This is a genomic window from Mesorhizobium sp. M1169 (genome assembly GCF_040318345.1).
In the GTDB taxonomy this organism is placed as follows: domain Bacteria; phylum Pseudomonadota; class Alphaproteobacteria; order Rhizobiales; family Rhizobiaceae; genus Mesorhizobium.
Genome location: NZ_JAMYME010000048.1, coordinates 1 through 43,900, shown reverse-complemented (window position 1 = coordinate 43,900; position 43,900 = coordinate 1). Strand labels below are relative to the sequence as shown.

At 63.1% G+C, this 43,900-nt stretch carries 40 protein-coding genes; 19 read left to right on the top strand and 21 right to left on the bottom strand.

The features are described from left to right. Positions 1-1,742: OmpA family protein (locus NKH41_RS29650; RefSeq protein WP_352935257.1), on the top strand; the 1,742-nt coding region annotated here is incomplete at its 5' end. 238 nt (positions 1,743-1,980) lie between these two features. Next, positions 1,981-2,496 carry a TIGR00645 family protein gene (locus tag NKH41_RS29645; RefSeq protein ID WP_352450730.1) on the top strand — a complete coding sequence of 172 codons (516 nt, stop codon included), beginning with the start codon at positions 1,981-1,983 and terminating at the stop codon, positions 2,494-2,496. A gap of 47 nt (positions 2,497-2,543) precedes the next feature. Here the strand turns inward: NKH41_RS29645 and NKH41_RS29640 are convergent, their stop codons facing one another. The 3 genes from NKH41_RS29640 to NKH41_RS29630 form a co-directional block, all read right to left on the bottom strand. Then, on the bottom strand, positions 2,544-3,410 hold the full coding sequence (locus tag NKH41_RS29640) for an SDR family oxidoreductase (RefSeq protein WP_352473967.1): 867 nt from the start codon (positions 3,408-3,410) through the stop codon (positions 2,544-2,546). Between the two features lie 114 nt (positions 3,411-3,524). Beyond that, positions 3,525-4,160 carry a helix-turn-helix transcriptional regulator gene (locus NKH41_RS29635; protein WP_352772034.1) on the bottom strand — a complete coding sequence of 212 codons (636 nt, stop codon included), beginning with the start codon at positions 4,158-4,160 and terminating at the stop codon, positions 3,525-3,527. A gap of 7 nt (positions 4,161-4,167) precedes the next feature. Further along, positions 4,168-5,037: a S1C family serine protease gene (locus NKH41_RS29630; RefSeq protein ID WP_352491489.1), complete on the bottom strand. Its 870-nt coding sequence runs from the start codon at positions 5,035-5,037 to the stop codon at positions 4,168-4,170. A 169-nt stretch (positions 5,038-5,206) separates the two neighbouring features. Between NKH41_RS29630 and NKH41_RS29625 the strand changes: the two genes are divergently transcribed. Next, the gene (locus NKH41_RS29625; RefSeq protein ID WP_352772035.1) at positions 5,207-6,157 is read left to right on the top strand and encodes a S1C family serine protease; all 951 of its coding nucleotides are present in this window, start codon (positions 5,207-5,209) and stop codon (positions 6,155-6,157) included. Here NKH41_RS29625 and NKH41_RS29620 read toward each other — a convergent pair. After that, a complete protein-coding gene (locus NKH41_RS29620; protein ID WP_352772036.1) occupies positions 6,154-6,579 on the bottom strand; it encodes a VOC family protein in 426 nt (141 codons plus the stop codon). The genes NKH41_RS29625 and NKH41_RS29620 overlap by 4 nt on opposite strands. Before the next feature lie 66 nt (positions 6,580-6,645). Here NKH41_RS29620 and NKH41_RS29615 point away from each other — a divergent pair, with 66 nt between their 5' ends. Continuing rightward, entirely contained in the window at positions 6,646-7,272 is a 627-nt protein-coding gene (locus NKH41_RS29615) for a TetR/AcrR family transcriptional regulator (RefSeq protein ID WP_352935253.1), read from the top strand. Here the strand turns inward: NKH41_RS29615 and NKH41_RS29610 are convergent. After that, a complete protein-coding gene (locus NKH41_RS29610; RefSeq protein WP_352935250.1) occupies positions 7,205-8,161 on the bottom strand; it encodes a LysR family transcriptional regulator in 957 nt (318 codons plus the stop codon). The genes NKH41_RS29615 and NKH41_RS29610 overlap by 68 nt on opposite strands. Before the next feature lie 110 nt (positions 8,162-8,271). Between NKH41_RS29610 and NKH41_RS29605 the strand changes: the two genes are divergently transcribed. The 3 genes from NKH41_RS29605 (at position 8,272) to NKH41_RS29595 (ending at position 13,005) form a co-directional block, all read left to right on the top strand. Next, positions 8,272-8,916: an FMN-dependent NADH-azoreductase gene (locus NKH41_RS29605; RefSeq protein WP_352772039.1), complete on the top strand. Its 645-nt coding sequence runs from the start codon at positions 8,272-8,274 to the stop codon at positions 8,914-8,916. Between the two features lie 133 nt (positions 8,917-9,049). Beyond that, positions 9,050-10,432: a 3' terminal RNA ribose 2'-O-methyltransferase Hen1 gene (locus tag NKH41_RS29600; protein ID WP_352772040.1), complete on the top strand. Its 1,383-nt coding sequence runs from the start codon at positions 9,050-9,052 to the stop codon at positions 10,430-10,432. Further along, the gene (locus NKH41_RS29595) at positions 10,429-13,005 is read left to right on the top strand and encodes a polynucleotide kinase-phosphatase (protein WP_352772041.1); all 2,577 of its coding nucleotides are present in this window, start codon (positions 10,429-10,431) and stop codon (positions 13,003-13,005) included. Before NKH41_RS29600 ends, NKH41_RS29595 begins: the two co-directional genes overlap by 4 nt. An 8-nt stretch (positions 13,006-13,013) precedes the next feature. Here the strand turns inward: NKH41_RS29595 and NKH41_RS29590 are convergent, their stop codons facing one another. Further along, positions 13,014-13,304: an HlyU family transcriptional regulator gene (locus tag NKH41_RS29590; protein ID WP_023719334.1), complete on the bottom strand. Its 291-nt coding sequence runs from the start codon at positions 13,302-13,304 to the stop codon at positions 13,014-13,016. 112 nt (positions 13,305-13,416) lie between these two features. Continuing rightward, positions 13,417-14,100, bottom strand: a complete 684-nt coding sequence (locus tag NKH41_RS29585) for a PadR family transcriptional regulator (protein ID WP_352772043.1) — start codon at positions 14,098-14,100, stop codon at positions 13,417-13,419. A 270-nt stretch (positions 14,101-14,370) separates the two neighbouring features. Here NKH41_RS29585 and NKH41_RS29580 point away from each other — a divergent pair, with 270 nt between their 5' ends. Then, positions 14,371-14,523, top strand: coding sequence for a DUF2798 domain-containing protein (locus tag NKH41_RS29580; protein WP_352772044.1), 153 nt, complete (start codon positions 14,371-14,373; stop codon positions 14,521-14,523). A gap of 159 nt (positions 14,524-14,682) precedes the next feature. Here the strand turns inward: NKH41_RS29580 and NKH41_RS29575 are convergent, their stop codons facing one another. The 4 genes from NKH41_RS29575 to dnaG all read right to left on the bottom strand — a co-directional run bounded on the left by NKH41_RS29575 (position 14,683) and on the right by dnaG (position 20,132). Further along, on the bottom strand, positions 14,683-15,063 hold the full coding sequence (locus NKH41_RS29575) for a thiol-disulfide oxidoreductase DCC family protein (protein WP_352772045.1): 381 nt from the start codon (positions 15,061-15,063) through the stop codon (positions 14,683-14,685). Positions 15,064-15,273: 210 nt separating this feature from the next. Further along, positions 15,274-15,567 (bottom strand): GYD domain-containing protein, encoded by a 294-nt coding sequence (locus NKH41_RS29570; protein WP_292658752.1) that lies wholly within the window; start codon positions 15,565-15,567, stop codon positions 15,274-15,276. Positions 15,568-15,774: 207 nt separating this feature from the next. Next, entirely contained in the window at positions 15,775-17,796 is a 2,022-nt protein-coding gene (gene rpoD / locus NKH41_RS29565; RefSeq protein WP_023678297.1) for an RNA polymerase sigma factor RpoD, read from the bottom strand. A 374-nt stretch (positions 17,797-18,170) separates the two neighbouring features. Further along, positions 18,171-20,132 (bottom strand): DNA primase, encoded by a 1,962-nt coding sequence (gene dnaG, locus NKH41_RS29560; RefSeq protein ID WP_352772046.1) that lies wholly within the window; start codon positions 20,130-20,132, stop codon positions 18,171-18,173. 282 nt (positions 20,133-20,414) lie between these two features. Here dnaG and NKH41_RS29555 point away from each other — a divergent pair, with 282 nt between their 5' ends. After that, on the top strand, positions 20,415-23,294 hold the full coding sequence (locus tag NKH41_RS29555) for a putative Ig domain-containing protein (RefSeq protein ID WP_352780166.1): 2,880 nt from the start codon (positions 20,415-20,417) through the stop codon (positions 23,292-23,294). Positions 23,295-23,381: 87 nt separating this feature from the next. Here NKH41_RS29555 and NKH41_RS29550 read toward each other — a convergent pair whose 3' ends face one another. After that, a complete protein-coding gene (locus NKH41_RS29550) occupies positions 23,382-23,771 on the bottom strand; it encodes an RcnB family protein (RefSeq protein ID WP_352772048.1) in 390 nt (129 codons plus the stop codon). Positions 23,772-24,149: 378 nt separating this feature from the next. On the opposite strand from NKH41_RS29550, the gene NKH41_RS29545 reads away from it, so the two are divergent. From NKH41_RS29545 to NKH41_RS29535, 3 genes are all read left to right on the top strand, one after another. After that, entirely contained in the window at positions 24,150-25,814 is a 1,665-nt protein-coding gene (locus tag NKH41_RS29545) for a Na/Pi cotransporter family protein (protein ID WP_352772049.1), read from the top strand. A gap of 132 nt (positions 25,815-25,946) precedes the next feature. Beyond that, positions 25,947-26,156: a DUF2061 domain-containing protein gene (locus tag NKH41_RS29540; RefSeq protein WP_292658743.1), complete on the top strand. Its 210-nt coding sequence runs from the start codon at positions 25,947-25,949 to the stop codon at positions 26,154-26,156. A gap of 127 nt (positions 26,157-26,283) precedes the next feature. Then, positions 26,284-27,465 carry an MFS transporter gene (locus tag NKH41_RS29535; RefSeq protein ID WP_352772051.1) on the top strand — a complete coding sequence of 394 codons (1,182 nt, stop codon included), beginning with the start codon at positions 26,284-26,286 and terminating at the stop codon, positions 27,463-27,465. Positions 27,466-27,467: 2 nt separating this feature from the next. Here NKH41_RS29535 and NKH41_RS29530 read toward each other — a convergent pair whose 3' ends face one another. Together NKH41_RS29530 and NKH41_RS29525 are read right to left on the bottom strand one after the other, a co-directional pair. Beyond that, positions 27,468-28,025 (bottom strand): GNAT family N-acetyltransferase, encoded by a 558-nt coding sequence (locus NKH41_RS29530; RefSeq protein WP_352772052.1) that lies wholly within the window; start codon positions 28,023-28,025, stop codon positions 27,468-27,470. Positions 28,026-28,081: 56 nt separating this feature from the next. Continuing rightward, positions 28,082-28,531 (bottom strand): GatB/YqeY domain-containing protein, encoded by a 450-nt coding sequence (locus tag NKH41_RS29525; protein ID WP_352772053.1) that lies wholly within the window; start codon positions 28,529-28,531, stop codon positions 28,082-28,084. 319 nt (positions 28,532-28,850) lie between these two features. Between NKH41_RS29525 and carA the strand changes: the two genes are divergently transcribed. Beyond that, on the top strand, positions 28,851-30,068 hold the full coding sequence (carA, locus tag NKH41_RS29520) for a glutamine-hydrolyzing carbamoyl-phosphate synthase small subunit (protein ID WP_352772054.1): 1,218 nt from the start codon (positions 28,851-28,853) through the stop codon (positions 30,066-30,068). 55 nt (positions 30,069-30,123) lie between these two features. Here carA and NKH41_RS29515 read toward each other — a convergent pair whose 3' ends face one another. From NKH41_RS29515 to mntR, 3 genes are all read right to left on the bottom strand, one after another. Next, on the bottom strand, positions 30,124-31,392 hold the full coding sequence (locus NKH41_RS29515; RefSeq protein WP_352772056.1) for a TCR/Tet family MFS transporter: 1,269 nt from the start codon (positions 31,390-31,392) through the stop codon (positions 30,124-30,126). A 150-nt stretch (positions 31,393-31,542) separates the two neighbouring features. Beyond that, positions 31,543-32,457, bottom strand: a complete 915-nt coding sequence (ypfJ, locus tag NKH41_RS29510) for a KPN_02809 family neutral zinc metallopeptidase (protein WP_352683608.1) — start codon at positions 32,455-32,457, stop codon at positions 31,543-31,545. 223 nt (positions 32,458-32,680) lie between these two features. Next, the gene (gene mntR / locus NKH41_RS29505) at positions 32,681-33,136 is read right to left on the bottom strand and encodes a manganese-binding transcriptional regulator MntR (RefSeq protein ID WP_023678308.1); all 456 of its coding nucleotides are present in this window, start codon (positions 33,134-33,136) and stop codon (positions 32,681-32,683) included. 235 nt (positions 33,137-33,371) lie between these two features. Here mntR and NKH41_RS29500 point away from each other — a divergent pair, with 235 nt between their 5' ends. Together NKH41_RS29500 and NKH41_RS29495 are read left to right on the top strand one after the other, a co-directional pair. Continuing rightward, entirely contained in the window at positions 33,372-34,739 is a 1,368-nt protein-coding gene (locus tag NKH41_RS29500; RefSeq protein ID WP_352772057.1) for an Nramp family divalent metal transporter, read from the top strand. A gap of 151 nt (positions 34,740-34,890) precedes the next feature. Next, positions 34,891-35,544 (top strand): dihydrofolate reductase family protein, encoded by a 654-nt coding sequence (locus NKH41_RS29495; RefSeq protein WP_352772058.1) that lies wholly within the window; start codon positions 34,891-34,893, stop codon positions 35,542-35,544. A 53-nt stretch (positions 35,545-35,597) separates the two neighbouring features. Here the strand turns inward: NKH41_RS29495 and NKH41_RS29490 are convergent, their stop codons facing one another. Beyond that, positions 35,598-36,467: a LysR family transcriptional regulator gene (locus tag NKH41_RS29490; RefSeq protein ID WP_352567932.1), complete on the bottom strand. Its 870-nt coding sequence runs from the start codon at positions 36,465-36,467 to the stop codon at positions 35,598-35,600. Between the two features lie 92 nt (positions 36,468-36,559). Between NKH41_RS29490 and NKH41_RS29485 the strand changes: the two genes are divergently transcribed. Continuing rightward, entirely contained in the window at positions 36,560-37,159 is a 600-nt protein-coding gene (locus NKH41_RS29485; RefSeq protein WP_352772060.1) for a LysE family translocator, read from the top strand. An 18-nt stretch (positions 37,160-37,177) separates the two neighbouring features. Here NKH41_RS29485 and NKH41_RS29480 read toward each other — a convergent pair whose 3' ends face one another. Together NKH41_RS29480 and NKH41_RS29475 are read right to left on the bottom strand one after the other, a co-directional pair. Beyond that, positions 37,178-37,495, bottom strand: a complete 318-nt coding sequence (locus NKH41_RS29480) for a hypothetical protein (protein ID WP_352772061.1) — start codon at positions 37,493-37,495, stop codon at positions 37,178-37,180. Further along, positions 37,492-38,670 (bottom strand): MFS transporter, encoded by a 1,179-nt coding sequence (locus tag NKH41_RS29475; protein ID WP_352772062.1) that lies wholly within the window; start codon positions 38,668-38,670, stop codon positions 37,492-37,494. The genes NKH41_RS29480 and NKH41_RS29475 overlap by 4 nt, the downstream gene beginning before the upstream one ends. A gap of 193 nt (positions 38,671-38,863) precedes the next feature. On the opposite strand from NKH41_RS29475, the gene NKH41_RS29470 reads away from it, so the two are divergent. Together NKH41_RS29470 and NKH41_RS29465 are read left to right on the top strand one after the other, a co-directional pair. Next, the gene (locus tag NKH41_RS29470; RefSeq protein WP_023719360.1) at positions 38,864-39,220 is read left to right on the top strand and encodes an ArsR/SmtB family transcription factor; all 357 of its coding nucleotides are present in this window, start codon (positions 38,864-38,866) and stop codon (positions 39,218-39,220) included. 94 nt (positions 39,221-39,314) lie between these two features. Continuing rightward, complete coding sequence (locus NKH41_RS29465) at positions 39,315-40,061, top strand: metallophosphoesterase family protein (protein ID WP_352772064.1); 747 nt, start codon at positions 39,315-39,317, stop codon at positions 40,059-40,061. Between the two features lie 106 nt (positions 40,062-40,167). Here the strand turns inward: NKH41_RS29465 and NKH41_RS29460 are convergent, their stop codons facing one another. Then, positions 40,168-42,609 carry a DNA/RNA non-specific endonuclease gene (locus NKH41_RS29460; RefSeq protein ID WP_352772066.1) on the bottom strand — a complete coding sequence of 814 codons (2,442 nt, stop codon included), beginning with the start codon at positions 42,607-42,609 and terminating at the stop codon, positions 40,168-40,170. A 263-nt stretch (positions 42,610-42,872) separates the two neighbouring features. Between NKH41_RS29460 and NKH41_RS29455 the strand changes: the two genes are divergently transcribed. Then, positions 42,873-43,763 (top strand): SH3 domain-containing protein, encoded by an 891-nt coding sequence (locus NKH41_RS29455; RefSeq protein WP_352772068.1) that lies wholly within the window; start codon positions 42,873-42,875, stop codon positions 43,761-43,763. Positions 43,764-43,900: the final 137 nt, after the last annotated feature.

Here is a 43,900-nt window from a genome sequence, read left to right as displayed (position 1 = left end):
CTCCAGCCGAGTCCGAGCAACCCCGCAAGAAGCGGCGCAATCAGCAGCAGCAAACAGAATCCGCTCCGGCCGAGCAGATCGCTCCGGCCGAGACCGAGCAACCCCGCAAGAAGCGGCGCAATCGGCAGCAGATCGAAGCGGCCCCATCGGAACAACCGGCCGAGCAGGCAGCGCCGGCAAACGACAACCAGCCCAACGTCAACCCGCGCAAGAAGAAGCAAAAACAGAACCAGCAGATCGAGGCTGCCCCGGCAGAACAGGCTCCGACTGTCGAGCCCGGACAAAAGCCGGGCAAGCGCAAGAAGCCTGCTGAATTGACCGGACCCGCCACGGAGGCGGAAGGCCAGCCGGCGCCGACCAATAAGGAAGCGACCCCACAGGCCCAACCGGCTCCGATCGAGCGGCAGGCCGCTCCCGTCCAGGGCGAACAGCCCCAGGACAAGATCAAGAAACGTGGCAAGAGGCCTGTCGGCGAACAGCCGGTGACAGGAGAGCAACAGCCCTCGACCGGCGAACAGCCTTCGACTGGCCAGGCCGCGCCGGTCCAGGGGGAAAATCCGGTCCAGGGTGAAGCCCAGGCCAATCCGAACGAGGCACCTGTTCTGGACAGCCAGAAGGATGTCTTGCGCAAGCGCAAGGGTGGCAAGGAGCGCGGCCAAAATGCCGGTAAGCAGCAGGGCAACCAGCCCGCCCAGCAGGGCGAGAACCAGGTGGAAGCCCCGAAGCCGGCTCCGGTCGATCAGGGGCCGCCACCCACCGACGACCGGGCAGCCCAGCGGGAGATCAAGCCTGAAAAGATCGTTCCGGTGACCGAGGAAAAAGGCAAGCGCGTCGAGCGTGCGCCGGACGTCGAGGATGTTCGTCGTCGTCCGCGCCCCCAGGGTGCCAACGTCGTCAGGGAATTCGGCGACCGCGTTATCCTGCAGTTCAACAACCAGACGTTCGTCGAAAGCAGTGATGCACCGCGCATGCACCGCGGCGCCAGGAATGTCTATTACGAGGACCTGTCGGGCGATCGCACCCGGGAAATCGTTGAGCGTGACAATGGTGTCCGGATCGTCACCATCCGCAACCGCTACGGCGACGTCATCCAGCGTTCACGCATCGCGCCCGACGGCCGCGAATATGTGCTGAGCTATGTCGACGAGCGGAACTATGACGACGATGCAGACTGGCGCGACCCGGGCGACGACCTGCCGCCGATGCGCCTTACCATCCCGCAAGAGGAATACATTCTGGATTCCGAAGAGGTCGAGGATCCGGACGACTACTACACCTTCCTCGAACGGCCGCCGGTCGAGAGGGTCCAGCGCCTCTATTCGATCGACGAGGTCAAGCGCTCGGCCCGCGTGCGCGACATCGCCCGCCGCATCGACCTCGACACGCTCAACTTCGAATTCGGTTCGGCCTCGATTTCCGACACCGAGGTCCAGAAGCTGGAGGGCGTTGCCAACGCCATGGACAAGCTGCTGAAGAAAAACCCGGCCGAGAGCTTCCTGATCGAGGGCCATACCGACGCTGTCGGCACACCGGAAGCGAACCTTGCTCTGTCCGACCGCCGCGCCGAGGCGGTCGCCGAAGCCTTGACCAACGCCTTTGGCATCCCGCCGGAGAACCTGACGACGCAGGGCTATGGCGAGGAGTATCTCAAGGTCAACACGTCGGGACCCAACCGCGAGAACCGCCGCGTCGCCATCCGCCGGATTACCCCCCTGGTAGCGCCGGTGGCCAGCGCCCAATAAACCGCAATGTGAACCGCGCGATTTGATCAACCATTGAATCGCGCGGTCATCAATCTTGAAACGCGCGGTTACCCATCCCAGATTCTGGAAAGGGCGTTCCCTGCCCTGTCCCGACTCCAGCGGGACACACGAGCCCCGCCGGTTCCCCTCCCCGGCGGGGTTTCGTTTTTTGAAACCTTGCAAACCGCCGCAGCCTGCCCGAAATACGGCACTCCGACAACGGAGCCCGAATCGCCGCATGAAGCGCCTCGAACTCGCCATCGAATCGATCATTCTCGCCTCGCGCTGGCTGCTGGTCGCCTTCTATCTCGGACTGGGTGCGGCACTTGCCATCTATGCCGTGTCCTTCGGCAACAAGCTGTTCGAGTTCGTCTCCGTCGCCTTCACCCTCGATGACACCGACACCATCCTGAAAATACTCGGCCTCATCGATGCCGCGCTGGTCGCCTCACTGGTGGTGATGGTGATCATCTCGGGTTACGAAAACTTCGTCAGCCGCTTCGATGAAAATGACGGCAAGGTGCATTGGCTGGGCACGATCGATGTCGGCTCGCTGAAGGTCAAGGTCGCCTCGACAATCGTAGCGATCTCCTCGATCCACCTCTTGCAGGTGTTCCTGAACTCGGTCTCCTACACGACCGACCAGCTGATGTGGCTGACCATCATTCATCTGGCCTTCGTTCTGTCGGCACTGATGCTTGCCTATATCGACCGGCTGATGGGTCTTGGCAAAGCCAAGAAAGCCGAAGACTGAGCACGCGTCTAAGAGATATGCCTGTCAGCTAGTCTAGATACTTTCCGTCAGTAGATACCTTTGATTTTGGTATCCGTCCGGCCGAACACCTCGTCCGGCACAAAAAAGTCGCCGGCGAGCGGGCCTGTCGCGCCCGGCGCATAGGCCGAGAAATCGCTGACGCCCTCAGCGCGCAGCACTTCTTCGTCAATATAGAAATTGCCGGTCGCCTCACGCGACGGCCTGACCAGGATGGCGTATGCCGCATCGGCCATGATGTCGGGCGAACGGCTCATCGCCGCCACCGTCGCCCCGCCCAGGAGGTTACGCACCGCCGCCGTGTCGATGGTCGAGATCGGCCATAGCGAATTGACCGCAATGCCGTCCCTGGCGAACTCGGCGCTCATGCCCAGCGTGCACATCGACATGCCGAACTTTGCCATCGTGTAGGCGACATGGTTCTTGAACCACTTGGCCTTCATGTCGAGCGGCGGCGCCAGATTCAAGATGTGAGGATTTTCCGCCAACCTCAAGTGCGGAATGCACATTTTGGAGACGAGAAAAGTGCCGCGCGTGTTGATCTGGTGCATCAGATCGTAGCGCTTCATATCGGTCTCCAACGTGCCGGTGAGCTGGATGGCACTGGCGTTGTTGACGCAGATATCGACGCCGCCGAACCGCTCCACGGTCTTGGCGACCGCCTCGGCGACCTGTTCTTCATCCCGAATGTCGCACAGCGCCGGCAGCGCCTTGCCGCCGGCCTGCTCGATCTCGTGCGCCGCCGTGTAGATCGTCCCGGGCAGCTTCGGATGCGGCTCGGCGGTCTTGGCCGCGATCGTCACATTGGCGCCATCGCGCGCGGCGCGCAGCGCAATCGCCAGCCCGATGCCGCGCGACCCGCCGGAGATGAAAAGCGTCTTTCCCTTGAGCGACATCCTTGCGCCTTCCTGCAACATGAAAGACACGATCCTTGCGCGGCTGAGAACCGCCGCGCAAGGCCCAACACACCGCATGCGGGTTACGCTGCGTCGGCCTTGAGACAATCTGAACTAGACCAGCACCAGGCCCTGCCGCATGGCGATGGCAATCGCGTCGGTGCGGTTGGCGGCACCGAGCTTCGTCAGGATCGCAGCGACGTGGAACTTCGCCGTGTGCACGGAGATGTTCAGCCGTCGCGCGATGACCTTGTTGGGCGCGCCCTCGGCCAGCAGCGCCAGCACCTCGCCTTCCCGCGGCGAAAGCGTCGGCCGGACGATATGCTCGTCAGTCGGTTCCTCTTCGAACCGGTCGCTGCCATGGAAGGTCAAATCGTGATGCAGATCGGATAGAGCATGACTGTCACGCGAAATCCGGTAGCCCGCAGCCGCGAGCCGCGCGGCGGCGGCGATCAGCAACTCGTCCGCTTGCACGGGCAGCACGGCAAACACTGTATCGGCCGGCCGTTCGCGGGCCGCTCGCGACGATAGCAGCACGCGAGGCATAGCCGCGTCGACGAGCCCGCCTTGTAGCCCATGATCATCGACGATGGCGACATCCGCCGCCTCACGCCCGTCGACTTCGCCGGCCAGAACCGGCCGCAGATCATCGGTCGCGGCGAGAATGGCGGACAGACTTCGCGTGCGCTCGGCGTCACCGAGCGCGATCAGCACCGTCAGCCGTCTGCCAGCGACCTCATCGCTTACCATCTATCCCTCAGCTCAGTGGCTTTTCACCGATGGTCAGGGAAACCTCACGATTCTCGCCGCCGCGCACCACGCCGAGTGTCACCAAGGCACCGGCGCTGTCCGGCCCGAGCTTGCGGATCAGCTCGCGCGGGCCATGCACCGTCTCTGCGTTCCACGACACGATGATGTCGCCGAGACTGAGACCAGCTGATTTCGCCGGCCCGTTATCGTCGAGACTCATCACCATGGCGCCCTGTGTATCACCATTGCGGACCGGATGCAGGCCGGCGCCAAGATAGCCGCGCGCCACATGACCCTTCTCGCGCAGCGTCGTGACTGCCCGCTCGATCGTTTCGTAAGGCATGACCAGCGCCCGCCGGCGTGGCCCGAACAGCAGCATGCCGATCAGTCCGCCCTTGGCGTCGAGCACAGGGCCACCCTCGAAACGGCCGCCGGCATTGACGGCAAGGTTGATGCGCCGGTCGATCGTGCCACCGCGCATTGAACGCCAGGCCGGGCCGACCTCGCCGACCGTGCCGAAGGTAGCGAGCGAGGTGCCGTCGCTATTGCCCGCCACGACCACCAGGTTGCCCGGCCGCACCGCATCCGCCTTTACCAGTGACGGGGCGGCCGGCGCGCCGGCCGGTTTCAAAACGGCCGTGCCGGTGGACGGGTCGCGGCCGACCAGTTCCGCCTTGACGGCTTCGCCCGAAGAAAACGTCAGCTCGATCTCCTCGCCGGCCTCGACCGCCTCCTCGGCAGTGACGAAATAGCCGTCCCGCCAGTGGAAAGCAGTTGACGTCCGGTGGTGCGTCGCGAAGCTGGCCGTCGCTGGTGCCGCGGCTGCCGCGATGTCGGCAATGGCGTCGGAAAACGTGCTCAGATTGAAATCGCTCATGATTTGTCTCCTGGGTTCTTCGTGACCCAGATATCGCCCGGCAGGGCGTTGGCGGATACTCGCCTGACGGCTAGTTGGGCATTTGACTGGCCATCTGGTCAGGTCGCGGCCGGTCCGGCCGCTCCGCACATATAGGCATTGTTCATCTTGTTCCAAACGGAGCCCTCGGATGGCCCTGCCCGCCCAGCAATTGCAATATGACGATGCCCTTCTCGATGCCTATTCGGCGACGGTCGCCGATGCAGTCGACCGCATCGGGCCCGCCGTCTGCCGCATCGAGCGCATCGGCGGCCCGGGTGGCCATGGCTCCGGCTTCGTCATCGCGCAGGACGGGCTGGCCGTCACCAACTTCCACGTCGTCGGCGATGCGCGCAGCGTACGCGTGTCAATGCCGGACGGCGCCTCCAGGGAAGGCCGCGTGCTCGGCCGCGATCCCGACACCGACATTGCGCTGGTGCGCGCCGACGGCAACTTTGCGGACGTCGCGCCGCTTGGCGATTCCAAGCGATTGAGGCGCGGCCAGATTGCTATTGCCATCGGCAATCCGCTCGGCTTCGAATGGACCGTCACCGCTGGCGTCGTCTCGGCACTCGGCCGCTCGATGCGTGCCTCCACCGGCCGGCTGATCGACGACGTCATCCAGACCGACGCCGCGCTCAACCCCGGCAATTCTGGCGGACCGCTGGTGTCCTCGGCTGGCGAGGTGATCGGCGTTAACACCGCGATGATCCACGGTGCGCAAGGCATCGCCTTCGCGGTTGCCTCCAACACCGCCAATTTCGTCATCTCGGAAATCATCCGCTTCGGCCGTGTGCGCCGTGCCTTCATCGGCGTTTCCGCCGACACCACCAACCTGCCGCGCCGCGCAGCCCTTTTGTCGCAAGTATCGAGCAGCACGGCGGTGCGCCTGCGCACCGTCGAAAAGAACAGCCCGGCGGCCAAAGCCGGCCTCAGGGAAGGCGACATTATTGCCGCCATCGACGGCCGCCCGGTCACCGGCGTCGACGATCTGGTGCGCATGCTCGACGCCGAGCGCATCGGCCGCGAGACACTGTGCACGGTGGTGCGCCGCTCCGGCATTACTCAGGTCACCGTGATGCCGTTGGCGCGGGCGAGTTAGCGCGCCGCAGCACCCTGCCCATATTGCGCCATAAATTCTGGGCTCGGCGGGATCGGCCTGATCACGTCGATCAGCACGCCGTTGGGATCCCTGGTGATGAAATGACGCTGGCCGAAGGGTTCGTCGCGTAGCGTTCGCAGGATCGGCAGGCCAGCGGCGGTGATCCGCTTATAGATGGCATCCGGATCCCTGACCTCGAAATTGATCAGCAGGCCAGATGTGCGGTCCCGCCCTTCCTCCGGGATCGTCTCATGATCGCCCTGGACGATGCCGAGGTTGGCGCGACGGTCTTCGGCCGAGCGCAAATGCACGTACCAGTCGGCCTCAAACAGCGGCTTGAAGCCGAAATGCGCAACATAAAAGGCTGCCGTGCCGGCAACGTCGCTCGTCATCAGCACCGGATAATAGCTCGTCGTCCTCATCTTTCCTTCTCCCGGCAAATAACATACAGTCTGCAGGTAAATGGAATTAACATACAGGCTGCATGTATGCAGCAAGGATCCGCTCGTCGCTCCAACCGTGATCGCACAGCGGCGACACGCGCCGAGCTCATCGCCGCGGCTCGCAAACTGTTCACCGAAAAGTCCTATGCCGAGACCGGCACACCCGAGATCGTCGTCGCTGCCGGCGTCACGCGCGGCGCGCTCTATCATCACTTTGCCGACAAGCAGGCGTTGTTTGCCGCTGTGGTCGAACAGGAGGCGCAAGCCGTCTCGGAAGAGATCGAACGCGCGTCGCCGCCTTCGCTATTTGCCCTCGATGCGCTGATTGCCGGCTCGGATGCCTATCTGGCTGCCATGCGTGCCCCCGGCCGTACGCGGCTCTTGCTGCTTGACGGCCCGGCCGTGCTCGGCCGCGCCGCCATGGATGCGATCGACAATCGCCATGGCAACCGTTCGCTGCGCGAAGGCCTTGTTGCTGCGATGCGCTCGCACTCCATGACGAGACTGCCTGTGGAAGCACTGACCGCGTTGCTCGCAGCCGCCTTCGACCGCGCAGCGCTCGCCATCGAAACTGGAGCATCGATCGAGGACTATCGCGCCGTTCTCATGCCGCTGATCGACGGCCTGTCTCCGGCTGCCCCTCAGGTATCTCACCCGGTTCGAACTCGTTGAAACAGCCTAGCTGGCGCTTGAACTGGTCGATCAGCCAGGCGGCCGCCGGTTTCGGGCTGCGATCGGCGCGGTGCATGGCATAGAGCGGCGAGCGGACTTCGCTGTAAGGCTCGAGATCGAGTTCGACGAGCCGGCCGTTCGCCAGATCATCGGCGATCAGCCATCGCGGCAGCCCGCCCCAGCCCAGCCCCTCGCGCATCAGCACGTGCTTGGTGCGCACATCCGTCAGCCGCCAGGTGCGGTAGGCGAAGACGCCATAGTCACGCCCGCGCGTACGCTCGGACTGGTCCGAGACGACCAGTTGGATGTGTTCGCGGACATCCTCTAGCGCCACTGGTCTCGGCAGCAGCGCCAGCGGGTGATCAGGCGCTGCGGCTGGCACCAGGGAGAAGAAGCCGATGCGAAGCAGATTCACGTCCGTCTCACCCAGAAGCCCCCCGATGCCGAGATCGGCCTGTCCGCCGACAACATGATCGAGGATAAGGCCAAGCGAGCCAATATGCAGACGCAGCGTCACGGCCGGGAACTGCGCCTCGAATGCCTTTAGCACCCGAACCAGCACCGGCGACGGTAGCGTCACGTCGACCGACAGCGTCACTTCCGCCTCCAATCCCTGCCGGTATCCGTCGACACGCGAGCGGATGCGTTGCAGCACGCCGACCATGCGCCGCGCATCTTCCAGCGTCGCCTTGCCGACATCGGTCAGTTGCGGTTCACGCGTGCCCTCGCGCTCGAACAGCTTCAGCCCGAGCTGCGCTTCGAGGTTGGCGATGGCGTAGCTGATCACCGATTGCGCGCGATTCAATTTGCGCCCGGCGGCCGAGAAGCTGCCGGTCTCGGCCACCGCAACCAGGATCTGCAGTTGGTCAAGCGTCGGGTTCGGTTGCATCGTTCAATCCACATTTTAGATGGATAATATACAAAATATACCAGTTTTTCAAATGGGTCTGCGCACACATATCTGCCGGGAGATTTTGATCCAACCCTGGAGACCCCATTATGTCCATCCTTCTTGTCACATCGAGCCCGCGCGGCGCTGCCTCACACTCGACCCGTATTGCTACTGAATTCGCTGAAAAGCTTGTTGCCGCCGATCCGTCGAACACGCTTGTCGTGCGCGACCTCGTCGCCAATCCGTTGCCGCACATCGATGCCGATTATGCGACCGGCATCTACACGCCGGCCGAAGCGCGCACCTCACGCCAGGCTGAAGTCGTTGGCGTTTCCGATGTTGTTCTGGATGAACTGTTCGCGGCCGATACGGTGATTCTCGCCACCGGCTTCATCAACTTCAACATCTCCTCGACGCTGAAGTCCTGGGTCGATCACATTGCCCGTTCCGGCAAGAGCTTTGCCTATGGCGAGAACGGCCCCAACGGCCTCGTCACCGGCAAGAAGGTCTATATCGTGCTGGCTTCGGGCGGCATCTATTCCGAAGGTGCGGCCGTGCAGTTCGATCACGCCATTCCCTACCTGCGCAGCGTGCTTGGCTTCCTCGGCATGACCGATGTCGAGGTTATCCGCATCGAAGGAGTCGGCATGGGCGCCGATGCGGTGGCAGCAGCGCTGGCCAAGGCCTCGACCAAGGTCGACGCCATTGTGGCCGCGACCGGTAATGCCGAGCGCGTCGCCACCGCGGCGTAAAAGCGTCAGCATCGTCTGAGTTGTACAAGGGCAGGCGCCCGGCGCCTGCCCTTGTTATCGTTGGCGACAACCTATTGTGGTGGGTCACACAACCGCCATTGGTTATTCCGCTTGTCTGCGCTATCGGTCGCGGATGTTCCTTTCCGTTGCCACAACGCACCGTCCGGCCACCGATCTCGGTTTCTTGCTGCACAAGCATCCGGATCGCCTGCACGAGACCGACCTGTCTTTCGGCAAGGCGTGGCTGTTCTATCCCGAGGCAACCGAAGAGCGTTGCGAGGCTGCACTCCTGCTCGATGTCGATCCTGTGGGACTGGTGCGGGGCAAGGGCCAGGCAGAAGGCCTGCTCGACCAATATGTGAACGACCGGCCTTACGCAGCATCATCCTTCCTGTCGGTAGCGCTGAACAAAATGCTGCGGACGGCGATGACCGGTACATCGAAGGAGCGCCAGGAACTGGCCGACAGCGAACTGCCGCTGGAAGCCGTGGTTACGCCACTGCCAATGCGCGGCGGTGAGGTTCTGGTTCGAAGTTTGTTCGAACCCTTGGGCTGGACAGTCGATCTGACGCCAATCGAAGGAATCGGGGGTGCTGCGGGCGAGCCCCGATACGGCCATCTGAAGCTGACCGGCACGGGCCGGCTCAGCGCCTTGTTGAACCACCTCTATGTGCTGATCCCAGTGATGGACGATGCCAAGCATTACTGGGTCGGCGAAGCAGAGATCGACAAGCTGCTGTCCAAAGGCGAAGGCTGGCTGGAAAACCATCCGGCCAAAGACCTGATCGTGCGCCGCTATCTGGGCAATCGCCGGGCTTTGGCCCGCATCGCCCTGGAGCGGCTGGCTCCCGAGACGGCTGGCGAGGCACAACCTGCCGAGCCGCGCGTTACGCCCGAGGAAGCGCTGGAGACGCCTATCCGGCTCAACGATCTGCGCATGGACGCAGTTGTCCACGCCATTCGGGCGACGGGAGGAACCACTGTTGCGGACCTGGGATGCGGTGAAGGCAAGCTGCTCGACAGGCTGGTGCGCGAGCGATGGATCCACAAGCTGTTCGGTCTGGATCCGGCGGCGCGCGAACTGGAATGGGCCGCAAAGCGTCTCAAGCTGAACGAATTAGGCGGGCCGCCCGAGGGCCGGGTCACGCTGCTGCATGGATCGCTGACCTACCGCGACAGCCGTTGGGCCGCAGCCGACGTCGCCGTTCTGGTCGAGGTCATCGAGCATCTCGACGAGGACAGGCTGCCCCTGGTCGAACGCATCGTTTTCGGTGAGACGGCGCCCAAATCCGTCATCGTGACCACTCCGAATGCGGACTACAACGCTCTGTTTCCAAGACTGGTCCCTGGCGCATTTCGCCATCCCGATCACCGTTTCGAATGGAGCCGGGCTCAGTTCCAAGCCTGGGCGGCCAAAATCGGCGAGATCTATGGCTATGCAGCCACCTTCAGCGGTATCGGAGCCGAGGACCCGACCCTCGGCGCCCCCACCCAGATGGCAGTGTTCACCCGATGAGAGAACCTGATAAGACCAACCTCACCATTCCTGACTTCGCCCTCGTCGTGCTGATCGGCTCGACCGGATCGGGCAAGTCGACTTTCGCCACCAAGCATTTCCTGACGACTGAGATTATCTCCTCGGACCAGTGCCGGGCGCTGATCTCCGACGACGAAACCGACCAGGACGTCTCTGCGGATGCCTTCGATCTGGTTCGCGAAATAGCCGGCAAGCGGCTCAAACACCGCAGGCTGGCCGTCATCGATGCCACCAATGTGCGAGCCGCCGACCGCAAGCCCTGGATTGAGCTGGCGCGCAAGTGGCACGCTTTGCCCGTCGCCGTGGTCCTCGATCCAGGCGTCGAGGTGTGCGTCGCACGCAATGCGGTGCGAGCCGACCGGCAGTTCGGCGCCGGGGTCGCCCAGCGCATGACAACCGAGGTCCGCAAGGGTCTTGGGGGCCTCCAACGCGAGGGCTTCCGCCAAGTCTGGAAGCTTACCAGCGAGGCCAGCATCGACGCGGCCGAGGTGTCGCGACAGCCGCTGTGGACCGATAAGCGCGACGACCATGGCCCGTTCGATATCATTGGCGACATCCACGGCTGTTCGGATGAGCTTCATATCCTGCTCGCTCGACTGGGCTACAGCGTCGCCTGGTCTGAGTATCAGGGCGACCGAACGGTCACCGTGGTTCCACCAGAGGGCCGCAAGATCGTCTTTGTCGGCGACCTCGTCGATCGCGGCCCCAACTCGCCCGACGTGCTGCGCATTGCCGTGAGCATGGTCGCGGCTGGAACGGCTTACTGTGTCCAGGGCAACCATGAACGCAAACTCAGCCGCTGGCTAGAAGGCCGCAAGGTCACTGTCGCTCACGGCCTCCAGCAGACTCTCGATCAGCTAACTGCACAGGACCGAGGCCTGCGCGAGGCGCTGCCGGCCTTTCTCGACGGCCTGCGCAGCCATGTCTGGCTCGATGGCGGAGGCCTCGCCGTCGCCCATGCCGGCCTCAAGGAAGAGATGATCGGACGCGGTTCAGGCGCTGTGCGCGAGTTCGCTCTGTACGGCGAGACCACAGGCGAGACCGACGAGTTCGGGCTGCCCGTCCGTGCCGACTGGGCTGCGGCCTATCGTGGCAAGACGGCCATTATCTATGGACATACGCCCACGCTATCGGCCGAATGGGTCAACAACACCCTGTGCATCGACACCGGATGCGTATTCGGCGGCAAGCTGACGGCCTTGCGCTGGCCGGAACGCGAACTGGTCGAGGTGCCGGCAATCCAGACCTGGTCGGAGCCGATACGTCCGCTGGGCGGGTCCGGTCCCGGTAAATCGGCACAGGCCGACGCCGACGGCGTGCTCGATTATCAGGATGTCTCCGGTCGCCGTTGGATCGAGACCGGACTGAGGGGCCGGATTGTCGTGGCCGAGGAGAACGCGTCGGCAGCACTGGAGGTGATGAGCCGCTTCGCGCTCTCGCCGCAATGGCTGATCTATCTGCCGCCGACCATGTCGCCGTCCGAGACCAGCAGCCAGGACGGCTGGCTGGAACGTCCGGAGGATGCCTTCGCTTACTTCCGCGAGCGCGGCGTTGCGCAGATCGTGTGCGAGGAGAAGCACATGGGTTCGCGGGCAGTGATCGCGCTCTGCCGGAACGCGCAGGCGGCACGCAGCCGCTTCGGGGTCCCTGGCGACGAAACCGGCGCAATCTGGACCCGCACCGGACGCTCCTTTTTCAATGACAGTGCCATGACGGAGGACCTGCTCGCCCGTCTTCGCACCGAGGTCGACGCGGCGGATCTGTGGAAGGAATTGAACAGCGACTGGCTGCTGCTGGACGCCGAGATAATGCCTTGGTCGGCCAAGGCCGGCAGTCTGATCGAAAGCCAGTATGCGCCTGTGGCGATATCCTCTGCCGCCGGTTTCAAGGCCAGCAACGAGGCGCTGGCCCGTGCGATGGCGCGCGGCGTCGATGCAGCCGGCCTGAACGCACGCCTTGAAGACCGGGCCGTCCGCGCAGCCAAATACGCCACCGCCTGGGCGCCCTACGTATGGCCAGTTTCGGGCGTCGCGGACCTTAAGGCCGCGCCTTTCCACCTGCTGGCCAGCGAGGGACGTGTTTGGTTTGACCAGGACCATGTCTGGCACATGTCGCTCGCGGACCGTCTGGCTGCCCGTGGCGGCGTGGTCACGCCGACTCGATGGCGTATGGTTGACCTCGCCGACGGCAGTGCGTGTGCCGAGGCCGTCGCCTGGTGGGAAGCACTGACCGGCTCAGGCGGCGAAGGCATGGTGGTCAAACCACGCGACTTCGTCAGCCGTGGCAAGAAGGGGCTCATCCAGCCGGCGCTGAAGGTCCGCGGCCCGGAATATTTGCGCATCATCTATGGTCCCGAATATGATGCACCCGACAATCTCGTCCGCCTCCGAGAACGCGGCCTGGCCGGCAAGCGCAGCCTGGCGCTCCGGGAGTTCGCGCTTGGCCACGAAGCGCTAACGCGATTTGTCGCCAAGCAGCCGCTACGCCGGGTTCACGAGTGTGTCTTCGCCGTGCTGGCGTTGGAAAGCGAGCCAATCGACCCAAGGCTGTAGTAGCCGATCTATCCGAAGATCTTTTCGCCTTGCTCGTCGACCAGCTGGATGCCCTTTTTGATCGAGATGTCGACGGCATCATCAAGCCCGGCAAAGCGGTCGGCGCGGATGAATTTGTGCTCCTTCATCACGCCGTCGATCTCTTTCGAAACCACGCCGCAGGTCTGGTACTGGCCCTCCGCCTTGTAGGGCGTGGCGCTGATCAAAAATCCCTTGTGCTCGATCTGCTTTACAGGCGCCGCTGTCTTTGGCTCGGCGGCTTCGTTGCCTCCGCCGAAAAGACGCTTCAGAAAAGACATGGGGTATCCTCCAACGGCAATCATCCTGCACCACATAGCGCGACGCAGGATGATTTTCAGTACCGGTCCTTGGCTGGACCGGCAAGGGCCGCCTGCGGCTTGCCGTTAGAGGTCAGTCGCGCGTCAGTGCTTCCAGGGCTTCCGCGGCAGCTTCCAATATGCTGATTGCCTCGGCCTGCTTTGCTTCAGGCGCATCGACGATCTCGCCGAGCGCGGCGCGTAGCCGGTGGCGCACGGCGCGAAACTCGTCGCGCTTTTCCGAGCGGCCGCGGCCGCGCCGGCCACCGTCGCCGTCATCGTTCCAGCCGAACCAGTCGCGCGCCTTGGCCATCTTGCGGCCGAAGCGCTCGAGATGTTCGAGCACGTGGTCGATCATCTCGCGATTTTCGTTGAGGTGCGCCTGCCCAGCCTCGGTGATTGAAAACACCTTCTTGTTGCCTTCCGCCGCAGAAACGGCGTAGCCGGCCTCCTCCAGGAAGGTCAGCGTCGGATAGACCACGCCGGGGCTCGGGCTGTAGACGCCGCTGGTGCGCTCCTCCAGCGCCTTGATGATGTCGTAGCCGTGCCGCGGCGCCTCGGCCAGCAGCGACAGCGTGATCAGCTTGAGATCGCCGTCGGCCAGCATGCGCCCGGCGCGGAACATGTCGCCCGGCCCGCCGCGTCCGCCGCCTCTCATGCCATGCCCGAACGGGCCAAAGCCGCCGCCACGTCCGCCGAACTTGCCGGCCATATGCATGAAGACGCGCTCGGCGCGTTCGCCGAAACGGTGACGACTGAAATGATTGTCTTTGTGCATTGTCTGCTCCTTGAGTTATGTCTTACGATATATCTCAACTAAGTGCCCGCCACGGCCGAGTCAAGATATATCTTACGATGTATCTGAAAATGGCACCAGCAGGATTGATTTCGCCAGCGAGGGCAGCTAGACGGTGCATGAGGGCCGAAGGCCGCTCCGTAAGCGTCTGACGTGAAGCAACGCATCCACCCCGGTCGTTCCGGGCAGTTACGCCGACAATACCGGCGAATGGGTGCAAGGCGACGAACCGGATGCTTCAGGGAAATCCAAATGACCATGAAAACCCCGCGCAGCAGGCTGCCTGTGCGCTATGCCGCCGTGCTCGGCCCGCTGGTGCTGTCGTTGTTGACGACGTTCATCGTGTCGTTCATCTCGACACTGAAAAGCCTTGGCTTCCAGCCCGACATGTGGCCACTTGGCTGACGGCTTGAGGCCTGTCCTGGCTGGCCGACGCTGCTGCTAGTGCTGCCGGCGGTGCGCCGCATCGTTGGCTGGCTTTGCGAGCCCGTGGCTCGATAGCAGGGCACGCGAAAGGCCCGGAAACAATCTCCGGACGTTTCGGTGCGGAGCGAATAATACCCGTTACCAGCGGCCTTTGCGCCGGTTCCAGGCATAGAGCAGATCGGCAAAGCGATCATAGCCATAGCGCGTCAACGGCAGTGCGCCGGGATTGCCGAACAGCGTTGCGAGCCAGCCTTCGCCGGGCGTCGTGCGCCATACAGCAATGGCAACATCGGCGCCGACCAGCAATTTGCCGTCGGCGTCGATCGCATGCAGCCTGCGCCGGATGTCCTCCAGGCCGATGCCGTACCCGGCCAGCGCCGCCGGTTCGGCATTGATGTCGCGAAATTCGATCCGCCCGGCCTTGACCGCCCCGATCAGCCGCCGCTTCTGCCGGCTGATGCCGGCATCGCAGACCGGACAGCGCGTATTGTACCAGACAGTCAGCAGAGGCTTGGCCATGTTTCGAAACGGCACCAGAGGACACGCACGGATTATCCGAGAAATGCCGTTGCGCCGCAACGTGATACGATACCGGCGGAATGGCCGGCTTCGCTGATCCAGGTCGCCCAAAGGGTACGCAGCGGTTTTACGATAACGACATGCATAAAAAGAAGAGCCTAAAGCGCGTCGCAAGGGCCGTTCAGCGCGACGCGCTTCAGGCGCCGCGGCTCAGCCGAGCGAGGTGATGATCTCGCGATAGGCATCCTCGGGGAAAGCCTTGAGTGTCCGCGTCCTGACGTTTCCGCCCGTCGCCAGCATCAGCGAGAAACGAGCCAGGACAGCATCGTCGGGCGCTTCGAGCACGGCCACCATGTCACAATCCCCCATGGTGAGATAAAATGCCTTGAAGGAGCCGCCCATGTCTCCCAGCAGCTTCTTGGCGGCATCGAGCCGCTTCGGCGATTCGCGCACATTTTTGGCGCCTTGCTCCGTCCAGTTGATCAGCACGATGTAAGTTGTCATGGCACACCTCCCTCCGGTGCCACGGAGCACGGCGTCTAACCGCCGGGGCGGGCATCCGGGTTTGTCGCCCAGAGAATGCGTCCGTCGCGGAATTATCCTCTCGTAGGGCGCGACCCGCAAGAGCGGCGCGTCCAATCGTGATCGCCTGTGTCCAAACGGAAAAGGGCGCCACCGGCGCCCTTTAAACTGCTTATCCGTCACCCGGCCTCAGCTGTCGAGGAAGCTTCTGAGCTTGCGCGACCGGCTCGGGTGCTTGAGCTTGCGCAGCGCCTTGGCTTCGATCTGGCGGATGCGCTCGCGGGTGACCGAGAACTGCTGGCCGACCTCTTCAAGCGTGTGGTCGGTGTTCATGCCGATGCCGAAGCGCATTCTGAGCACGCGCTCTTCGCGCGGCGTCAGCGAGGCCAGCACGCGCGTCGTCGTCTCGCGCAAATTGGCCTGGATCGCCGCGTCGATCGGCAGAATCGCCATCTTGTCCTCGATGAAGTCGCCCAGATGCGAATCCTCCTCGTCGCCGACCGGCGTTTCGAGCGAGATCGGCTCCTTGGCGATCTTCAGCACCTTGCGCACTTTTTCCAGCGGCATGGCGAGCTTTTCCGCCAGTTCTTCCGGCGTCGGCTCACGGCCGATCTCATGCAGCATCTGGCGCGAGGTGCGCACGATCTTGTTGATCGTTTCGATCATGTGCACCGGAATGCGGATGGTGCGCGCCTGGTCGGCGATCGAACGGGTGATCGCCTGCCGGATCCACCACGTCGCGTAGGTCGAGAACTTGTAGCCGCGGCGGTATTCGAATTTGTCGACCGCCTTCATCAGGCCAATATTGCCTTCCTGGATCAGGTCGAGGAACTGCAGGCCGCGATTGGTATATTTCTTGGCGATGGAGATGACGAGGCGCAGATTGGCCTCGACCATTTCCTTCTTGGCGATCGCGGCTTCGCGCTCGCCCTTCTGCACCTGGTTGACGATCTTGCGAAATTCCTGGATCGAAATCGCCGTCTCGGTGGCGAGGTTCTGGATCTCGGCGCGCAGGTCGCGGATGGCGTCCTTCTCGTTCTTGGTGAATTCCTTCCAGCCGCGCGAGGTCAGATTGCCGATCGAGCGCGTCCAGTTGGGATCGAGCTCCGAGCCCTGATATTCCTTGAGGAATTCCTCGCGGCGCACGCCATAGCTTTCGGCCAGCCTGAGCAGCTTGCCTTCGTTCTGCACCAGGCGCTTGTTGATGTCGTAGAGCTGCTCGACCAGCGCCTCGATGCGCGCCGTGTTCAAGGACAGCGACTTCACCGCCTTGATCAGCTGGTCCTTCAATTCCTTCAGCCGGCGGTCCTGGCTGGGCGACAGCGTGCCCGCGGCAGCCAGCCGGTTCTCGACCTGCTGGTCCTGCAGCTTGCGCAGTTTCTTGTAGGTGTCGGCAATGACGTCGAGCGTCTCCATCACCTGCGGGCGCAGTTCCGCTTCCATCGCCGCCAGCGACAGGCTCGCCTCGTCATCGTCTTCCTCGTCGTCGTCCACCAGGCCACGCGTGTCGCCGCCGACATTGGTAATGTCGTCCTCGTCCTCGCGCGAACGGCGCGACTTTTCCTCGGTCTTGGCTTCCTCGATACGCTCGACAACCGGCGCCTGCTTGGCCTCCGGCCCGGCATAGGTCGCTTCAAGATCGATGATCTCGCGCAGCAGAATCTTCGATTCGTTGAGCTCGTCACGCCAGATGATGATGGCCTGGAAAGTCAGTGGGCTTTCGCACAGGCCTGCGATCATCGTCTCGCGGCCGGCCTCGATGCGTTTGGCGATCGCGATTTCGCCCTCGCGCGACAGAAGCTCGACTGAGCCCATCTCGCGCAGATACATGCGGACCGGATCGTCGGTGCGGTCGGTCGGCTCTTTCTTGGTCGTGGTGGCGGCGACGGCGGTGCCGGTCTGCTCGGCCAGCTCGTTGGCGTCTTCCTCGGCGTCAGCGGCGGTGTCGGCGGCTTCGGGCTCCTCGCCCTGCTCGTCGTCCTCGACCACGTTGATGCCCATGTCGGAAAGCATGGCCATCGTGTCCTCGATCTGCTCGGAGGTCACTTCCTCCGAGGGCAGCACCGAATTCAGCTCGTCCATGGTGACATAACCGCGCTTCTTGGCGGCCTTGATCATCTTCTTGACAGCATCGTCGGAAAGGTCGAGCAGAGGGCCATCGGTCGCGGCCTCGCGTTCGGTCTCGACTTCTTCCTTTTCTTTTGTCGCCATAGTCTTTATTTTCTCCAAGCGGCTGAGTATCAAAGCCGCGTAAGCTGCCGGTCCGGTCAAATTGGATGCGCTCTTTCCAGAACGCGCTTTACCGGGCCAGTAACTGCATCTCTCGTTAAGTCCAGATTAACCCTGATATCTGTGGCAAGCTGACTGCCTGTCCAGTGATCAGTACCTTACATCGCTGCATTCCCGTCGATGCCGGGGCGGGTTAACGTTTCGAATCGACCTGATTCCGCCATTCTGCCGGAAGGTCAAGCGCCTCTCGCATGATTCGCATGAAAAAAGCGAATCAATTACCCGACTTAGAGCACCGCACGCTTGATTCAACGCGCAAGCACGTCCTTACATTTCAGTCTTCTGGAGGCTTCGATCTAAACGCGCCCAGCTCTGCCCGACGATACGCCAAACCCTTCAATCAGCGCTTCCGTTGCCTGCACATCACGAAATTGCGCCTGGATTTCGACCAGGTGCCGGTAATTTTCGTCCGTGGGATCGCTGGCGAGCGCTGCTTCCGCCTGCTTCAGCTCCTTATGTAAGGTGCGCGCGCTGCGCTGCAAGTGGAGAGCTTGGCTGAACGCATCGCGAGCATCGTCGAGTGCTGCCGTTTCCAGCGCCGGCCATTGCCGCGCACGCTTGATCAGCGCCACCGCGCGCTGCCAGATCTCACCGCAGCCGGCCCGCTCGATCGTCGCGATTACAGCCTCGCGGTTGTTGGCCATATCGTGCGCCATGGCGTCGAGGATGGCCGCATGCAGCCGCTTCAGATCGGAATTGGCGAGATCGAGGAACTCGACATGGGCGAAATTCTCGTCGATCAGCACGGGATGGTTGACGAGGGCCGCAATGATCGTCGCCTCGCGCACCGACATGCCCTCGCCGCCGCGTTTGACCAGCGCCGAGCGGCCGAGGCTTTCGGTGATCGCGGTGCGCCCACCGGCATTGCCGCCACGTGCAAACTGTCCGCCGGGTGCTGAGACCCTGCCCGGGAAGCGCTCACCGGGCCGTCCGTCCTGACGTCCCTGGCGTCCGCGCTGGGCACCGAAGAAGCTCTGCACGCGCTCGCGCATTTCCTGTTGGTAGTGGTAACGAAGGCTCTCGTCGCGGATGCGGCTGGTCAGTTCGCGTAGCGTCTTTTCGAGCTCCGCCCGCCGTTCTGGCGTGTCGAAGATGCCGCCGGCGGTCTCGCGCATCCACAAGAGGTCGGCCAGCGGCCGTGCCTCGGAAAGCACGGCGCGGAACGCATCCGGCCCGTCACCCTTGACCAGATCGTCGGGATCCTTGCCCTCCGGCAGCAGGGCGAAGCGCACGGAGCGGCCTGCCTGGACCGCCGGCAGCGCCATGTCGGCGGCGCGCCACGCTGCCTTCAACCCGGCCTGGTCGCCGTCGAAGCACAGCACCGGCTCGCCAGCCATGCGCCATAGAAGTTCGAGCTGGTTTTCAGTTAACGCGGTGCCGAGCGGCGCCACCACGTTTTCGAAGCCGGCCTGCGCCAGCGCGATCACATCCATGTAGCCCTCTACGGCAATGACCGTGCCGCCCTTGGCCAGCGCCCCCTTTCCGAGCGCTTGGCGCGCACGGGCGAAATTGTAGAGCACGTTGCCTTTGTGGAAGAGCTCCGTATCGGGCGAGTTCATGTATTTGGCCGGCGCATCCGGCGCCAGTGCCCGCCCGCCGAAGGCGATGATCTTGCCCCTGGAATCCGGGATCGGGAACATGATGCGGTCGCGGAACCAATCGTAGGAAACCGGGACGTCGTCGCCATGGCGCACCAGCCCGCACGCCTCGATGTCGGCCTTGGGAACACCCTTGGCGGCAAGATGCTCCTTCAGCGCATTGCGGCTGTCGGGGGCATAGCCGAGGCGGAAAGACTGCTGCGTCGCCGGTGTCAGCCCCCGGTCGCGCAGATAGGCGCGGGCCTTTGCCCCTTCCGGTCCCTGCAGCCGTTCCTGGAAGAACGCCGTCGCCATCTCCATGACGTCAGTCAGGCTGGCGCGTTCCTTTTCGCGCCGCTCCTCCTGGGCATCGCGAACCGGCATCGGCACGCCGGCCATGTCGGCGATCTTCTCAACCGCTTCAGGAAAGCTCATCCCGTCAAGTTCGGTCAGGAACTTGAAATGGTCGCCCGAAACCGAGCAGCCGAAGCAATGGTAGCGGCCCTTCTTGTCCTCGCAGTGGAAGGACGGGCTCTTCTCGCCATGGAAGGGACAGCAGGCCCAATAGTCGCCGCGCGGCGCGTTAGTCTTCTTCCTGTCCCACGCGACGCGCTGGCCGATCACCGAAGAAATCGGCACGCGGTCGCGGATCTCGTCGAGGAAAGCAGGCGGAAAGCGCATGGGGGACAGCTCGTTTGGCCTCCATATAATCACGCCGGCGAAGCCCGACGACTCCTAATGCGGAACCATACCCGGTTTTCACAGGGCCAAGGGGTCCAGGCGCCTGACGTTGCGTGGCCGCCACACCGCAGCGGGAATAGTCTCAAGCTTACCTGACCCGTGGCTTCAAGATTGACTTTGCATGAACTCGCCAATCTAGATGATCATAAGCAAAGGCGACTCGTCCGGAATTCAGCGCCCGTAGAGAGCAGGCCCGCCGGTCGGGGGATTTTGGGGGACGGGGTGACCGTAGCTCTGGATGCGCATGTCACCATGCGGCTGCGGCGTTTGCCGTTGTCCGCACTTTCCTTTCTGTTGTCGTCGATTTTCCTGCTTTTGTTCGCAACGCTGAGGCGCGCCCTCGCCGCCATTCTCGTGCTCGTGCTCGTGCCGACCGCGGCGTTCGCGCTGCCGACGGTGACCATCAACCAGGCAGCGGGCCAGAGCGATCCGGCGGGTTCGTCACCAATTCGGTTCGACGTGGTCTTCAGCGAGCCGGTGACCGGCTTCAATGGCAGCGACGTCGATCTTTCCGGCACCGCCGGCGCCACCACCGCGTCCGTTACCGGCTCCGGCAGCTCCTACAGCGTTGTGGTCAGCGGCATGACGGGTTCGGGGTCCGTCGTGGCCACAATACCGGCCGGCGTGGCGACCAACGCCGCCGTCGATCCGAACGAGCCCTCGACCAGCACCGACAATACCGTCACCTACAATCTGCCGCCACCGCCGCTGACAGTGACCATCAACCAGGCTGCCGGCCAGAGCGATCCGACCGGTTCGTCGCCAATCCTCTTCGACGTGGTCTTCAGCGAGCCGGTGACCGGCTTCAGCGGCAGCGACGTTGTGCTTTCCGGCACCGCCGGCGCCACCATCGCTGTCGTCACCGGCTCCGGCAGCACTTTCAGCGTCGCGGTCAGCGGCATGACGGGTTCAGGGTCCGTCGTGGCCACAATACCGGCCGGCGTGGCAACCAATGCCGCCGTCGATGCGAACGAAGCCTCGACCAGCACCGACAACACGGTCACCTTTACACCGCCCGTGATCACGGTCTCGCCGCCGTCATTGCCCAGTCCGGTCTACAACCAGGCCTATTCGCAGCAGCTGACGGCCAGCGGCGGTATGACGCCCTACACTTTCGCGCTGACGTCCGGAACCCTCCCGTCGGGCATCAGCTTCGACGCGGCCGGTCTGCTCTCCGGAATCCCGACTAATACCGGCACGTTCAACCTGGTCGTGGCGGCAACCGACGCAAACGGTTTCATCGGTTCGAAATCCTACACGCTGATCATTGCCGAGCCGACCGTCGAGCTGACGCCGGCATCCTTGCCAAACCCCGTATACAACCAGGCCTATTCGCAACAGCTTGCGGCCAGCGGCGGCGCGGTGCCTTATACTTTCGCGCTGACGTCCGGAACCCTCCCGTCGGGCATCAGCTTCGACGCGATCGGTCTGCTCTCCGGTACCCCGACCAATACCGGCACATTCGACTTCACCGCAGTTGCAACCGATCAGAATCGGAAATCCGGTTCCAAGGCCTATTCGGTGACCATCGACAAGCTTGGCACCACCACCTTGGTCGTTTCCAGCCTCAACCCTTCCAATCAGGGCGATCAGGTCACTTTCACGGCAACGGTTTCGGCTCCCGGCAATCCGCCGCCGGCCGGAACGGTCACCTTCAGTGTCGACGGCTCGCCCGCTGCTACGGTCGCGCTCGCCGGCGGTGCCGCCGCCCTGACGACGTCCGCCCTCCCGGTCGGCACCCGTCAGGTCGTCGCGACCTACAATGGCGACGCGAACAACGCGACAAGCACCTCCAGCGCGCTCGCCCAGGAAGTCCACGCCCTAGGCTCCATCACCATCCGCCAGACCACCGACAGCGGCGACGGCTCCTTCGGCTTCTCCTCGCCGGCGCCCGGCCTCAACTTCACCATCGCCACCAGCAGCGGCTCCGGCGACGGACCGGCCGTTTCGCTGCAGACCGGCTCCTACAGCGTCACCGCCGCCGACATGACCGCCGCCGGCTTCGCCTTGACCTCGATCAGTTGCAACGATGGCGATTCCGTCGGCAATGTGGCGAACCGCACGGCCGTGATCAACCTGGCGCCCGGCGAAAGCGTCGTCTGCACGTTCGCCAGCACCAATTCACGCGAAAATACCACGGCGCTCATCAAGGAATTCATGGAGACACGCGCCAGCCTCATTCTGGAGAACCAGCCCGACATCCAGCGCCGCATCGACCGGCTCGACGGCGTCGCTGGCGGCGGCAGCCCAGTGGCCACCCTGCTCGCGTACCTGCCCGGCATGGCCGACACCAACTCGGTCAATGTCAGCGCAAGCCTTGCCTCCATGCGGCGGCTTGGCGGGGAAGATGCCAACAGCCTGTTCGACATCTGGTTCGAAGGCACTTACAGCCGCTTCGACATCAATGACCAAGACGGCAAATTCGCCCTCGCAACCTTCGGCGCCGACTATCTGGTCAGCCGCAATCTGCTTGTTGGCGCCTTCGTCCAGATCGATCGTACCGACGGCTTCACCGGCAGCGGCGGCGGAACCGCCGAGGGCACCGGCTGGATCGCCGGGCCTTATTTGACCGCTCGGCTGACGGACAATCTGTATTTCGATTTGCTCGCCGGAGCTGGAACATCCTCGAACAGCGTCAGCCCCATGGATACCTACACCGACGGCTTCGACGCCAGCCGTTGGATGGTCAGCGCCACGCTGCAAGGGGAATGGCAATATGACGCCTGGACCTTCTCGCCGCGGGCGCGCTTCTCCTATTTCGAGGAAAAATCGGGAGCCTATGTCGACGGCCTGAACGTCCCCATTCCCTCCGTCACCGCCGGCCTCGGCCAGATCGCCTTCGGCCCCGGCGTTTCCTATCGCCATGTCACGGATGACGACGTTACCCTCGACTTTAACCTGCGGCTCGACGGCGTCTTCGACATAAGCGACACAGCGACCGAAAGCGGCGCCGACAATTTCCATGGCCGCGTCGGAGCCGGCATCGATACCCGCATGCCGGGCGGCATGCGTCTCGGCCTCTCCACCAGCTATGGCGGCATCGGCTCCGATTCGGCGAAGTATTTCAGCGGAACCGTGAAACTTTCGACCGCGCTGAATTAGGATCAAGATGGACCAATGAAAAAAGGCGGCCTTGGCGGGCCGCCTCTCTTTCATTGACCAGCGCCGTGCCGGTCAGACGTTCCGCGGTCACTGCGTGGCGATGGCGCCGAAGATCAAGCCGGAAAGAACGCTGACCAGCAGATAGTCATTGCCAACCCGGATCCATTCCTGCCCGGGACCCGGACGGCGCAGGCCATAGTGGCGATAGTCGCGGATCGGCTGGTGACGCTTCCAGCTGGAATATCTCTGGCCGTTGCGCCAATGGCTGCGCTTCACAACGATCTTCTTCTTCACTAGGACGCGCTTGTTCACGTCGACATGCTTGTTCACGTCGACATGCCTGCCAGGCTTCTGCCAGTCGACCTGGCTGTAGTTCGACTGCGGCGCGTTTGGTGTGTTCAGAGGTGCGGCCTGGCCCTGCCAGGTGGTTGCAGCCAGCATCGAGAAGGCAATGGCGGAAAGAACGATCGGTTTCATGGCGGGTACTCCTTGGTTGTCGATGCCTACGGAATAGAGCCGGAAGGATGAACCGAAACTGAACACCGAGATTACGTTTTCGTAATGATTTCTTACCTTTATGACGACTAATTCAGCGCTACCTTTAAAGCGGGCGTCCGAGAATGGACGCATGACCCGCCGCAACTCCGCAGGCTATGCAACCATTTTGTCAGCCATCCATTTCCGACACGCCCCGTCGCGTGGCAACACGCGTCCGAACCGGGCAAAATTTATTATTCGGCTAAAATAAATCGGAGTAATATCAACCTCTGCAATGTCCACGATTCGCGCCCACTTTTGCCTCTTTGATTTCACCGCGCCCGCGTCGCTGGCACCTGTCGCGTTGCGGGGCCTGGCATGAGTGGCTCGGTCGTCTTGCTGCACCTGGCCGGTGCGGTCGCACTGATGCTGTTTGCCACCCGTCTGGTGAAGACCGGCGTCGAGCGCGCCTATGGCGATGTGCTGCGCCACAAACTGCGCGCCACGATGCGCAATCCGTTCATGGCGGTTCTGGCCGGCTGCGGCCTGGCTGTCGCGCTGCAAAGCTCGACCGCCGTCACCTTGCTGGTCGGCTCATTCGCCGGCTCCGGTATTGTCAGCGGCATGTCGGGCCAGCTTGCGGTGCGCGGCGCCGAGATCGGCTCGGCACTGGTGGTCAAGCTGCTCACCTTCGATCTGTCGCTGCTGGTACCGATCTGCCTAGTCGCCGGCACCGTCATGTTCATGGCCACCGAGCGGCGCGACTGGCGCCAGTTCGGCCGCATCCTGGTCGGCATCGGCCTGCTGCTTCTGTCGCTGGAGATGATCGGCCAGGCGTCGGAGCCGCTGCGCCAGAGCACGCTGATGCCGCTCATCGTCGATTACTTCTCCGGCGATCCGGTCACCGCCTATCTTCTGGCGGCGGTGATCACCTGGCTGTTCCATTCCTCGATCGCCGCGGTGCTGCTGATGGTGACGCTGGCCGGCCGCGGCTTCATCCCGCCCGAACTCGGTATCGTGCTGGTGCTGGGTGTCAATCTCGGCTCTTCGATCATCGCGCCGCTTCTAACCCGCAACGCAGAACCCGGCGTTCGTATCGTGCCGATCGGCAATCTCCTGATGCGCGGCATGGGTTCGCTGATCATGCTGATCCTGTTCCTGACGTTCAAACCGCCGGTCGCCTTCTTGGGCAGCACGGTGCCCGAGCAGATCGTCAATGCCCACATTGACTTCAACATCCTGATCCTGATCGCCGGCCTACCGCTGGCGCGCCTGGTCTATCGCGCCTCGGAAAGGATCGTGGCGTTGGGCACCAAGCCCCAGGCCGCCAACGCGCTCGACGTCGTCGAGCTTTCGGCGCTCAACGAAAGTGCGCTCGACGTGCCGAGCCAGGCATTGGCCAACGCCACCCGCGAGGTGGTGCGGGTCTGCGAAACGGTCGAGATCATGCTGAAACGGATCATCGAGCTCTATGAGAGCGCCGATGCCGACAAGATCGGCGCGTTGGCCGCACTCGACGACCGTGTCGACAGGAAGCACGCTGCGATCAAGCTCTATCTGGCCAGGGTCACCAAGAACCCGCTGAGCGAGGACGAGGCGCTGCGTTGCCAGGAGCTGATCGGCGCCTGCGTCAAGCTGGAGCAGGTCGGCGACATCATCGTGCGCAACATGCTGGTCCACGTGAAGAAGAAATTCGAGCGTGGGCTGGAGTTCACGCCGGAAGGCTGGCGTGAGCTTTGCGCCTTCCATGCCTTGGTGCTTGCCAATGCCAGGCTTGCCTTCAACGTGCTGGTGTCCCGCGATCCGGAGACCGCTCGCCAGTTGGTGCTGGAAAAGGACCGGCTGCGCGACCGCGAGAAGGAAACCAGCCAGAGCCATTTCGTGCGGCTGCGCGACGGCACCGCCAAGAGTGTCGAGACCAGTTCCATCCATCTCGACACCATTCGCGACCTCAAGCAGATCAACTCGCTGCTCGCCTCGATGGCCTATCCCGTTCTTGAAGAGCGTGGCCTGCTCACCGGTTCGCGGCTGAAGGCCGGATAGATTGCATCCACAGGCCGGGAAGCTTCAGAACATCGCCTATGAAAATTGCTGTGGGCCAATGCGCAGAAATTATCTTTGCGCCACCTCCTGTCTGTCGGCTAAAGATCGCCGCATCTACCGGAAGGAAAGTCGATGGACACCCATTCTCGCAGCTTCGCCAAAGCGCTTTCCTGGCGCATCACCGGCACCATCGATACGATGATCATTTCGCTCGTCGTGACCGGAAGCATTAAGCTCGCCGCTGCCATCGGCCTGACCGAGGTCGTCACCAAGTCGCTGCTCTACTATCTTCACGAACGTGCGTGGCTGAAAATTCCTTACGGGAGGAAGGCAGCCGCCTAGCTCTTGCCTCCGCGCGGACGCCTGACCGGCGATCAAGAAAAGCTAAAGCGGCGTCGACAATTTCTGGATTGCCCGCTGCCCTCATCCGTGGTTTGAGGCGACCTTACCCGAGGATCGCCTTTCCGCCATGCTCCCCCTCATTGCCCTGTTCATTGCCGCCTTCGCCTTCGGCACCACCGAATTCGTCATCGCCGGCGTGCTGCCGCAGGTGGCGGAGGGCCTTGGCGTCGCGATCCCGACCGCCGGCTATCTCGTTTCCGGCTATGCCGGCGGCATTGCAGTCGGCGGCCCGCTGCTGGCGCTCGCCACCAAAAGCTTCTCCCGCAAGGCCCTGCTGCTTGGACTGACTGCAGCCTTCACCATCGGCCAGGCCGCCTGTGCGCTGGCGCCCGACTTCGCCTCGATGCTGCTGTTGCGGATAGCGGTGGCCGTGGCGCATGGCGCCTATTTCGGCGTTGCCATGGTGGTGGCCGTCGGCCTCGTGCGCGAAGACCAGCGCGGCATGGCGGTGGCGCTGATCCTGTCCGGCCTCACCGTATCGAACGTAATCGGCGTTCCGGCCGGCACGGCAATCGGCAACATCTGGGGATGGCGTGCGACATTCTGGGTGATGTGCGCGCTCGGTGTGGTGGCCTTCACGGCAATCGGCGCCCTGCTGCCGCGCAAGACGGGATCGTCGAGCCCGTCGGCGAGCCTTGGAAGCGAGGTCCGCGTGCTCGCACGCCAGCAGGTCTGGACCTCGCTCATTATTATGCTGATGCTGATGATCGGCCAGTTCGGCCTGTTCACCTACATCACGCCGACGCTGCTTGAGGTCACAGGCCTCGACGAGAAATGGATACCTTGGGTGCTCTTGCTCAATGGGGTCGGCGCAACGATCGGCGTCTTCGTCGGCGGGCGGCTCGCCGACTGGAAGCTGATGCCGTCGCTCATCGCCATGCTTTTCCTACAGGCGGCAATGCTCGCCTTGATCTACGCTGTCAGCCCTTACCCGCTGCCGATGGTGATAGCGATCTTCGTCTGGGGCGGCCTCAACTTTGCCATCGGCACGCCGATCCAGACCCGCATCCTGACCTGGACCGCGGACGCCTCCAACCTTGCCTCGTCGCTCATCCCGTCGGGCTTCAATGTCGGCATCGCGCTCGCCGCATCGCTCGGCGCGGCGATGCTCAATGCCGGCTATGGCTATCGCAGCCTGCCGGTGGTTGGCGCGATCGCCATGCTGGTCGCGGTCGCGGTTGCGCTTGCCTCGCATGTCTGGGAATGGCGAAGCCGGGCTGCGCCGCCGCTGCCGGCTGCCGCCGAATAGGGCTACAGATCGATCCGGTAGCGCAGGCTTTCCGCGCCGCCATAGGCGGCGTCCTCGAAGAAACGCCCGACCAGCCGGCCGCCATTGGCCAGAACGACCTTCTGCGAGGGCACATTGTGAGGCTTGCAGGTGATTTCGACGAAGGGCAGGCCAACCGCCCTCGCCTCCACCAGCATCAGCCGCAGCGCCTCGGTCGCATAGCCGCGTCCCCGTTTCCACGGCACCACCGCATAGCCGATGTGGCCGAGCACATGCGACGGCAGCGACGCGGTGCCGTGCTGCCAGCGCAGGCCGATTGAGCCTGCGACTTCCCCGTCCCAGATCCAGCGCCGGAATCCGGGCAGCCGCGGCACCGTCGAACCGTCGGGCAAGGTGATCGGCGGTCCCTTGCCATCGGAATCGTCGAGATCGCCAAGGAAAGTCGCTGGATCCTTTTCGATAGCCGCAAGCTGCTCGCGCGTCGCGTCGAGCAGCCGCACATTGTCCGGCGACCAGCCGCGCTCGAGGGCCGCCTTGTAGGACGGCAGGTGTTCAAGCACCGGTTTGACGAGTTCGATCACGGGCGCAAGCTTTTGGCTGCCGGATTGCGGGCGCGACGGCAAGGGCCTTCGGCAGCTTACTGCAGCAGGCTCTTGACGATGCCGCTCGCCTTGGAGAAATCCATCTGGCCGGCGTATTTTTCCTTGAGCGCCGCCATCACCTTGCCCATGTCCTTGACGCCGCTGGCACCAGTCTCGGCGATGGCGGAACGGACGGCGCTTTCCGTCTCGGCCTGGCCCAGCTGCGTCGGCAGGAAGTCGCGGATGATGGTCATCTCGTCGCGCTCCTGCGCTGCAAGCTCCGGCCGCTTGCCGTCATCGAACGCCTTGGCCGATTCTTCGCGCTGCTTCACCATCTTGGCCAGGATCTGCAGGATCTCGTCATCGCTCGCCGGCTCCTTGCCGGCGCCGCGATTGGCGATGTCGCGATCATGGATGGCCGCCTGGATCAGCCGCAATGTCGGCAGCCGCCGCTTGTCCTGCGACTTCATCGCGCTCTTCAGGGATTCGGCGATTTTGCCTCGCATGGTGCTTTCTCCTTCGAATGCGGCGGACAATAGTCATGCCGATAGCTCAAGGCAAACTCGATAGCGTCCGGCAAACCGCTGATATTATTCGACGAAATAAATCTAGGCTCGCACGGCGCGGCATCATTGACCGCCTTGGCGCCTTCCCCTATGTACTGGGCCTTGCATGAATTGAATTCTAGTGCACGTCGCCCAAAAATGCGTAGCGGTTTTGGGCAACGACAGGCACAAATGAAAACCTAGCGCGCCGAGGCTGTGAGATCGCCGCTTCGCGCCTTTTGTTGCGCCGACTGAGGGCGCAACCTTTAGGAGTGCCGCCATGGCTACGATGACAGCCGCGTCGACCCCCCCTTGGACCAGCGAGAGGCCGACAGCCCTGCTGGTGCTGGCCGACGGCACTGTCATAGAGGGCCGCGGTCTGGGCGCCGCCGGCTTCGCCGTCGCCGAGGTCTGCTTCAACACCGCGCTGACCGGCTACCAGGAGATACTCACCGACCCATCCTATGCCGGCCAGATCGTCACTTTCACCTTTCCGCATATCGGCAATATCGGCACCAATGACGAAGACATCGAGGACCTCAACCCGCTGGCCCGCGCCGGCGCCGTCGGCGCCGTGTTCAAGGCCGATGTCACCAACCCGTCGAATTACCGCGCCGGAACCGGTCTCGACCAGTGGCTGAAGAAGCGCGGCATCGTCGCACTTTCAGGCATCGACACGCGGGCGCTGACCGCGCTGATCCGCGAAAAGGGCATGCCCAATGCCGTCATCGCGCACGCGCCCGACGGTATCTTCGATGTCAATGACCTCAAGCGCCGCGCCGCCGCATGGTCAGGGCTTATCGGGCTTGATCTCGCCAAGGAGGTGACCTCCGGCCAGTCCTCGGTCTGGCGCGAGACGCCGTGGGTCTGGAACGAGGGCTTTGGCGAACAGGCTGATCCGTCGATGCACGTCGTTGCCGTCGACTACGGCGTCAAGCGCAACATATTGCGCCTGCTGGCCGGCCTCGGCGCCAAGGTCACTGTGGTGCCGGCAAAAACCGGCGCCGAGGAGATCCTGGCGATGCGGCCCGACGGCATTTTTCTATCCAACGGCCCTGGCGATCCGGAAGCCACCGGCGACTACGCCGTTCCGGTCATCCAGGATCTGTTGAAGACCGAAATCCCGCTTTTCGGCATCTGCCTCGGCCACCAGATGCTGGCGCTGGCGCTGGGCGGCAAGACCGCAAAAATGCATCAGGGTCACCACGGCGCCAATCATCCGGTCAAGGACCACACCACCGGCAAGGTCGAGATCGTCTCGATGAACCATGGCTTTGCCGTCGACGCCGACTCATTGCCGAGCGGTGTCGAGGAAACCCATGTCTCGCTGTTCGACGGTTCGAATTGCGGCATTGCGCTCACCGGCAGACCGGTCTTCTCGGTCCAGCATCATCCCGAAGCCTCGCCCGGCCCGCAGGATTCGCACTATCTGTTTCGCCGCTTCGTCAACTTGATCCGCGAAAAGCGCGGCGAGCCGGCACTGGCCGAGCGTCTTTAGCGCATTGCGTAAAAACGGATTTGACTGACGGCGCCGGCCGGGCTCCCGGCGCCGATCAAGCCCCGTCCGTCACGGCTTCCCGCGCGTGCATGCGTTTGACTTCCTTCGGCGTCGGCTTGGCCACCCTGGTGACGAAGACGACGAGCGCCAGCGTGAGGAAAATCGCGCCGAGCAGATAGGGGGCACCGCCGAAAACCACGGGCGCGTTCGGGCCCGTGAACCAGGAAAAGATCGCCGTATAAAGCAGCGGTGTGATGATTGAGGTGATCGAGAAGATCGAGGTCATTGCGCCTTGGAGTTCGCCCTGGGCGGAAGGTGGCACCTTGGCGGCCGCCAGGCTTCTGAGCGGCGGGTCGGCCAACGCCTCGAGACATCCGACGACGATCACTGCATAGATCATCCAGCCTTGTGACGCGAAGGCGTAGCCGAAGGCGCTGAGTGCGGTAAATGCCAGACCGATTACCACCGTCTTCCACTCGCCGAGCTTAGGGATCACGCGCGGCAGAACTGTCGCCATGACAATCGCCCCGCACAGGCCGAAAGCGCCGAGCGAGAAGCCGATCTGTTGTTCGCTCCAGCCATAGCGATAACTGGAGACGAACGACCAGACCGCAGGATACATCATGTGCCCCAGCGTCATCAGAAAGAAGACAAGTCCGATCCAGCCGATACCTTCGTAGTTGCGCATCTGGACGAGCGTGCCGACCGGGTTCGCGCGTTTCCACTCGAAGCGGCGACGGTGCTTGTTATCAAGTGTTTCCGGCAACAGAAACAGCGCGATCAGAAAGTTTGCGAAAGCAAGCCCGGCAGCGAAATAGAACGGCACACGCGGCCCGAACGTGCCGAGCAACCCGCCCAGAACCGGCCCTATGACGAAGCCGACGCCGAAAGCAATGCCGAGCAGCCCGAAATTCTTCGCACGATTTTCGTCGGTCGAGATATCGGCAATGAATGCCGATGTCGTGGAATAACTGGCGCCGGAAATGCCGGCCAGCACGCGGCCGATGAACAGCATCGGATAGGACCAGGCGATAGCGCAGATCAGATTGTCGATAGCGAACGTCAGCACCGAGGCAAGCAGGATAGGCCGCCGCCCGAACCGGTCGCTCAACCCGCCCATCACTGGTGCGAAAACGAACTGCATCGCCGCATAGACGAAGAACAGCCAGCCGCCCTCGATAGCCGCCTCGCTGATGCCGACGCCGGTCAATTCCCTGAGATAGGCCGGCAGCACCGGCATAATGATGCCGAAGCCAATGATGTCGAGCAGCAGGGTGGTGAAAACAAGCGCAAGGCCCCGCCTGGCGGTTTTGGGGTCTATCATGATGGTATCTCCTCGGGCCGCCCAAGCTAACGGGAACACACCTTATAGGCGAGCACATCGCTGGGAACAATGAGGGAACGGGCAGAGTGCTTTCATCCTGACATCCCCTGACTGCGATCCAGTCTCTCGGATTTCGAGAAAACCGTCGGCTCAGATCGGGTTGTTGAACGTGTCGCAGTCCGAAAGCTTGCCGTTCTGGAAGCCTCGCGCCAGCCAGGTCTGCCGCTGCTGCGACGTGCCGTGGTTGAAGCTTTCCGGCACGACGTAGCCCTGCATCTTCTTCTGCAGCGTGTCGTCGCCAATCTGCTTGGCGGCGTTCAGTGCCTCCGCCATGTCGCCCTGTTCCAAGATGCCTTTCTGACCGGTGAAATGCGCCCAGATGCCGGCAAAGCAGTCGGCCTGCAACTCGACCTGCACCGACATGTGGTTGGCGTCCGCTTCGCCCATGCTCTGCCGCATCTGGTTGAATTTGGGCAGGATGCCGACGAGGTTCTGCACATGGTGGCCGACCTCATGCGCGATCACATAGGCCTGTGCGAAATCGCCCGAGGCACCGAACTGCTGATCGAGCTGCTGGAAGAAGGTGGTGTCGAGATAGACTTTGCGATCGTTGGGACAGTAGAATGGTCCGGCCGCTGACGAGGCAGAGCCGCAAGCAGAGCCGATCCGTCCGCTGAACAGGACCAGTTTTGGATCTTGATAGGTCAGGCCCTCGGACTGAAAAATACCGGTCCACGTGTCCTCGGTCTCGGCCAGCACAGTCGACACGAACTGCTTCATCTCGTCGGAGGCGGGCGCACCGGTGCCGCCGCCTTGCGCACCGCTATTGTCGGTGATCTGACCGCCGCCGGGCTGCAAGCCGCTGTTATCGAGGATCTGACTCGGGTCGAAGCCGAAATACCACCCTGCCAGGAAAATCAACCCTACGATGATAATGCCCGACATGCCGCCGCCCGCGCGACCGCCGATCGGGATGCGAAACTGCCCCGGCCCGCCGCCAAGCCCGCCGCTCTGGCCGCGCTCGTCCTCGACATTGTCACTCTGACGACGGCCCTTCCAGAGCATGGCAACCCCCGTGATGCAATTTTCCGGCCGATCGGGCCGTGTCCCGGTTCGATCGGACACGACAACAATTATCTCAACGGTTACGCCAAGTCACAGTATTTTTCGTGCGAACAAGCAATGCTTGCTGACGCTTGCCTGCTCTGGCCGAGACATCGCAAGGTCTGTGCCGTTCACCCTGCTCGTGGGAAGCGAGTCGCGCGAAGAGATACGCTGGCCGTGCTTTTCAGCGGGCGGCGATTATTGCCTTGCGAAAGGCTTCGAGCGTCTCGGCGCTGACATGATGCTCGATGCCCTCGGCGTCGATGCGCGCCGTCTCGGCGCTGACCCCGAGCGAGCGCAGGAAGGCCTCGACCGTCTGGTGGCGAATGCGGCTCTCTTCCGCAACCTTGCGGCCGGCATCGGTCAGGAACACGCCGCGATAAGGCTTCCGGGAGACCAGCCCGTCGGCGCACAGCCGCGTCAGCATTTTCGCGACCGTCGGCTGAGCGACGCCGAGCCGTGCCGCGATATCGACCTGGCGCGCCTCGTTGCCATCCTCGATCAGGTCGGCGATGAGCTCGACATAATCCTCGACCAGCGCGCTGCGGCGCGCTTCACGCGTCTGCCTGAAGCCTTCCGAGTGGATTTCTGCGTCAGGCAGCGGCTTTTCGCGAGGAACCGGTCTTTTCTTCAGCGCCAATACGCGCTCCTCCCGGCAGTTTGAATCGACATTGCGGTCATAACACGGAACCCTATTGGTTCTGGCCGTTTATTTCCATTCGGTGGCCGGCGCAACCGGCGTTCACTGCCGTTCAGGCCGCACGCCAAGCGGCCACAAGAAAAAGCTCAGACAATGAAATATAGCATATTGCATAATGTTCAGCCGTGGCATAGATAAGGAGACAACATCGATCGTTCCAGTGGAAAGCCATTTCATGTCGGAAGCCGAAGCCACCTCAGCCCCCCGGTCCACGTGGCGATTTGCCCGCCCGGAGGACGACGAGCAGCCCAGCCTTCGCGAAGTCAACGCAACGATCGCGGTGCCGCACTCGGGGATCTGGCTTCGCCGGCTGTTCGCCTTCATGGGGCCGGGCTACATGGTTTCGGTCGGCTATATGGATCCGGGCAATTGGGCGACCGACCTCGCCGGCGGGGCCCAATTCGGCTACACGCTGCTTTTCATCATCATGTTGTCGAACCTGATGGCGATCCTGCTGCAGGCACTCGCCGCCCGGCTCGGCATCGCCACCGGCCGCGACCTTGCGCAGGCGTGCCGCGCCTATTATCCGCGACCGGTCAATTTCATGCTATGGGTCGCTTGCGAACTGGCCATCATCGCCTGCGACCTGGCCGAGGTCATTGGCACAGCGATCGCCTTGCAACTGCTGTTCGGCATTCCGCTGATAGGCGGCGCCATCATCACCGCGCTTGATGCCTTCCTGCTGCTGTTGCTGATGAACAAGGGCTTCCGTTTCCTCGAGGCCTTCATCATAGCGCTTTTGATTATCATCTTCGGCTGCTTCGCCATCCAGATCTTTGCCGCCGCCCCGCCGGTCGGCTCCATCCTGCATGCGATGTTCGTGCCGTCGTCCGAGATCGTCACCAATCCGGCCATGCTCTACATCGCCATCGGCATCATCGGCGCCACGGTGATGCCGCACAATCTCTATCTGCATTCCTCGATCGTGCAGACCCGCGCCTATGAGCGCACCGATCGCGGCAAGCGCGACGCCATCAAATGGGCGACGACCGACTCGACCATCGCGCTGATACTGGCGTTGTTCGTCAATGCTTCCATCCTGATCGTGTCGGCGGTGGCGTTCCACGGCACCGGTCATCATGACGTTGCCGAGATCGGCCAGGCCTTCGAGCTTCTGTCGCCGCTGCTTGGCCTCGGCATCGCTTCCATCCTGTTTGCCGTAGCGCTGCTCGCCTCCGGCCTGAACTCGACGGTGACGGCGACGCTCGCCGGCCAGATCGTGATGGAAGGGTTCTTGCGGCTGCGCATCCCGCAATGGGCGCGCCGCCTGCTGACGCGCGGCATCGCCATCATTCCGGTGGTGGTGGTCACCGCGCTCTATGGCGAGAAGGGAACCGGTCAGTTGCTGGTCTTCAGCCAGGTAATCCTGTCGATGCAGCTCCCCTTCGCTGTCGTACCGCTGGTGCAGTTCGTCTCGGACAAGCGCAAGATGGGCAATTTTGCCATTTCCCGCGCCGTCGCCGTGCTGGCCTGGGTGGTTGCCGCGCTCATCCTGGTGCTCAACTTCAAGCTGCTCTACGATACGGTCGTTGGCTTGGGCTGAGCGTTCTCGGCTCCAAGCTGAGACGATAAGGTCGGCAGTCACCTGCCCCCGGTCCTAGAAATTTGCCGGCCGCTGTCGGACAAATGTCCGTTCGCCCGTCCTTGGCTCGAACTCCGGCCATGACGGCACGGACCAGGGAAAGGGAGCTCCAATGAGGAAGATCATCGCCGCAACATTCGTCAGCCTCGACGGCGTCATGCAGGCGCCCGGCGGCCCGCAAGAGGACCCTGTCGGCGGCTTCGAATTCGGCGGCTGGACGTTTCACTACTGGGACGATGTGATGGGCGCCGCGATGGGCGAGACGTTTTCAAAACCGTTCGCGCTGCTTCTCGGCCGCAAGACTTACGACATCTTCGCCGCCCACTGGCCTTATCAGAAGAATGATCCGATCGCCGACATCTTCAACGCCGTCACCAAATATGTGGCGACGCACAGGCCGGATTCGCTGTCCTGGCAAAACAGCCAGGCGCTCGGCAGCGATGTCGCGGCGACGTTGCGCCGGATGAAGCAGGAGGACGGCCCCGACCTGCTCATCCAGGGATCGAGCGAGCTGATCCAGACCTTGCTCGCCAATGACCTGATCGACGAGATCAGCTTGCTGACCTTCCCGCTGGTGCTGGGCAAGGGCAAAAAACTGTTCGGCAGCGGCACGATACCTGCGGCCTTCAAGCTGACCCGTTCGCAGGCATCGACCACCGGCGTCCTCATGGCGAGCTATGAACGCTCCGGCGAGATCAAGACCGGGTCATTTGCCACTGAGCAGCCGTCCGAAGCCGAGATCGAGCGGCGCAGGAACTGGAAGTAGATGCCGCGGGGCGATCAAGGACGGCTAAACACTGGCCGTCCTTTTTGCTGTTTTTAAGCCGCCTCTCGTCGTCCTGCCAACCCATCGCGGAGGTGGCCCGCGAATGCCAGTGCAGCCGGCGCGACGTCGTGCTTCGGCAAATGCAGATTGATCGAAAAATTCGGCAATGACGGCAGCTCCGGATCGTTGGCCAAAATGTCGAGGTCGACAGGCACGGTCGACGCCAACCAGGTGGTGACGGCCAAGTCCGAACGCACTGTCGCCGTCGTCGCGTCAATGCTGCCGTTTTCGAATACGGTGCGCCATTCCAGCCCATGCTCGTTAAGCGCCTCCAGCACCACCGGGCGGAACGCACAGGTCTCGGCGACCATCGAAACCGGCAAGGGCCGCTTGCCGCGGGCGGCGCCGCCTTTGGCGCCGACCCAGACCAGCCGGTCGACAACAAGGCATTCGCCGGCCGACCGACCGATCGGCTCCTCGATCACCGCGAGTTCTATCGTGCCGGTCGCCAAGGCTGCGGCCAACTCTGGCGACGAAGCACAGACAAGCGAGATCTCGACCTGCGGATAGGCCTCGGCATAGGCCTTCAGCACCGGCGCAAGCAAGGTGCCGACAAGGTCGTACGGCACGCCGAGCCGCACCTGACCGGCAACCGCATCGCCCGCCATCTCCGCCAAGATCTCGTCATTGAGGGAAAGCAGGCGCTTGCCCTTGCCGAACAATCGCTCGCCGGAGCGGGTCAATCGCAATCCGCGCCGATCGCGATCGAACAGGCTGCAGCCGAGAACCTCTTCCAAACGCTTGATCTGCTGGCTGACGGCACCTTGCGTCAAATGCAGCGCGTTGGCCGCCGCCGTCATGCTGGCCTTGTCGGCAACGGTGACGAAGGTTCGGACCAGGGCAGTATCGAGGTTGCGGAGCATCCGGCTATTATATTTGCTAATGCGTGTCATAGCAAACATTGCATTTACTGATGAGCCGAACAGCCTACCGTGCAGGCTTCAAAGGAAGCAGCATGTTTGAACCTGTCCTTCCCCTCGTCCTGTTCGCGCTGGTCTCAACCTCAACGCCCGGCATGGCCACGACCTTGTCGACGGCGTCCGGCGCGCAGTTCGGCTTTCGCCGCTCTATCCCGCTGATGGCCGGGAGTGCGGCCGGCCTGGCCACGGTGGCTGCGGCAGGTGCTGCCGGGCTCGCCGGTCTGCTGGCCGCCGCTCCTTCGCTGCAACTGGCAATGAAAATGGCCGGTACCCTCTATCTGACGTGGCTTGCCCTCAAGATCGGCCGCAGCGGTCCGCCCAATCTGGACGTGGCCATGGCAAAGCCGAACAGCTTTTTGGGCGGCGCCGGCCTGCAATGGATGAACCCAAAGGGCTGGGCCATGGGGCTGGGAGCGGCGGCATCCTTTGCCGGGCTCGCCAACGGGCCGCTGCAGCTCGCCGTGCTGCTCGGCACGGTCTTCGGCCTTGCAGCGGCCCTCTCGCTGGCGGCGTGGTGCGTGGCGGGCACGCTGCTCGCCCGGTTGCTGCGAACCGAGCGGCAGTGGCGCATGCTCAACGCCGTCCTTGGCCTGCTGCTGGCCGCCTCGATCATTCCGATGTGGCGGACAGCGTAAGGTCAGTCTTTAGCCATGTCAGGCAGCGTAACGCGCCGCCGGCTTGCCCGCCAGAAGACTGCCGAAGAAGCCTTGCGGACGCGAAGAAAGGCACCCCCCGGCAATATCGGCAAGACCCGGTGCCGTGAATGCTTCACCCTTTGCCAGGCCAACCAGCGCTGCATCGACCAGATCGTCGGCGGTCATGACGATTTCTTGCGGAACGTCGGCGAGGTCGCTTCCGGCAACTTCCCAGAATTCGGCGCTGGACGAAATCGCCGCGCTCGATTTTGACGTACCGCCAGCCGCGAGTTGAATTATCGGCGGCCGGCAGCCAAGCTCCACTGACAGCCTCATTCGGCCGGCATCGCTACCGGACGCGCCGCCAGATGGCCCGCCAGCACCACGCCCAGACCGATGATCGGGAACGCCGCCGCGACCACGCCGAGGTCGGCCGGTGCGCCATAGCGCAGCACAGCGGCGCCGACCACGGCACCCAGTGCCACGCCGAGATAGAGCGCCGAAGCGTTCAGCGATAGCACGATGGGCGCGGCATCGGGCGCCAGCTTGATGATGCGGCTGGCCTGCGCCGGCGGGAACGCCCAGCCGACGATGCCCCACGGCACCATCATGGCCATGAGCGCCGGCCCGGCGATCTCGCGCGGCAGAAACATCGGGATCAGCGAAAACGTGACCAGCATGGCGGCACTCAGCGCCAGCGACCAGCAGACGGTGCGCGTCGCGCCGAAACGGTCGGCGGCCTGACCGCCGCCGATATTGCCGATGACCGCGCCAATGCCAAAGGCGAGCAGCATTCCGGGAAGCGCGATCGGGTTCAGTCCACCGCCTTCCATGGCGAGCGGCGCGACAAAGGCAAAGACGGTGAAGGCGCCGATCAGCGCCAGGATCGTCGTCACCAGGATAGGCATGACGCCGGGGCGAAGTGCCGCTGCAAGCCGCATCCGGAGCGGCAGCCTGGTGCCGACGATGCCGCGCGGCAGCCGGTACCACAGGATCGCGCCGGCGAGCGCACCAAGGCCGGCGATGGCAAAGAAGGTGCCGCGCCAGCCGGCAACCGTCGCAACGAGCGCGCCGAGCGGTGCTCCGACCGCGACCGCAACCGTAGTGCCGCCGACGACCACGGCAATGGCGCGGGCGCGGTGATGATCGTCGACAAGCGCAACGGCCGTTCCCTGTGCGGTCGCCGCGAACAAGCCTGATGACAGCGCCATGACGATGCGCGCGATCAACAGCAATTCGAAGGAGGAGCTTAGCGCCGCGGCGACGTTGCCCAACACGAAGAACACCAGCGTCCACAGGATGACGCGGCGCCGGTCCCATTCGCCGGTCAGCGTTGCCAGGATCGGCGTGCCGATCGCATAGGCGAGCGCAAACGCGGTGATCAGCGTGCCGGCGAGCGGAACGGAGATGGCGGCATCCTTTGCAATGTCGGGCAAAAGGCTGGAGATGACGAAACCTTCGGTCGAAATCGTGAACGATCCGAGCGCAAGCCAGATGAGGCGCTTATCCATGGCAATTTCCTTAGTTCAAAGGTTATTGAACAATTGGACATAACAGGGCATGATGTCAATAAAGCCGCTGCAAAATAGCCGAACCATCCTGACAGCCCGGTGTCAGGACGGGGCGACGGAACGAAACTATGTGTCCATTAGCCACGAGAGGAGATGCGTTGAAATCGGCTCCGAATGTGCTTAATTCCTGGGCATGACCTTGCCCCATCCCACCGCCGACCAGATCAGCCTGCCGAACGTGCTTGCCGTGCTCGGCGACCCGACGCGACTGGCCATCGTGCGCTATCTCGCCAGCAAAGAGGGCGTTCCGCTGAATTGCAGCCGGTTCCTCGATCTCTGCTCGAAGACCAATCTGAGCTACCATTTGGCCAAGCTGCGTGAGGCCGGCGTCACCCGCACCGAGGCGGTTGGAACCAGCCGGCTGATCACGCTGCGCCGTGACGATCTCGACCGCCGCTTCCCGGGCCTGCTCGACAGCGTGATTGCCGCGGCCGGCGACGACGCATCGTTGCCGGCGGTTGGCGGCCACGAGATCGAAGTCCGCGCCTGAACGACCCGAAGCTGGGTTCCGCTCTCGCCCGCTTCGCGAGACGAGCAAACTAGCTTCACCTGCCCTCCAGCCATTCCAATTAACGGAGCCTGCCATGCGCATTGCCGTCCTCGCCGACATCCACGGCAATGTCCTGGCGCTCGACGCCGTGCTCGATGATCTGCGGCAGCGCGGCGGCGCCGACCTCATCGTCAATCTCGGCGATTGCGTTTCCGGCCCGCTCTGGCCGCGCGAGACCATGGAGCGGCTCGAGACGCTCGACCTGCCGACGGTGCGCGGCAACCACGACCGCCGCGTTGCCCGCGACACCGCCGACGAGACCATGTGGCCGTCCGACCGCTACGCGCAGGAACGGCTGACCGCAGGCCAGCGCGAGGCGCTGTTCGCGCTGCCCCTCACGCTGGAAGTCGCGCCCGGCATACTCGCCTTCCATGCCCGGCCCGACCACGACGAAAAATACCTGACTGACGCGATCGTCGACGGCCGGCTGGTGCGCGCGCCGCTGGTCGCAATCCAGCGGCGCCTCGGCGCGATCGATCCCGCCTGCCGCATCATGCTTTGCGGCCACAGCCATCGCAGCGAGCTGGTCCGCATTCCCGGCGGTCAGGTCATCTTCAACCCGGGCAGCATCGGCTGCCCGGCCTATCACGATGATACGCCGCCGGCGCATGTCTCCGAGCAGGGCTCGCCGCACGCCAGCTACGGCATCGTCGACTTGCACCCCGACAGTTTCGAAGCCATCGCCGTCGATTATGACCACGAGGCGGCGGCGCGCCAGGCCGAGCAGGCGGGACGGCCCGAATGGGCTCACGCGCTGCGCACCGGCTTCATGCCGGGCTGAGCTTGCTCATCCCAGGCTGAGCTTGCTCATCCCAGGCTGAGCTTGCTCATGCCTAGCTGAACGGATGACCGCCTTCGAGCGGCAGAAGTCGCGACCGGTCCAATCTTCAGTCGTCAGACGCCGATCGCTTCGATCGCTTGGCAGGACGTCGGGCGCTGGCCGCCGAAGTCTTGGACGCCGAAGTCTTGGACGTCGAAGTCTTGGACGTCGAAGTCTTGGTCGCCGAAGCCTTTGGCCGTGACGTCTTGGGCGCCAGTTGCGTTGGGTTGAAAGTCTGTGCTGGGGCGGATTCGGAACCGGCCCGAATGTCGGCGTCGCGCAGCTGCTGGCCAAAGTTCAGGCCGGTCAGCTCTTCAATCTCGGCCACCGTCGAAAGGAACTCCGATACCCTGGCAATTTCAAGCGGGTCATCGAATGCCTCGGCACGCTCGCCGAACGCTTCGGGCATCACTTCCAAAACCGGCTTCTGGTCCGCCAGCAGCGCGATGGCGCGCAGGCCAGCTTGATCGGACCACAGCGCTATCTTCCAGAACTTCAGCGGAACATGGCTGTCGAAGCGGTAGGGAGGATCGTCCTCGCCGAACACTGGCCCGGCAAACACCGTGACACGGCCTCGCGTCGTATAGGCGTTGCGCAGCACATAGGTTTCTACCGCGCGCCATCTCAACTTCCCCTTGGAGCCGGGATGGTTAAGCGAGCTTCCTTGATTGAAGAAGCCGACTTGCGGCGCAGCATTGGTATAAAAGAACGTGTCGCGTTCTGCCGCGACCGCCTCCTGATCGACGCCCCATGCGGGGTCGCCGCGAAGTGTAATATGGCCCTTCTGGAACATTCGAGCGATTCGTTCCTTGGATTTTGCGACGGGAAATCCAGGCACATTCTGGCTCGAATAGAATTCCTGGGTCATCTGCTCGCCAAGATCGATGCGCCGATCCGGCCGGAAAGCATCGCTGGCTTCCGAACCGGAAATCGACTCCACCCCCAATTCGAGAAGCGACGGGTTGTCGATGACCGTCTTGTCCTCACGATTGACCGCCTTGGTGCGGGATCCATCGATATTGCAGGCGGTGACGAAGGCAAGCCTGCGATCGGCGTTCATCAAGATCGAAAAATGATGGTAGCGCAATTCGTGTGGGTCCTCTCCCGGTTTGGCAAGAAGGTTTTTGGCCAACCGGTAGGGTGAATTGGCAACCGTCGGCATTGCCAGGACAAAGCCCGGTATGAAGCCGGGCTCATACCCTCCACGATCGTCGAAATCCTCTGTTTTCCAACCCGCGGCCTCGGCGATGGCCACCTTCCCGGGTTCGCTTGCCGGGCCTTTGCCGTCGTTTCGTCTCGCATCGCCTCCGTCGCGGTCGATCAGCGGCGCCCGGACATTTATCTCGACGGGAAAAGTCCAGGTGACCGAGCCATCGGCATTGTGTCTCGTCGCCGGCGGATTGCGATCCGGTTCCGACCGCTGCACCGGCTTGTCCGGCACATCTTCGCGAATATCGGCGTTCAGCCGAACTGTCTCGTCCATCATGCGCGGCATGCCGGCCCAAATCGCCAGAGCTTGCGAAACCGCCGATGCCGAGGAGCCCGGCAGCTTGGACTTTCTAGCACCCAGATGGTCAACGATGGCGCTGATCCGTATGCCTTCGTTGATCTCGCGCGCAAGCGCATAGCCACCTATGCCCGTCACCTCGTGGAACGGGCCGGCCCAATGGTGCAGGGCGATAGGTTCCCATTCATTGTTGAAGACCGGGGATCCGGAAGAACCCTGTTCGGTGTCGGCGACATAGTGCAGGACTTGTACCGTTTCGTCGCGGGCCACCAGCCGGTTTTCACGCAACACCAGTTCCTTGAAGCGGCCATCGGGATGCTGGACGATGTTGGCGATTTCGCCGAGCATATGCTTGTCGCGCGCATCCGACAGCGAGATAAAACCGAACTCCCCCAGTTCCTTTGGGCCGGAACGCCGCTCGCCAACCCCGATCAGCGTAAAGTCCAGACCCTCTATGCTATCGCTCACGAAACAGGATTCGGGATCGAACAGGAACGTCGTCGGCGTACGCACGGCATTTGCACCGTCCTGCTCATAATCGAACTGGACCTGGAAGCGCCGGGAATCCGCCGGCGACGAAATCACATGGTTGTTTGTGAGGAACAGCCTTGGCCCGACCAGAAAACCCGATCCTTGTGGATTGCCGTTGAGAAAGGCAACGCGGCCAACCGCATCGGCAGCACGGCGCCCACGCTCGAGGAATGCGACCCCGATGAAATCGAGCGTTGGGCCGAGAATTGCCTCCGGCCCCGGCTGCTTGGCGGCGGCCTTCCTTTCCCCGGCAGACCTCATGTCGATCGCTGCCGATATCATCTCCGCTTCGGTGCGGCTGAGCGATGCCTTTACCTGCAACCTGTCGAGCCGCCTGGAGAGGGTCTGTTCGGCGGCCAGCGGATTGCCGTTGGCGATGTGACCAAGTGAAGCCTCAATCTCGGCGCGCGTTTTCTTGATACGCTGGCGAACTATGTTTTCCACCTGCGCAAATATTTCAAGGTCGACCATCTTGCCCTCCTCAACCTTACTTGAGAGAGTGCATATTTACATGAAATGTGCAATATTTTGCCGGCTGTTAGTTCACGGAAGTGGCCTGGTCGCGATTCAACACGCGGCACCGTTTCGGGCTTACACAGCGCCGTCTCGTCGCCTATAAAAACCGGCTGGCGTGCGATGGCGCTTTCGTGCCTGGCCGCGCATTCGGCAATTGAACCTACCGCCCATGGCAGATGATTAGGCGCACAGTAACACTCCCGACGACGCTGCTTGCGGTGATCGCCGCTCCGCTGATGCTGGCGGAGTTGCCGGCCAACGGCCAGGAGCCGGAGCCCATCGTCTCGATTGTGACGGGTCTCGCTCCGGATGACCTCCTGAACGTGCGCGCCACGGCGTCGGCCATGGGCAAGATCGAGGCGCGGCTGCCGAGTGGTTCGAGCGTGAAAAATCTCGGCTGCGGCGACGTCAGCGGCTACAAATGGTGCAAGGTTGAAGACATTGATGACCCGAAGATGAGCGGATGGGCGCCCGCACGCTACCTCGACCCTATCAATCCCCGGCAAGTGACACCGCAGGTGGCGGCCAGTGCGGAGAACCCTGCGCCTCAGCCGCTGCCCGACCTGACAACGCGCCTCGGCGCGACCGCTCCCGAAACGCCGCTGAATTCCCCTGACGCGATCGGCAGGGTGGCGATCGAGGATGCTTACCGCCTGGCCCTGGCCGGTGGAAACCCCACGACTGGACAGGTTGATGGATCGCCGCCCGCGGCAGTGGGTCCCGTCCAGAATTTCGGCGCGGCCAACGCGGCGCCCCCGGCCGACGCACAGACCGTTGCGCGGCTTCAGCCGCCGGGGACACCGGTACCCGGTGCCGGCAACGCCATCCCCTGTGCGCGCTATCTCGGCCAGCCGATGACCAGCTGCAAGGCAGGCGTGGTGCGCACCGGCGACAAGACCGACGTGACCGTGACCTGGCCCGATGGCGGCACGCGCATCATCAGCTTCAAGGCCGGCAAGCCGGCCGGTGCGGACGCACCCGGCGAATTCCGCTTCACCCGCGAGGGCAGCCTGAACATGATCCGCGTCGGTGCTTCCGAACGCTTCGAGATTACGGACGCTTTGGCGTTGGGGGATAGTGGTAAGGGGAATAAGGCAGTAGGGCAGTAGGGCAATATGTTTAAAGGGCGCTCGAACCTCTGCCCTACTGCCCTACTGCCCTACTGCCCTACTGCCCTACTGCCCTACTGCCCTACTGCGCTACTGCCCTACTGCACTTCTGCCCTACAGCCATAATGCCCTAAAGC

Excerpts from the sequence above, each read along its gene's own strand:
- NKH41_RS29645 (WP_352450730.1), top strand. The coding sequence starts at position 1,981 with ATGAAGCGCCTCGAACTCGCCATCGAATCGATCATTCTCGCCTCGCGC.
- NKH41_RS29640 (WP_352473967.1), bottom strand. The coding sequence starts at position 3,410 with ATGTCGCTCAAGGGAAAGACGCTTTTCATCTCCGGCGGGTCGCGCGGC.
- NKH41_RS29635 (WP_352772034.1), bottom strand. The coding sequence starts at position 4,160 with ATGGTAAGCGATGAGGTCGCTGGCAGACGGCTGACGGTGCTGATCGCG.
- NKH41_RS29630 (WP_352491489.1), bottom strand. The coding sequence starts at position 5,037 with ATGAGCGATTTCAATCTGAGCACGTTTTCCGACGCCATTGCCGACATC.
- NKH41_RS29625 (WP_352772035.1), top strand. The coding sequence starts at position 5,207 with ATGGCCCTGCCCGCCCAGCAATTGCAATATGACGATGCCCTTCTCGAT.
- NKH41_RS29620 (WP_352772036.1), bottom strand. The coding sequence starts at position 6,579 with ATGAGGACGACGAGCTATTATCCGGTGCTGATGACGAGCGACGTTGCC.
- NKH41_RS29615 (WP_352935253.1), top strand. The coding sequence starts at position 6,646 with ATGCAGCAAGGATCCGCTCGTCGCTCCAACCGTGATCGCACAGCGGCG.
- NKH41_RS29610 (WP_352935250.1), bottom strand. The coding sequence starts at position 8,161 with ATGCAACCGAACCCGACGCTTGACCAACTGCAGATCCTGGTTGCGGTG.
- NKH41_RS29605 (WP_352772039.1), top strand. The coding sequence starts at position 8,272 with ATGTCCATCCTTCTTGTCACATCGAGCCCGCGCGGCGCTGCCTCACAC.
- NKH41_RS29600 (WP_352772040.1), top strand. The coding sequence starts at position 9,050 with ATGTTCCTTTCCGTTGCCACAACGCACCGTCCGGCCACCGATCTCGGT.
- NKH41_RS29595 (WP_352772041.1), top strand. The coding sequence starts at position 10,429 with ATGAGAGAACCTGATAAGACCAACCTCACCATTCCTGACTTCGCCCTC.
- NKH41_RS29590 (WP_023719334.1), bottom strand. The coding sequence starts at position 13,304 with ATGTCTTTTCTGAAGCGTCTTTTCGGCGGAGGCAACGAAGCCGCCGAG.
- NKH41_RS29585 (WP_352772043.1), bottom strand. The coding sequence starts at position 14,100 with ATGCACAAAGACAATCATTTCAGTCGTCACCGTTTCGGCGAACGCGCC.
- NKH41_RS29580 (WP_352772044.1), top strand. The coding sequence starts at position 14,371 with ATGACCATGAAAACCCCGCGCAGCAGGCTGCCTGTGCGCTATGCCGCC.
- NKH41_RS29575 (WP_352772045.1), bottom strand. The coding sequence starts at position 15,063 with ATGGCCAAGCCTCTGCTGACTGTCTGGTACAATACGCGCTGTCCGGTC.
- NKH41_RS29570 (WP_292658752.1), bottom strand. The coding sequence starts at position 15,567 with ATGACAACTTACATCGTGCTGATCAACTGGACGGAGCAAGGCGCCAAA.
- rpoD (WP_023678297.1), bottom strand. The coding sequence starts at position 17,796 with ATGGCGACAAAAGAAAAGGAAGAAGTCGAGACCGAACGCGAGGCCGCG.
- dnaG (WP_352772046.1), bottom strand. The coding sequence starts at position 20,132 with ATGCGCTTTCCGCCTGCTTTCCTCGACGAGATCCGCGACCGCGTGCCG.
- NKH41_RS29550 (WP_352772048.1), bottom strand. The coding sequence starts at position 23,771 with ATGAAACCGATCGTTCTTTCCGCCATTGCCTTCTCGATGCTGGCTGCA.
- NKH41_RS29545 (WP_352772049.1), top strand. The coding sequence starts at position 24,150 with ATGAGTGGCTCGGTCGTCTTGCTGCACCTGGCCGGTGCGGTCGCACTG.
- NKH41_RS29540 (WP_292658743.1), top strand. The coding sequence starts at position 25,947 with ATGGACACCCATTCTCGCAGCTTCGCCAAAGCGCTTTCCTGGCGCATC.
- NKH41_RS29535 (WP_352772051.1), top strand. The coding sequence starts at position 26,284 with ATGCTCCCCCTCATTGCCCTGTTCATTGCCGCCTTCGCCTTCGGCACC.
- NKH41_RS29525 (WP_352772053.1), bottom strand. The coding sequence starts at position 28,531 with ATGCGAGGCAAAATCGCCGAATCCCTGAAGAGCGCGATGAAGTCGCAG.
- carA (WP_352772054.1), top strand. The coding sequence starts at position 28,851 with ATGGCTACGATGACAGCCGCGTCGACCCCCCCTTGGACCAGCGAGAGG.
- NKH41_RS29515 (WP_352772056.1), bottom strand. The coding sequence starts at position 31,392 with ATGATAGACCCCAAAACCGCCAGGCGGGGCCTTGCGCTTGTTTTCACC.
- ypfJ (WP_352683608.1), bottom strand. The coding sequence starts at position 32,457 with ATGCTCTGGAAGGGCCGTCGTCAGAGTGACAATGTCGAGGACGAGCGC.
- NKH41_RS29500 (WP_352772057.1), top strand. The coding sequence starts at position 33,372 with ATGTCGGAAGCCGAAGCCACCTCAGCCCCCCGGTCCACGTGGCGATTT.
- NKH41_RS29495 (WP_352772058.1), top strand. The coding sequence starts at position 34,891 with ATGAGGAAGATCATCGCCGCAACATTCGTCAGCCTCGACGGCGTCATG.
- NKH41_RS29490 (WP_352567932.1), bottom strand. The coding sequence starts at position 36,467 with ATGCTCCGCAACCTCGATACTGCCCTGGTCCGAACCTTCGTCACCGTT.
- NKH41_RS29485 (WP_352772060.1), top strand. The coding sequence starts at position 36,560 with ATGTTTGAACCTGTCCTTCCCCTCGTCCTGTTCGCGCTGGTCTCAACC.
- NKH41_RS29480 (WP_352772061.1), bottom strand. The coding sequence starts at position 37,495 with ATGAGGCTGTCAGTGGAGCTTGGCTGCCGGCCGCCGATAATTCAACTC.
- NKH41_RS29475 (WP_352772062.1), bottom strand. The coding sequence starts at position 38,670 with ATGGATAAGCGCCTCATCTGGCTTGCGCTCGGATCGTTCACGATTTCG.
- NKH41_RS29470 (WP_023719360.1), top strand. The coding sequence starts at position 38,864 with ATGACCTTGCCCCATCCCACCGCCGACCAGATCAGCCTGCCGAACGTG.
- NKH41_RS29465 (WP_352772064.1), top strand. The coding sequence starts at position 39,315 with ATGCGCATTGCCGTCCTCGCCGACATCCACGGCAATGTCCTGGCGCTC.
- NKH41_RS29460 (WP_352772066.1), bottom strand. The coding sequence starts at position 42,609 with ATGGTCGACCTTGAAATATTTGCGCAGGTGGAAAACATAGTTCGCCAG.